The sequence below is a fragment of the Serratia sp. NPDC087055 genome, assembly GCF_044900985.1.
In the GTDB taxonomy this organism is placed as follows: Bacteria; Pseudomonadota; Gammaproteobacteria; order Enterobacterales; family Enterobacteriaceae; genus Serratia.
This window is the reverse complement of record NZ_JBJDOG010000008.1, coordinates 57,215-114,885: the sequence shown is the minus strand read 5'-3', so window position 1 is coordinate 114,885 and position 57,671 is coordinate 57,215. Positions and strand designations below refer to the sequence as shown.

Genomic DNA, 57,671 nt, shown 5'->3' with positions numbered 1-57,671 from the left:
ATGGCTTCCACTACCGCTTCGCCGACAATATGGTGCGCCTCACGGAACGGCACGCCTTTCGCGACCAGATAATCCGCCAGTTCGGTCGAGTTGGCATAACCCTGTTCCGCCGCTTCTTTACAACGCGGACGCTTCACTTGAATGCCATCCAGCACCAGTGCCGCCATTTGCAGGCAATCCATCCAGGTATCCAACGCGTCGAACAGCCCTTCCTTGTCTTCCTGCATGTCTTTGTTGTACGCCAGTGGTAGGCCTTTCAACGTCATCATCATGCCGGTCAATGCGCCCTGTACACGGCCACATTTACCGCGGATCAGCTCCAGCGCATCCGGGTTTTTCTTTTGCGGCATCAGCGAGGAGCCCGACGTCACACGATCAGACAGATCGACAAAGGCCGCTTCACCACTGTTGAAGAAGATCAGGTCTTCGGCAAAGCGCGACAGGTGCACCATGCTAATGGAGGCATTGGATAACAGTTCCAGCACGTGGTCGCGGTCGGAAACGCTGTCCAGGCTGTTACGGGTTGCCGAGGCAAAACCCAGCCAGCCGGCCAGTTGCTCGCGGTCAATCGGGTAGGCGGTACCTGCTAATGCGCCACTGCCCAACGGGCTGACGTCCAGACGCTTCAACGTATCCTGCAGGCGGCTTTCGTCACGCGCCAGCATTTCCACATAGGCCAAACACCAATGGGCAAAGGTCACCGGCTGAGCACGCTGCAGGTGGGTATAGCCCGGCATCACGGCATCTTGGTTGGCTTCGGCCGTTTCCACCAGCGCCTGTTGCAACTGCACGATGGCCTGATGCAAATCGCCAATCTGCTCTTTACACCACAGCTTCAGATCGGTCGCGACCTGATCGTTACGGCTACGCCCGGTGTGCAATTTCTTGCCCAGATCGCCGACTTTGTCGATCAGCTTCTGCTCCACCCAGCTGTGAATATCTTCAGCATCGCTGCTGACAATCGCCTGCGGATCGGCCTGCACTTCTGCCAACAGTCCGTTCAATGCCTGCTCAAGCTGTTGCTGCTCGGTTGCCGTCAATACGTTGACGGTAACCAGCGCTTTCGACCAGGCCACGGAGCCCACAATGTCCTGTTCCGCCAAGCGATAATCAAAGCGCAGAGAATCGTTTAATTGTTTGAACCGCTGATCTGCCGCCTGAGTGAACCGTCCGCCCCAAAGTGCCATACCTTTACTCCTGTACCCGTCATACTTCGAGCTGCAGATGTGTTGGCTGCGCGCGCTCGCCCGAATCACTTACCGATATAAGCTCATCGGGACTCACGCTCTTGCCGCCTTCCTGCAACTCAAATTATTTAGGGTATAAATTTTATACGAAAGGGCGCAGCATGCTGCGCCCTTGCAGAGTCACGCCAATCGATTATTTATTCTTTTTCTCGTTCAGCGCACGAATACGTGAAGAGAGAGAGAACAGACGGATAAAGCCGCCCGCGTGGCTGTGATCGTAAACTTCGTCTTCACCGAAGGTGGCAAACTCTTCCGAGTACAGGCTGTTGGCAGATTTTTTCTGAATCGCCGTCACCTGACCTTTGTACAACTGCAGCACAACTTCGCCGTTAACTTCTTCGGCCAGTGCCTCAGCAGAAGCCTGCAGTGAGCGACGCAGTGGGGCAAACCAACGCCCATCGTAAACCACGTAGGACATTTCCAGGCCCAGTTGCTCACGCCATTTGAAGCTATCGCGATCCAGAACCAGTTGCTCGACACCACGCAGTGCAGCAACCATGATGGTGCCGCCCGGGGTTTCGTAGCAGCCACGGGATTTGATACCCACCAGACGGTTCTCTACGATATCGATACGGCCCACGCCATGCTTGGCGCCCAACACGTTCAGGGTTTCCAAACATTTATACGGGCTCAATGCTTCGCCATTCACCGCCACCACACAGCCTTTCTCTACGGTGATGGTCACGTGTTCAGGCTGATCCGGCGCTTCCTGCGGGTCTACGGTCCAGACCCAGCAGTCTTTGTTCGGTGCATTCCATGGGCTTTCCAGCACGCCGCCTTCCGTCGAGATATGCCAGGCGTTTTCGTCACGGCTGTAAATTTTCTCCAGCGACGCAGTCGTCGGAATATTACGTTCTTTCAGGTAGTCCAACAGCGCTTCACGGGAACGCAGGTTCCACTCACGCCAAGGTGCGACGACTTTCAGGTGTGGTGCCAGCGCGGTGTAAGTCGTTTCGAAACGGACCTGGTCGTTACCTTTACCGGTTGCACCGTGACACAACGCGTCAGCACCGACTTTCAGCGCCAGCTCAACCTGCGCTTTAGCAATAATCGGGCGTGCCATTGAAGTACCTAGCAGGTAGCTGCCTTCATACAAGGCACCGGTTTGCAGCACAGGGTAAACATAATCACGGATGAATTCTTCACGCAGGTCAACCACGTGACACTCAGAGGCACCGGATTGCAGGGCTTTTTGCTCCACACCTTCCAGATCGCCGCGCTCCTGACCGATATCTGCTACGAACGCGACGACTTCGCAACCGCCGTAGTTCTCTTTCAGCCATGGAATGATGGCTGAAGTATCCAGACCGCCAGAGTACGCCAGAACGATTTTTTTGATGCCTTTGTTTTGCATGGTCTTTTCCTTTTTAATTCTAAATTTAAGCGAGGATCCGGGTGCCAATTGACACGCCGTTAAACAGTGCAGGAAGCTGATCGGCATGGCGCCAACTGGCGATATCTACCGGGCGACCGAGGGTGCGGGCCGCATCGAGCGCCGCATTCACCTTCACCACCATACCATCAGTGATGATGCCCTGGGCAATCAGTTGTTCCGCTTTTTGCGCCGTCATTTCTGCGATGCGTTGCCCTTTACCGTCGAGGATGCCACTGACATCCGACAGCAGGATCAAATCCGCACCCAGCGTCGCGGCTAAAGCCGTCGCCGCCTGATCGGCGTTTACATTCATCAACTGCCCATCGGCAGTAATACCGATGGAGCTGATCACCGGCAAATAACCGGCGCCCAGCAGGGTATTGAGCAGCGCCGGGGTGCCCGGCTGCGCGTTACCAACGTGTCCCAGCGCCGGATCAAGCGGGGTCACGGTGACGCTGCCGCCATCTGCCAGGCTCAGGCCCACGGCATTAATCTGGTGCTTGACCGCCCATGCCAGCAAGGTTTTGTTGGCAGTGCCCGCCAGCGCGCCAGTGATAATGCCGATTTGATCGGCCGGGGTCACACGCAGGCCATTTTTTTTCACCACCGGTAAAGAAAGCTGTTTCATCAGCTCATCCACCACGCAACCGCCGCCGTGGACGATCACCAGCGGGCGCTGATGCTGCTGGCGGTAGCTGTCCAACGCGGTAAACAAACGCTCCAGCGCCTCTTCACTGTCTAATAACACGCCACCTAACTTGATAATTAACGGATTCATCGCTGTTTACATCCCACGCTGGTGATTCATTAAAGTAATGACTGGGTTTCCGGGAACCCAAAACGGATATTCAAGCATTGCACCGCCTGAGCGGCAGCGCCTTTCAACAGGTTGTCTTCCGCCGCCACAGCAATCAGATGCTCGCCTTGCACGGCAAAGCCGATATCACAGAATGGCAGCCCGACCACCGACTTCAGCGCCGGCACGCCCTGGTCGTACAACCGCACCAGCGGTTTATCGTCGTAAGCAGCGTGATACACGGCTGCCACGTCCTGCGCGGTCACACCGGCGTTAAGGCGGCAAGTGATGGTTTCGAGAATACCACGCGGGAAATTACCCAAATGTGGCGTAAAGATGACCGGCACGCCCAAGTGCGCGACGATTTCTGGATGATGACGGTGGTTGAAAATACCGTAGGGCTGCAGGCTCACTTCACAGAAGCTGGTCGTGACGCTGGCCTTTCTGCCGGCACCGCTGACGCCACTGGTCGCGTTGATCACTGGCCACTGCTCAAGGTTTAGCAAACCTTGATCGATCAGCGGCTTCAACACCAATTGCGCCGCCGTCGGGTAGCAACCCGGTACGGCAATCAGCTGTGCCTGTTTAATTTTTTCGCTCTGCCACTCAGCCAAGCCATAGACAGCCTGGTCCAGCAAATCAGCGTGCTGATGTTCAAAACCGTAATATTGGCTGTAGAACGCGGCATCTTTCACACGGAATGCACCCGACAGATCGAACACCACGCAACCTGCGGCCAGGAAAGCTGGCGCAATATCGTGACTCACCTCGTGTGCCGTGGCCAAAAACACCACGTCGATACCTTCGGCGGCTTTGGCAACGTCAACCAGCGGCTGTAATGGCAGATCGACAATCCCTTTTAACTGGGGGTGCAAATCGGAAAGCAATTTTCCTGCATCTGCACTTTGCGCTGAAACCGCTAAAGCGGTTATGTTCATGTGTGGGTGACGATTGAGGTACGCCGTGAGCTCTGCTCCGGCATAACCGCTGGCACCGACAATCAGCGTATTCAACATGGGGCCTTTCACCTTCTTGACGTGCGTAGGGTCGTATTCGACCCAGGTTTCCAGGCTCACCAGCGTTGTTTCGCCGTTCACCCACGAGGTCGAGCGTTGATGTTTTTATAATCATCCGGGAATCGGGTTCCCTTACGCTCCAGCTTACTGTATTTTTATTCACAATAAATGCATGAATATTGATACCAACCTAACCAAAGGCTGTCAACAGTGAAGATGAAATTACCTCCATTTATTGAGCTGTACCGGGCGTTGATCGCCACTCCGTCGATCAGCGCCACTGATGGCGCCCTCGATCAGAGTAATGAAGCATTAATCAACTTGCTGGCCGGATGGTTTGCCGATTTAGGCTTCCGTGTCGACGTGCAGCCAGTGCCGGATAGTCGCAAAAAATTCAATCTGCTGGCGAGCATTGGTGAAGGCAGCGGCGGCCTGCTGCTCGCGGGTCATACCGATACCGTGCCTTACGACGAAGGCCGCTGGACGCGCGATCCCTTCACGTTGACCGAGCACGACAATAAGCTTTACGGGCTGGGCACCGCCGACATGAAAGGCTTCTTTGCCTTTATTCTGGATGCGGTACGTGACATCGACGCCAGCCAGCTGACCAAGCCGTTATACATTCTAGCCACCGCAGATGAAGAAACGACGATGGCCGGAGCACGTTATTTCGCGGCTTCAACCAGCATCCGTCCAGATTTCGCTATTATCGGTGAACCGACCTCGCTGCAACCGGTGCGCGCGCATAAAGGCCATATGGCCAATGCTATCCGTATCGTCGGCCAGTCTGGCCACTCAAGCGATCCCGCACGCGGCGTGAATGCCATCGATCTGATGCATGACACTATTGGCCGTCTGATGGAACTGCGTAAAACACTGCAGGAGCGCTACAACAACCCAGCCTTCGCCGTACCTTATCCAACCATGAACTTCGGTCATATCAGCGGCGGTGACGCAGCCAACCGCATTTGCGCCTGCTGTGAACTGCATCTGGACATCCGCCCATTGCCAGGTATGACGCTCGACAACATCAATGAATTGATGCATCAGACACTGGAGCCGGTGAGCCAGCGTTGGCCGGGGCGCCTAAGCATTGAAGAGCTCCATGCGTCGGTACCGGGTTACGAGTGCCCAACCGACCATCATATGGTGGCGGTGATCGAGAAACTGCTGGGTACCCGCACGCAAGTGGTCAACTATTGCACCGAGGCCCCCTTCGTCCAACAGGTCTGCCCGACGCTGGTGCTGGGCCCCGGTTCTATCGACCAAGCGCATCAGCCAGATGAATACATTGATACCGGCTTTATCGAACCCACGCGCAAGCTGCTGGGTCAGTTGGTTGATCACTTCTGCCGCCAATAAACCTTACGTAGGCCAGGGTTGATGATTTATCATCGCCCTACCACTTAAGAAGTAGAAAAATAATGAAATAAGCCAGACTGATAACCGGTGCGCCGTAATTAAATTTCAGAAAATGCGCCGATTTTGATGTTTTTTTGCTAAAAATAGTGTCAATTGACGATTGGACAGGAACGTGGCGAGATGAAACAGGCGCTCTTCGCCTGGCACGTGAAATTTACTTACAAGATAAAAATCATCTACCCAATAGATTTCAGGACACAGTCACGCGGCTAACACGTAAATCCCCTGGAGCCTGGATCAACCCAGTGACAGAGATGGGAGCGTGAAGCCAACGCTGCTGCGGCTTGAAAGATGAAGGGTAAATACAGAACTGGGTCAGGGGTTATATGAACGAACAATATTCGGCAATGCGAAGTAATGTCAGTATGCTCGGCAAATTGCTCGGCGATACCATCAAAGAAGCGCTGGGCGAGCATATTCTCGATCGCGTTGAAACTATCCGTAAGCTTTCCAAATCTTCACGTGCAGGTAACGAAGCGCATCGCCAAGAGCTGCTTTCTACCTTACAAAACCTGTCCAACGACGAGTTGCTGCCCGTTGCGCGTGCATTCAGTCAGTTTCTCAATCTGACGAACGTCGCCGAGCAGTACCACAGCATTTCGCCCAATGGCGAGGCGGCCAGCAACCCAGAGGCGTTGGCCCAGTTATTCACTCGTCTGAAAGACAAAAAGCTCAGCACCAAAGAGCTGCAAAATGCGGTATCTCAGCTTTCCATTGAGCTGGTGCTGACCGCGCACCCGACGGAAATTACCCGCCGCACCCTGATCCACAAGCTGGTTGAAGTTAACACTTGCCTCAGCCAACTGGACCATAACGATCTGGCCGATTACGAGCGCAACAAGATCATGCGCCGCCTGCGTCAATTGGTCGCCCAGTCATGGCATACCGACGAGATCCGTAAGCATCGCCCATCACCTATCGATGAAGCGAAATGGGGCTTTGCGGTAGTCGAAAACAGCCTGTGGGAAGGTGTGCCTGCCTTCCTGCGCGAATTCAACGAACAGTTGGAAAACTCCATCGATTACAGCCTGCCGGCAGAAGCCGTACCAGTACGCTTCACCTCCTGGATGGGCGGTGACCGCGATGGCAACCCCAATGTCACTGCCGAAATTACCCGACACGTGCTGCTGCTGAGCCGCTGGAAGGCCTGCGACTTGTTCACCCGCGATATTCAGGTGCTGGTATCTGAGCTGTCGATGACCGAATGTACGCCGGAACTGCGTGCACGTGCCGGTGGTGACGAAGTGCAGGAACCGTACCGCGAGATCATGAAGCAATTGCGCAGCCAGCTGATGAGTTCTCAGGCTTATCTGGAAGGCCGCCTTAAAGGCGAGCGTGTACTGAAACCGCATGACCTGCTGGTCAATAACGAGCAACTGTGGGAACCGCTGTTTGCCTGTTACCAGTCACTGCAGGCTTGTGGTATGAGCATCATCGCCAATGGCCAGTTGCTCGATACCTTACGCCGCGTACGCTGCTTTGGTGTCCCCCTGGTGCGTATCGATGTTCGCCAGGAAAGCACACGCCACACTGAAGCCATCGCCGAACTGACGCGCTATCTCGGCCTGGGTGATTACGAAAGCTGGTCGGAAGCCGATAAACAGGCATTCCTGATCCGCGAACTGAACTCCAAACGCCCGCTGGTACCGCTGAAGTGGGAACCGAGCGCCGACACCCAGGAAGTGCTGGAAACCTGTCGGGTGATCGCCGAAGCCCCCCAGGGGTCAATCGCCGCCTACGTGATTTCGATGGCTCGCACCCCCTCTGACGTGCTGGCGGTGCATCTGTTGCTGAAAGAAGCCGGCTGCCCATTCGCGCTGCCAGTCGCACCGCTGTTCGAAACCCTCGACGACCTGAATAACGCCGACGACGTAATGACCCAGTTGCTGAATATTGACTGGTACCGCGGCTTTATCCAGGGCAAACAGATGGTGATGATTGGCTATTCTGATTCGGCGAAAGACGCCGGGGTAATGGCAGCATCGTGGGCGCAGTACCGCGCGCAAGATGCGCTGATCAAAACCTGTGAGAAGGCTGGCGTGGCACTGACGCTGTTCCACGGCCGCGGTGGCTCAATTGGCCGTGGCGGTGCACCGGCGCATGCGGCATTGCTGTCGCAACCGCCGGGCAGTCTGAAAGGCGGCCTGCGCGTCACCGAACAGGGTGAGATGATCCGCTTCAAATTTGGTCTGCCGGAAGTCACCATCAGCAGCCTGGCGCTTTACACTGGCGCAATTTTGGAGGCCAACCTGTTGCCGCCGCCAGAACCGAAGAAAGAGTGGCGCACGTTGATGGATGAGTTGTCAGACACCTCATGCAACATGTACCGCGGCTACGTACGCGAGAATCCGGAGTTTGTGCCATATTTCCGCGCTGCAACGCCGGAATTGGAGTTGGGCAAACTGCCTCTGGGCTCACGTCCGGCCAAGCGCAAGCCAAACGGCGGCGTAGAGAGCCTACGCGCTATCCCGTGGATCTTCGCCTGGACTCAGAACCGGCTGATGCTGCCCGCCTGGCTGGGTGCCGGCGCCGGCTTGCAAGAAGCGGTAAAAGCCGGCAAGCAGGATCAATTGGAAGCGATGTGCCGCGACTGGCCGTTCTTCTCTACCCGCATCGCGATGCTGGAAATGGTCTTCGCCAAAGCAGACCTGTGGTTAGCGGAATACTACGATCAACGTCTGGTCGATAAGTCACTGTGGCCACTTGGCAAACAGTTACGCGACCAATTGGCGAGCGACATCAAAGTGGTGCTGACAATTGCCAATGATGCACACCTGATGGAGGATCTGCCGTGGATCGCCGAATCCATCGCGCTGCGTAACGTGTATACCGATCCGCTGAACGTACTGCAGGCTGAACTGTTACACCGTTCACGCCAGCAAGAACAGCCAGATGCCCGCGTTGAGCAAGCGCTAATGGTCACCATTGCCGGCGTTGCCGCCGGGATGCGTAATACCGGCTAGGTTAAGCGACAAAGTACGGCCCCTGCTTTCAGGGGCCGTTTTTTTCCAATAAAAAGGGCGCTGTCATTACACAGCGCCCTTTTCATCATTCATCAATAAAATTAGGCAATAGCCGCCGGACGCACACCCAGCGTGTGGCAAATGGCATAGCTCATCTCGGCGCGGTTCAGCGTATAGAAATGGAAGTCTTTCACCCCTTCGCGGCTGAGGATCTTCACCATGTCCATCGCGATATTGGCACCGACCATTTTGCGGGTTTCGGCATCGTCATCCAGCCCTTCAAACATGCTGGTCATCCAGCTCGGCACCCGCACGTTGGTCATGGTGGCAAAACGCTGTAATTGCTTGAAGTTGGACACCGGCAGAATGCCCGGCACAATTTCCACGTCAATGCCGGTCGCAACGCAACGGTCACGAAACCGCAGGTAGCTTTCCACATCGAAAAAGAACTGGGTAATCGCACGGTTCGCACCAGCATCGATTTTACGCTTCAGGTTAATCAGGTCCGCCTGCGGGCTTTTGGCTTCTGGATGCACTTCAGGATAAGCCGCAACCGAAATGTCGAAATCACCGACATCTTTAAGCAAAGCCACCAAATCGGTAGCGTACATGTCGGGCTTTCCGCCGCCCGGTGGCAAGTCACCACGCAGTGCCACAATATGGCGAATACCGCTGTTCCAATAGTCGGTCGCAATCTCACGCAGCTGATCTGGGCTGGCATCGATACAGGTCAGGTGGGGAGCCGCATCCAGGCCTGTACGATCCTTAATCCCTTTGATAATGCTATGGGTACGATCACGCTCACCGGAGTTTGCGCCATAAGTCACAGAGACAAATTTAGGTTTCAGGCTGCTCAGACGATCGATGGACTGCCACAGGGTGTCTTCCATCTCGCTGGTGCGCGGCGGGAAGAACTCGAATGATACGTTAATCTGACCGTTTAACTCCGCCAGACTCTGATTCAGCGCTTCCCGCTGGTTTGCGTGAAAAAAACTCATACCCTGTCCGCCTCTTATCGATCACTGTTCTGCTTTATTTTAATAAGCGTCTATACGTTTAGACGTCTAGATAGAAAATGCCGTATGTTGGCTAAAGAGTCAACAGGAAAATGAGGGAAATAAGGTGATTAATCCTCACCCGTTAAGAGAAAGAATTTCATATTCAAAACAAGGATAATTATGGCAGGAAAAACGAGGGGTGCGGAGGATCCGCACCCACAAGGAAATTAAAGCAGTTGCGCCAAACGGTTAAGGTCTGACTGGATCGCACCGGCGGTGACATCACGACCCGCACCCGGACCGCGGATCACCAGTGGATTGTCTCGGTACCAACGGCTTTCGATGGCAAACACGTTATCACACGGCAACAGCGACGCCAGCGGGTGCTCAGGACGCACTGCCTCCACGCCGACACGCGCCTTGCCATTGGCATCGAAGCGCGCCACGTGTCGCAGCACCAGCCCCATTTCATTGGCGGCCTCAAAACGTTGCAGCATTTGCTGATTCAGCGCATCGCCGTTTTCGAAGAACTGATCGACAGAGCCCTGTTCAGCCCCTGCAGGCACCAGCGATTCGACCCGTACCTGGTTCGGTTCAATATCGTAACCCGCCTCACGCGCCAGGATCACCAGCTTACGCATCACGTCCTGACCAGAGAGGTCAACCCGTGGATCCGGTTCTGTCAGCCCCTGCTGCCACGCCTGATCCACCAGCTCGGTGAACGGCACCGTGCCGTCGAACTGCAGGAACAACCAGGAAAGCGTACCCGAGAAGATGCCGCTTATCGCCAGAATGCTGTCACCGCTGTCGCGCAGGTCTCGTACCGTATGATTGACAGGCAGGCCCGCACCAACCGTGGCGTTATACAACCAATGGCGGCCCGTTTTGGCGAAGGCATCGCGAATTTGGCGATAGTTGTCGCTACAGGATGCCCCCGCAAGCTTATTGGCACTGATCACATGGAAACCATAGCTGGCGAAATCCAGATACTGCTCAGCCAGACTTTCACTGGCGGTGACATCAAGCACCACCAAATCGTCAAACGGGTGCGCACGCATCCACAGGAACAGTGACTCTTCGTCCAGTTCTTGCGCTTCGTCTTCAAAGAATGCCAATGCGCGGCTGGCGTCCAGGCCATCGTAGTTCAGCAAGCTGCGGCGACTGTCCACCACGCCAGCCAGGCTGAACTCAAACCCGCTGCGGGCGGAAATATTTTTCTGCTCGCGGGCAAACAGCTCCAGCCAACGTGCACCGATATTGCCTTTGCCGAACAGCACCAGACCAATACGTTTCTCGGCACGGAACAGGCTTTGGTGCAGGCCCTGAATCAGTAACCCGGTAGGCCCCTTGCGCAGCACCGCCACCATACTGATGCCATCTTCGGATTGCCAAATAAACTCTACCGGTTGGTCTTTCAGCTGTTGATAAAAACGATGGCTGTGCAGCGGGTTCTTACACACACCGGCCCCCACCAGCGCCACCAGCGCCAACCCTTCACGCAGCTGCAGTTCACCCGGCAGCGCCGTATCCTGCAACGTACGCAGTACGCTGTTCACCACTTCCGAGGTGTAGCATAGCTGTATCAAGTTACGGTCCGGATGAATACCTACCGCCAGCGGTTTGATCTGCGCACGCTTGAGCACCAGATCCAGTTCTTTCTGTGCCAGCTTAAAATCATGTTGGCTGGCAACATTCAGCTCAATCAGGCACACATCATCATGACTGGTGACAATCTTCGCACCCGTGCCAGAGGCGAGTACACGTTCGATACGCGTCGAGCCTTGTTCCGGCTGATAACTGCAACGCAGTTGAAGATCGATATCGCTGCCGGATACCGGCTGCAGGGTGCGGGTGTGCAGCACAGGTGCCGCCAAACGCGCCAGTTCACTGGCTTCGTCCAAACGCAGCAGTGGCAGCAGGCAAGCGTCTTTTACCTTGCGCGGGTCGGCGCTGTAAACCCCTGCCACGTCACTCCAAATGGTCACGCGTTCCGCCCCGGCCAGCGCACCGACCTGGGTTGCAGAATAGTCACTGCCGTTACGCCCCAACAGCACGGTTTCACCGGCGTCGTTGCGTGAAATAAAGCCGGTCACCACCAAACGTTTACCCGGGTGTTGGGCCAACAACTGTTGCAACAACGGATAAGAACGGCCTTCGTCAACTTGCGGCTGAGCGGCGCGTTCCGCACGCAGGAAATCGCGCGCATCCAGCCAGGCCGCCTGCATGTCCAGCTTGTTCAGTACCGCCGCCATCAAGCGTGCCGACCAGATCTCGCCATGGCCAACCACCTCAGCGTAGATGACGTCGTCGAGCTTATCGTCCAGCAAGACTGCCAGACGCTCCAGATCCTGAATAAATTCGGCGATCAATGGCTCAGCGGTTTCCGGCGGTAACAGACCGCTTATTAATTCGCTGTGATAACGGCGTAACGTCTGCTGAACCTGATGTGCAGAAAGGCGATCGCTCTGGCTGAGCTTCAGCCAGCTAATCAGTTGGTTGGTGGTACTGCCGGCCGCCGACACCACCATCATGTCGCCTGGCTGGCTGTATTCGGCCATGATCCCGGCCACCCGCAGATAACACTTCACATCCGCCAGGCTACTGCCGCCAAACTTGTGCAGTTGACGCCCGCTCACCGGCCCTGCTACCGCAATTGCATTCATGCTTACCTCGTTGCCGCCGCCTGGAAGGCTCGTTCCAGATCGGCAATCAAATCTTCACTGTCTTCAATACCCACGGAGATACGCAGCAGGCTTTCGGAAATACCGGCCGCCGCACGGGCTTCCGCCGCCATACCTGCATGGGTCATGGTCGCTGCATGCGAGATCAGGCTTTCTACGCCGCCCAACGATTCTGCCAGAGTAAACAACTCAAGGGCAGACAGAAAACGGCGCAATAGCGCTTCGTCACCGTCCAGTTCAAAGCTGAGCATCGCGCCAAAGCCGCGTTGCTGACGACGTGCAATCTCGTGCCCAGGGTTCTGTGGCAGAGAAGGATGATACAGCTTTTTCACTAAGGGTTGCTGCTGTAAATAACTGACAATCGCTTCGGCGTTTTGTTGCGCTGCCTTAATGCGTGGTGACAGCGTACGCATGCCACGCAGCAGTAAATAGCTGTCGAACGCACCACCCGTCACGCCGATATTATTGGCCCACCAGGCCAGCTCAACCGCCAGATCTTTATCTTTGGCGATGACCGCTCCGGCCACAACGTCAGAATGACCATTGAGATACTTGGTGCAGGAGTGCACCACCAAATCCGCCCCCAGGCTGATAGGCTGCTGCAATGCCGGGCTGAGGAAGGTATTGTCCACCACCGTCAGCGCACCTGCTGCATGGGCAGCGTCACAAATAGCGGCGATATCCACCACCCGCAATAGCGGATTACTTGGGCTTTCAATCAGTACCAACTTGGGCTTTTGCGCCAACGCCTGCTGTAATGCCGTTTCATTCCCCTGATCGACAAACAGCACGCGGTAAGCACCACGCTTACTCAGGCTGTCGAACAGACGATAGCTACCGCCATAACAGTCATGCGGAGCCACCAGAAGATCGCCGGGTTGCAGGAACACGGTCGTCACCAGATGGATCGCCGACATCCCGCTACTGGTCATCACGGCCCCAGCCCCCCCTTCCAACTCAGCCAGTGCACGCTGCACCACATCGCGTGTCGGGTTACCGCGGCGTGAATAGTCATGAGCACGAGGCTGATTGAAATCAGTAAAATTATAGGTACTGGACAGGTGGATCGGCGGAACAACGCAACCGTACTGTTCGTCATCGTTCAGGCCGCTACGTACGGCAATCGTGGCAGGTTTACGCGTCATAGGGTCTCTCGGCTCTCGGGATTCGGATGAATAAGGCCTAAAGATTAATCGCAGCAACGATAGACGTCAATACATCTGGACATCTAAACTTCTTTGCGTATAGATTGAGCAAAGCCATAATACCCGCTAAAATTATGCCAGTTTGATATGACGATACGATGTTAACCCGGAATGCATAGGCGACACCTATTGATCGTCAGCATTCAGTGACCCTGGTCGCGTAAAATTGACATTTATTTAGTGAGAACAGTGAAGATCGGGCATAATTGGCCGGTTTTTAGAATTTTGTAATTTTTCTGACAAATTTAAGGTGTCCCATGGCTGAGTGGAACGGCGAGTATGTCAGCCCTTACGCTGAACACGGTAAAAAAAGCGAGCAAGTAAAAAAAATCACGGTATCCATTCCGCTGAAGGTTCTGAAAATCCTCACCGATGAACGGACGCGTCGCCAGGTCAATAACCTGCGTCATGCCACCAACAGCGAATTGCTGTGCGAAGCATTTCTGCACGCCTTTACCGGCCAGCCGCTGCCGAACGACGAAGACCTGCGCAAAGAACGCAGCGATGAAATCCCGGAAGCCGCGAAACTGCTGATGCGTGAATTGGGTGTGGATCCCGATACCTGGGAATATTAAGTGCCGGTCTGCGAATGCAGAGGGTAGAAACGAAAAAAGGCGCCGAAGGCGCCTTTTTCATCTGACGATAAGAAATCTTATTTCTTAGCGCCTGGTACGCTGAAACGCTTGTTGAAGCGGTCAACGCGGCCACCGGTAGCAACGTCACGCTGCTTGCCAGTGTAGAACGGGTGGCATTCGCCACAAACGTCCAGGTTCAGATCGTGACCCACGGTAGAGCGGATTTTGATCACGTTACCGCAAGAGCAGTTAGCAGTAACTAATTCGTATTTTGGGTGGATACCTTGTTTCATGGGAAACCTCAGTTAAGGCCGTGTCGCTATCCAGCCCTGTTTCGCCAGACACCACACGTGGTTGATAATAAATTTGGTATCGAATTATACCAAAGGCGGCAAATTATACAGAATTAAAAGTGCCGCGCAATCGGATCCGTACATTTGCCGATGCGCCGTGTAAACTGATGGACTGTTTTTTTACTCTGGATGACCTCATGCCTGTTGTTCACGTTGCTTTGCCGGTACCCCTCGCCCGCACTTTCGACTATCTGCTGCCGCAAGATCTGCAGCCGGTAGTTGGCACACGCGTGGGCGTTCCCTGGGGCAAACAACGGGCAATAGGTATCGTCACCGGCTGTAGCGAGACCAGCGAATTACCGCTAGATAAACTCAAGCCGATCGACAGCGTGATCGACAATGCGTCCCTGTTCTCACCCAGCCTGTGGCGCATTCTATGCTGGGCCAGTGACTATTATCATTACCCCATCGGCGAAGTGCTGTTTCACGCACTGCCGATCCTGCTGCGCCAGGGAAAGCCCGCCGAAACCGCGCCATTATGGCAGTGGTTTGCCACCGAGCAGGGCCGTGCCACCCTACCGGAAAGCCTGAAACGTGCGCCTAAACAGCAACAGGCCCTCGCCGCGCTGCTGCAGCGTCCTGTCTATCGTCATCAGGTCAGTGAGCTGGAGTTAACCGAAAGCGCGTTGCAAGCGTTACGCGCTAAGGGATTAGTCGACTTACGCGCCCAGACAATCGCAACTCAGGACTGGCGGCCAGGCTTTGAAGTACTGGGTGAACGGCTGCGGCTCAACACCGAACAGGCCACGGCCGTAGGCGCCATCCGCAGCGAAGACGATCGGTTCGCCACCTGGTTGTTGGCCGGGGTCACGGGTTCCGGCAAGACTGAAGTCTATCTCAGCGTGCTGGAAAACATTCTGGCCAAGGGTAAGCAAGCGCTGGTACTGGTGCCGGAAATCGGCCTGACGCCGCAGACCATTGCTCGCTTTCGCGAGCGCTTTAACGCCCCGGTGGAGGTACTGCACTCCGGCCTCAACGACAGCGAGCGACTGGCGGTATGGCTGCGCGCCCGCAGTGGCGAGGCAGCGATTGTCATCGGCACCCGTTCGGCGCTGTTTACCCCGTTTTCAAACCTGGGCGTGATCATCATCGACGAAGAACACGACAGTTCTTATAAACAGCAGGAAGGGTGGCGTTATCACGCTCGCGACCTGGCGGTATTCCGTGCCCGTGAGGAAAACATCCCCATGGTGATGGGCACCGCCACGCCGGCGCTGGAAACCTTGCACAATGTGCAACTGGGCAAATATCGCCAGCTTAAACTCACCCAGCGCGCCGGAAACGCCAAACCCGCGACGCAGCACCTGATCGATCTGAAAGGGCTACCTCTAAAAGTGGGTCTGTCGCAGCCGTTGCTGAAAAGCATGCAACACCATTTGAAAGCCGGCAATCAGGTGATGCTGTTCCTTAATCGACGCGGCTACGCACCGGCGCTGTTGTGCCATGAATGCGGCTGGATCGCCGAATGCCAACGTTGCGATCATTACTACACCTTTCACCAGAACCAGCGGCAACTGCGCTGCCACCACTGTGACAGCCAACGCCCCGTGCCCCATCAGTGCCCACAGTGCGGATCAACGCATCTGGTGTCAGTCGGTGTCGGCACCGAGCAGTTGGAAAATGAGCTGGCGCCACTGTTCCCAGAAACGCCAATCACCCGTATCGATCGCGATACCACCAGCCGTAAAGGCTCGCTCGAACAGCACCTGGCAGATATCCACCGTGGCGGTTCACGCATTTTGATCGGCACTCAAATGTTGGCAAAAGGCCACCATTTCCCAGATGTAACGTTAGTGGCACTTCTGGACGTTGACGGTGCACTGTTCTCTGCTGACTTCCGGTCCGCCGAGCGCTTTGCCCAGTTGTATACCCAGGTTTCAGGCCGAGCAGGCCGTGCGGGAAAAGCGGGTGAGGTGTTGTTGCAAACACACCACCCGGAACACCCGTTACTGCAAATACTGCTTCAACAGGGCTACGATGCCTTTGCCAAACAGACACTGGCTGAACGCAATAGTGTGTTCCTTCCGCCGTATACCAGTCATATCATCGTGCGCTCGGAAGATCACGATAACCAGCAGGCGCCGCAATTCCTGCAGCAACTGCGTAATCTGTTGGAAGCCAGCCCACTAAAAGATGATTCGCTCTGGGTGATGGGGCCAGTTCCTGCACTGCAATCGAAACGCGGTGGGCGCTTCCGCTGGCAGCTCTTGCTGCAACACCCTTCACGGCGGGCGTTACAACAGTTGATGAAGAGTTCCTTGCCACTGGTCGGCACTCTGCCACAGGCACGTAAGGTGAAATGGACGCTAGACATCGATCCGATAGACAGCTGAACCCAGAAAAGTCTGATTCAGTTCATGCAATGCAAACGTTTACCCTTGAAATTGCGAGCGAACGCTAAAAAACCTTCCTGGGTCACACTTTTTATGCAAATTAGGTAACAAAGGCAGGACATATTCTGTTTAGAATGTCTGTGAAGGCAATTTTGTCACCGATTGCAGCACCGTGACCGAATGTTTAAGCGCGGATGGCGCTAAATCATAACAACACCACCGCACGCCAGAATTTGTGAGCAAACTGAAGCAGTCGCGTTGGCATGGGGCTAACGCAAGGAGAAAGGCGTTGGAACACAAGAAAGAATTATCCATGGCAACCATGAAAGACGTTGCCGAAATGGCGGGCGTTTCAACGGCAACCGTATCGCGTGCGTTGATGAATCCGGAAAAGGTGTCAACGCCGACGCGTCAGAAAGTGGAACAGGCCGTGCTGGCCGTTGGCTATTCTCCCCACGCCCTCTCCCGTAATATCAAACGCAACGAATCCCGCACCATCCTGGTGATCGTCCCCGACATTTGCGATCCGTTTTTTGCCGACGTGATCCAAGGGATCGAGCAAACAGCGGCACAACAGGGCTATCTGGTGCTCATTGGCGACTGTGCGCAGCAAAATCAGCAGGAACGCACCTTTGTTAATCTGATTATTACCAAACAAATCGACGGCATGCTGCTGCTCGGCTCAAACTTACCCTTCGATGCCAGTAAAGAAGAACAACGTAATCTGCCACCGATGGTGATGGCCAACGAGTTTGCTCCGGAACTGGAACTGCCGACGGTACACATCGATAATCTGACGGCCGCCTTCGAAGCCGTACATTATTTACATCAGCTCGGACACAAACAAATCGCCTGTGTCGCCGGGCCTGAACAGATGCCGCTCAGCCATTATCGGTTGCAAGGTTACATTCAGGCGCTACGTCGTAATGGCATTAGCGTCGAAAGCAGCTATATTACCCGGGGTGATTTCACCTACGAAGCTGGCGCTCAGGCGCTGGCGGCGCTGATGGCACAGCCAAAACCACCGACGGCAATTTTCTGCCACAGTGACGTCATGGCGATCGGCGTGTTGTCGCAGGCGAAAAAAATGGGGCTGCGCGTACCGCAAGACCTTTCCATCGTCGGCTTTGATGACATCAAATTGGCGCAATATTGCGATCCACCGTTAACCACAGTGGCTCAACCGCGCTACCAGATTGGCCAGCAAGCAATGCTGTTGCTGTTGGAGCAGTTGCACGGACAGACCGTGGCAAGCGGCTCCCGGCTTTTGGACAGTGAATTGATTATCAGAGGCAGCACCGCTGCCCCTAAACGCTAGTCAAATATTTTAGGGTTCAGTAACATGACGGACTTATCCCCTCATCAGGACACAGCGGAATAATAGTGGCACAAAAAGACTATGTAAGCCGTGGGCGCGCAGCAGGAGCTAAGCGTAAACCCCCCAGCCGTAAAAAACGCAGTTCTCCGAAGGTCTCCAAAACCGTGTTGGCGTTGGCCGTCGCACTGCTGGTGATTTTTATCGGTGGCCTCTATTTCATTACGCACAACAAGCCGGATGACGCGCCGCTGCTGCCTGTGCACAACACGCGTCCGGGTAACGGCCTACCGCCGAAACCGGAAGAGCGTTGGCGCTACATCAAAGAGCTGGAAAATCGTCAGATTGGCGTACAAACCCCGACCGAACCTACGGCCGGCGGCGAAGCCAGTTCCAAAACACAGCTGACGGCTGAACAGCGCCAACTGCTGGATCAGATGCAGGCGGATATGCAACAGCGCCCAACGCAGCTCAATGAAGTGCCGTATAACGATCCTTCACAAGCCGCAGCGCGCAATAACCGTCAGCAGCAAATGCAACAACAGCAGGTACAGCAACAACCCATACAGCAGCAACCACAGGTAACGCAGCCGCGTAATCCGTTCAACAACGGCGCGACGACGCAACCTGTGCAGCAACAGGCCCAGCCGAAACCTAAACCGCAACCGGTCACACAACCGCCGGTGCAGGTTAAGCACCCTGAACCAAAACCGCAGCCGAAACCTGAGACCAAGCCGGAAGTCAGTCAGGAAACGGCCAAGCAGGAAACCAAGCCAGAATCGAAGCAGAAGTGGATGGTGCAGTGCGGTTCATTCCGTGCGACCGATCAGGCAGAGTCTGTGCGTGCACGCCTGGCGTTTGAAGGCATCGAAAGCCGCATTACGGCGGGTGGTGGCTGGAATCGCGTGGTGCTCGGCCCTTACAGCAGCCGGGCTGTTGCGGACAAAACCCTGTCGCGCCTGAAGGGCGTAGGCATGTCAAGTTGCATTCCCCTCTCCGTTGGGGGTTGAAAAGCGTCAATCCCCCCCCATCTATACTCTCAATATGCCTCGTAGTGTCTGCGCAAGCAGATGCTGCGAGGGCTTCTTTCCGTCTTCAACGAGGGTCTGCTCGTGACAACAATTGTAAGCGTACGCCGCAACGGCCAGGTAGTGATCGGTGGCGATGGCCAGGCCACCTTGGGCAATACGGTAATGAAGGGCAACGTCAAGAAAGTACGTCGCCTGTATAACGACAAAGTGATTGCTGGTTTTGCCGGTGGTACAGCGGATGCCTTTACGCTGTTTGAGCTGTTCGAGCGCAAGCTGGAAATGCACCAAGGTCACCTGGTGAAAGCCGCCGTTGAACTGGCGAAAGACTGGCGTACTGACCGCATGCTGCGCAAACTCGAAGCCCTGCTGGCTGTCGCAGATGAACACTCTTCGCTGATCATCACCGGCAACGGTGACGTGATCCAGCCTGAAAACGATTTGATTGCGATTGGCTCCGGCGGCCCGTACGCCCAGGCAGCCGCTCGTGCGATGTTGGAAAATACCGAACTGAGCGCCCGCGAAATTGTTGATAAGTCCCTCAACATCGCCGGTGATATCTGTATTTACACCAACCATTTCCACACCATTGAAGAATTGCCTTCCAAAGCGTAAGGATCGAATACTATGTCTGAAATGACCCCGCGCGAGATCGTCAGCGAACTGGACAGCTACATCATTGGCCAGAACAAAGCCAAGCGTGCCGTTGCCATTGCCCTGCGTAACCGCTGGCGCCGGATGCAGCTTAACGAGATGCTGCGCCATGAAGTCACGCCAAAGAATATTCTTATGATCGGCCCGACCGGTGTCGGTAAAACTGAAATTGCCCGTCGTCTGGCAAAACTGGCTAACGCCCCGTTCATCAAGGTTGAAGCCACCAAGTTCACCGAAGTGGGCTACGTCGGCAAAGAAGTGGATTCGATTATCCGCGATCTGACCGATGCCGCGATCAAAATGGTGCGCTTGCAGTCGATCGATAAGAACCGTACCCGTGCCGAAGAACTGGCGGAAGAACGCATTCTCGACGTGCTGATCCCACCGGCCAAGAACAACTGGGGCCAGGCGGAAGAACATCAAGAGCCGTCTGCTGCTCGCCAGGCATTCCGCAAGAAACTGCGTGAAGGCCAGTTGGACGACAAAGAAATTGAGATCGATCTGGCTGCTGCGCCGATGGGTGTAGAAATCATGGCACCTCCCGGCATGGAAGAGATGACCAACCAGCTGCAATCAATGTTCCAAAACCTCGGTGGTCAAAAACAGAAGCCACGTAAGTTGAAGATCAAAGAAGCCTTCAAGCTGCTGGTAGAAGAAGAAGCCGCCAAACTGGTTAACCCGGAAGAGCTGAAAGAGCAAGCAATTGAAGCGGTTGAGCAACACGGCATCGTGTTCATCGACGAAATCGACAAAATCTGTAAGCGTGGTGGCCAAAGCTCCGGTCCTGACGTGTCTCGTGAAGGCGTGCAGCGTGACCTGCTGCCACTGGTGGAAGGCTGCACTGTCTCTACCAAGCACGGCATGGTGAAAACCGATCACATTCTGTTTATCGCTTCCGGTGCGTTCCAGACCGCCAGCCCATCAGACTTGATTCCGGAACTGCAGGGCCGCCTGCCAATCCGCGTTGAGCTGCAAGCGCTGACCACTGAAGATTTCGAGCGTATCCTGACCGAACCAAGCGCGTCGTTGACTGAGCAATACAAAGCGCTGATGGGTACTGAAGGCGTGAATATCGAATTCACCGCTGAAGGCATCCGCCGTATCGCTGAAGCCGCATGGCAGGTTAACGAAACGACCGAAAACATCGGTGCACGTCGCTTACACACCGTGCTTGAGCGTCTGATGGAAGATATTTCCTATGATGCGAGTGAAATTAACGGTCAATCCATTACAATTGATGCGGATTACGTACGTAATCATCTGGATGAACTGGTAGCAGATGAAGATTTGAGTCGTTTTATCCTATAATCGCTCAATCATGTCCAGTCAGTCATCTGTGGGAGGCATTGCCTCCCACAATTATTTCTAACGGACACAGCCACTTACTCTGAAGCGAAAAATGAGCTCATCAACAACCACCTCACCGGCCAGAGCCTGGCTTGAAAGTTTACGGCCACGCACCTTGCCGCTGGCCTTTGCATCTATCGTCGTCGGTTCCGCCATTGCCGCCTGGCAAGGCAGCCTGAAACCTGGCGTCGCACTGCTGGCCTTGTTGACCGCCGGCCTACTGCAAATTCTCTCCAACCTGGCGAACGACTATGGCGATGCGGTAAAAGGCAGCGACAAAGAAGACCGCATCGGGCCGCTACGCGGTATGCAAAAAGGCATGATCACCCAAGCGCAGATGAAACGCGCTCTGGTGGTGACGGTGGTGTTGATCGCCATCACAGGCTGTTCACTGATCGCCGTCGCCTGTGAACAACCCAGCGACGTCGTGGGCTTCCTGGTACTGGGTGGGCTTTCTATCGTCGCAGCCATTACCTATACCGTCGGTACCAAACCCTATGGCTATCTGGGGCTAGGCGACATCTCGGTGCTGGTATTCTTCGGTTGGCTGAGCGTAGCGGGTACCTACTACCTGCAAACCCACACGTTTGACAGTATTGTGATGCTACCAGCCACCGCATGCGGCCTGCTGGCAACCGCAGTGCTCAACATCAACAATTTGCGCGATATCGAAAGCGATCGTGCCAACGGTAAAAATACCCTGGCGGTACGCCTTGGGCCACAGAATGCGCGCTATTACCACGTCGCGTTGCTGATCGGGGCCGTAGCCTGCTTCGCGCTGTTCACACTGCTTAATTTGCATAGCCTGTGGGGCTGGCTGTTTGTGCTGGCGATCCCCCTCTTGGTACGCCATGGCCTGCGCGTGCTGCGCGATCCAACACCAGCCGGTATGCGGCCGATGCTGGAACACATGGTCAAGGCAGCACTTCTGGCCAATGTGCTGTTCGCTATCGGCGTGGTGCTCAGTTAGACATCGAACTGATGATTTTGCCAACAGGGCGAATAAAGGGATATACTGGTTATTCCAGCGGCAAACAGACGTAAAATCCTATGAAATACGATACTTCCGAACTTTGCGACATCTATCATGAAGAGGTGAACGTAGTTGAGCCTCTATTCTCCAATTTTGGCGGGCGTACTTCATTTGGCGGGCAAATCACTACGGTGAAATGCTTTGAGGATAACGGCCTGTTATTCGAGCTACTTGAAGAAAACGGGCGCGGTCGCGTTCTGGTGATTGACGGTGGCGGCTCAGTACGCCGTGCTCTGATCAATGCAGAATTGGCGCGTCTGGCAACCCAGAACGAATGGGAAGGCATCGTGGTCTACGGTGCCGTGCGTCAGGTGGACGATTTGGAAGAACTGGATATCGGCATTCAGGCGATGGCAGCCATTCCTGTCGGCGCCGCCAGTGAAAGCATTGGTGAAAGCGACATCCGCGTTAACTTTGGCGGTGTGACGTTCTTCTCCGGTGACCATTTGTACGCCGACAATACCGGTATTATTCTGTCTGAAGACCCGCTCGACATCGAGTAATCTTCAGATATGAAAAAGGGCGCCTAAGGCGCCCTTTTCGATCGTGCAATACGGAATCAGACTTCTTCCATTTTGCCCAACAGCGCGCGCAAGCGATCTTGCCATACGTGCTGCTCTTCTTTCAGTTGCTGGTTTTCACGTACCAGCGATTCGTGGTTGCCAGAGGCAGCCTGAACTTCCTGAGACAGAGTATTGTTTTTGTCTTTCAGCTCTTCAATTTCCATCTGCAGCAGGGTGATGGTATCGATCGCCTGCTGAACTTTTGATTCCAATTTCTCAAATACTTCAAATGACATGCTTCAGTCCCCTCATGATAGCAAGGCGTACATCTATAGGTAACGGCCGCAACTCAGGTTGCAACTGCTGCGAATATGCATCGCGCCAAGTGACACACGCTTTTATTGAAAATAACGCGCCTGTCCCGATAAAACGCTTCTTTCGATAAAAACGATTGTAAGTAGCCTGTCCCCGACTGTCTAGCAACATCCGGCTCATCGCGCAGTCTGTTGCAATTTTCCTGCCTTCGCCATCAGCAAAAACTGAAAATACCCGCAGCCCGCAAAATCGGTTTGTTAACAATCGGTGGCGAAAGCACTGGTCAGATCACACTTTTATGGCGCAGAAAGAACACAGAACGACGCGAATTCGCTCAATTTTATGACGAAGCACACACATTTTGATTTCGCTATTTCTCGTTTATGTTCGTTAACGATAAATTTACATCACGTCCTCAATTAATAATTGGACGAGATGAAAAAACTGTACCCATAGGCCAAATCGATACGCTCGCTGAGCCTATAAACCTATAACCGCCGTTTTGCAGGACAACAACATTATGAGCCAAACCACCAGTCCGACCCTAAAAGGCCAGTGCATCGCTGAGTTCCTCGGCACCGGCCTGTTGATATTCTTTGGCGTAGGCTGCGTTGCCGCGCTGAAACTGGCTGGCGCCAGCTTCGGCCAATGGGAAATCAGTATCATTTGGGGCCTCGGCGTTGCCATGGCTATCTATCTGACCGCTGCCATCTCCGGTGCGCATCTCAACCCGGCAGTCACCATCGCACTGTGGCTGTTCGCCTGCTTTGACGGACGCAAAGTACTTCCTTACATTGTCGCGCAGATCGCCGGAGCCTTCTGCGCAGCAGCCTTGGTCTACGGGTTGTATTACAACCTGTTCTACGACTTTGAAGCAGCCAATCATATGGTTCGCGGCAGTGATGCAAGCCTTGCCCTGGCTGGCATCTTCTCCACTTATCCTAACGCGCACATTTCTGTCGGCCAGGCCTTCCTGGTAGAGACCGTGATTACCGCAATTCTGATGTGCCTGATCCTGGCGCTGACCGACGACGGCAACGGCATTCCGCGTGGCCCACTGGCCCCTCTGTTAATTGGTATTCTGATTGCCGTGATCGGCGCCTCTATGGGACCATTGACTGGCTTTGCTCTGAACCCGGCGCGTGACTTCGGTCCTAAAATGTTCGCTTATCTGGCGGGCTGGGGCAAAGTGGCCTTCACCGGTGCACGTGATATTCCGTACTTCCTGGTGCCAATTTTTGGTCCAATCATCGGGGCCTGCCTGGGTGCCTTCGGCTACCGCATGCTCATTGGCCGCAATCTGCCGTGTGACGTTTGCGTAGAAGAAGAAAAACCCGCCGCCAAGGCTCAGCAGCGTAAAGCGTGATTGGCACAGTTTAAAACGGTTAACAACAGCAGGACTAAAATCATGACTGTAGAAAAAAAATACATTGTCGCGCTCGACCAGGGAACCACCAGTTCACGTGCCGTAGTGCTAGACCACGATGCCAATATTGTTGCGGTATCCCAGCGTGAGTTCACGCAGATTTACCCGAAAGCGGGCTGGGTTGAGCATGACCCGATGGAGATTTGGTCATCGCAGAGCTCAACGCTGGTAGAAGTGCTGGCGAAGGCCGACATCAATTCCGATCAAATCGCCGGTATCGGCATCACCAACCAGCGCGAAACCACCATCGTCTGGGAGAAAGAGACCGGTAAGCCAATTTATAACGCCATTGTCTGGCAATGCCGTCGTACCGCTGACATTTGCGAGAAGCTCAAACGCGATGGCATGGAAGAGTACATCCGTCACAACACCGGCCTGGTGGTTGACCCGTACTTCTCCGGCACCAAAGTTAAATGGATCCTGGATAACGTAGAAGGCGCCCGTGAACGCGCCAAACGCGGCGAGCTGCTGTTCGGTACCGTCGATACCTGGCTGGTGTGGAAAATGACCCAAGGGCGGGTGCATGTGACCGATTACACCAACGCCTCGCGTACCATGATGTTCAATATCCATGAGCTGGACTGGGATGAGCGCATGTTGGAAGCGCTGGATATCCCGCGTGCCATGTTGCCAAAAGTCCGCCCTTCCTCGGAAGTGTACGGCCAGACCAACATCGGGGGTAAAGGCGGTACACGTATTCCAATCGCCGGCATCGCGGGTGACCAACAGGCGGCGCTGTATGGCCAACTGTGCGTTCAACCGGGCATGGCGAAAAACACCTACGGCACCGGTTGCTTCCTGTTGATGAACACCGGCAAAGAAGCGGTACGTTCTAACCACGGCCTGCTGACCACTATCGCTTGCGGTCCACGCGGCGAAGTGAACTACGCGCTGGAAGGGGCAGTATTCATCGGCGGCGCGTCTATTCAATGGTTGCGTGATGAACTGAAATTGATCAGTGATGCAGCCGACTCCGAATACTTTGCCACCAAGGTGAAAGACAGTAATGGCGTGTACGTGGTGCCAGCCTTCACCGGTTTGGGCGCCCCTTATTGGGACCCGTATGCCCGTGGTGCAATCTTCGGTCTGACTCGCGGCGCGAACAGCAACCACATCATCCGTGCAACGTTGGAGTCTATCGCTTACCAAACGCGCGACGTGCTGGATGCCATGCAGGCTGACTCCAACACCCGCCTGCAATCGCTGCGTGTGGACGGTGGCGCCGTTGCTAACAACTTCCTGATGCAGTTCCAGTCTGACATCCTCGGCACCCGTGTAGAGCGTCCTGAAGTGCGTGAGTCGACTGCACTGGGCGCAGCCTTCCTGGCGGGTCTGGCGATCGGTTATTGGAATGACCTGGATGAGGTGAAGAGCAAGGCGGTTATCGAGCGCGAATTCCGTCCGAGCATTGAAACCACCGAACGTAACTTCCGTTACAGCGGCTGGAAAAAAGCGGTTGCCCGTGCACAAGCATGGGAAGAACACGATTAACGTCGCTCTGCGTTGTTAACCCCTATCACGCGCTGCCTTCGGGCGGCGCGTTTTTTTTTGCACCGCCCTCCCCGTAGCCCCTGTGATAAACTTTGCCGATATTTTCTTCCTTCTCACAGACAGGTTTTGCCATGAAACGTGAATTAGCCATCGAATTTTCCCGCGTGACCGAAGCCGCCGCACTGGCGGGTTACAAATGGCTGGGACGCGGCGACAAGAATGCCGCTGACGGCGCGGCGGTCAACGCCATGCGTATTATGCTCAATAAAGTGGATATCGATGGCCGCATCGTGATCGGCGAAGGCGAGATTGATGAAGCACCGATGCTGTATATCGGTGAGCAGGTCGGCAGTGGCCAAGGTGACGCGGTAGACATCGCAGTCGATCCGATCGAAGGCACCCGCATGACCGCCATGGGCCAGTCCAACGCGCTGGCGGTATTGGCGGTAGGCGATCGCGGTACCTTCCTGCACGCGCCGGACATGTACATGGAGAAGCTGGTGGTCGGCCCGGCAGCACGCGGCGCCATCGATCTCACATTGCCGCTGGCAGAGAACCTGCAGAATGTAGCGGCACGGTTGGGCAAACCTCTGTCGCAGCTGACAGTGATCGTGCTGGCCAAGCCGCGACACGACGGCGTTATCGCGCACATGCAACAGCTCGGGGTCCGCGTCTTTGCCATCCCTGACGGCGACGTGGCGGCCTCTATCCTGACCTGTATGCCTGACAGCGAAGTCGACGTGATGTATGGCATCGGCGGCGCACCTGAAGGGGTGATTTCCGCGGCGGTCATCCGCGCACTGGACGGTGATATGCAGGCACGGCTGTTACCACGCCACCAGGTGAAGGGGGAAAGTGCCGAGAATCGCCGCATCGGCGAAGAAGAACTGGCACGCTGCAAAGAGATGGGGATTGAAGCCGGTAAGGTGTTGATGCTCGATGACATGGCGCGCAACGACAACGTCATTTTCTCCGCGACGGGTATCACCAAAGGCGACCTACTGGAAGGGATCAGCCGTCAAGGTAATATGGCCACCACGGAAACGCTGTTAATCCGCGGTAAATCACGCACCATTCGCCGCATTCGTTCAACCCATTATCTGGATCGCAAAGACCCGGCACTGCACGAATTCCTGCTGTAATGAAACAGGGCGCCGATGGCGCCCTGCTCGTTTTATGCGGTATGACCTTGGTGCTGCATTCGGTTCGACAACGGCCACCAGCAAAGCAGAATCAACAGTGCCATGGCAAACATCAGCAAACCGAGGCTGAACTGCCCGGTCTGTGGCAACATGGCAGAAAGCCAGGTCGCCAGGCCAGAACCCATATTTTGCATGCCACCGACCAACGCGCCTGCGGCCCCGGCCAGATAAGGGAAAGGTTCCATCGCACCCGTCGTGGCCAGCGGGAACATCATGCCGGCACCGAAAAAGAACAATGCAGCCGGCACAATCAGCGTCCAGATATTCATCACGCCAAACCACCCGGGGATCCACATCATCAGACCTGCCAACAGGCAACTGATGACGGAGTACCACACCAGACTGTGGAAGGTCTTGCCGTCTCGACCGGCGTACCAGGCACCAAAAAATGCCGCCGGTATAGGCAGGATAAACAGAATACTGACGGTCAGACCGCTCAAGCCCAACACGCCCCCCATCAGCACGCCACAGCTGGCTTCAAACACGGCAATCCCCGCCAGTGCACCGATCAGCATCACCAAATAACAACTGAAGGTGCTATCGCCCAACAACTTGCGGAAACTCGCCAGCATTCGCCGCTTTTCGGTCTGCTGCGGTCGAGTTTCCGACAGCCAGCGAAACATGGCAAAAGCGACACCGGTACACAGCACCAGCAGGAAGGCATAACAGGCACGCCAACCAAAGACCATCGCCAATGCCCCACCGATGATCGGCGCCAGCAGTGGGCTCACCAGGATACCCATGTTAAGCAGGCTGTTGGCGTATCGCAGTGATGTGCCAGCATACAGGTCACGTGGCATGGTACGTGCCATCACTCCAGCCACGCCGGTACCCATCCCCTGAATAGCACTGGCAGCAACCAGCATCGTCAGGCTGTTGGACAACAATGCGCCCAGGGCACCGATCATGAAAATCATCATCCCAGCCAGGATCACCGGGCGGCGGCCAATACGGTCAGACAGCGGGCCGTAAATCAGTTGCGAGAAGCCATAGGTCATCAGATATGCCGCCATCACGCGCTGTACTGCACCTGAACGCACCGACAGATCTTTGGCAATATCAGCAACAACGGGAACATAAATGGTTTGTGCCATCTGACCGACAGCCACCAACAGGGTAAGCATCACCAGCAGGTGAAAGTTTTCTATTTTTCTCATTATCTTCGTTAACGTATTAACTCGTCACAGCGTCCCGTTCTGGCTCGAAATTCGGCCAGAACGGCGAGCAGCCCTCTATGGCGGCATAAGCTAACAAATTTAATTTTTTTAGCGAGTTTCAGGCAAATATTGATCTTGGTCACAGTGGCAGCAAAGGCAACCAGCCACGTAAATTAAACTGTACGTCTAACGCTTAAGAGTTAACAATGGCAAACTTTCAGTAGTTTACCTTTAGCATTTAATCGATAATTATTTTCATCATCTTGAAATAAAATAACGCCATAGGGATTGGGTTAATGAAGACACCAGAGCTGATTTTATTGCAGTTAAAAACCTTGGGGCCGCATTCCGCCAAAATGTTGGCTGAGCGTCTGGATATCACCCCCATGGGCATCCGTCAGCATCTGCAATCCCTGGAAAAACGTGAGTTGGTTTGCTACGAAGAGGCACGCACTAAAGTGGGTCGCCCTACGCGCTACTGGTCGCTGACCCATCAGGGTCATGCCCAGTTCGCCGATTGCCACAATACATTGGCGGCGGCGCTACTGGATTCTGCGAATCAGCTGTTTGGCGCTGAAGGGGTAGAACAGTTACTCAGTGTACGTGAAGATAAGCTTTATCAGCGTTATGCCGAAGAACTGTCCGAGGAGGCTTGCCATCAGGCTAAACTCAACCGGCTCGTGCGCCTGCGGCAACACGATGGTTATATGGCCGAACTGTTTGAACATCCGCAGGGTATGCTACTGGTAGAAAACCACTGCCCTATTGGCGTAGCAGCCACCGCTTGCAGCAGCCTATGCGACTCGGAACTACAGTTGTTTCACCGCCTATTCGGTCACAGCTATCGCATAGAGCGTACCGCACATGCCATTTCCGGCTCACGACATTGCGCTTATTTGATTCGACCATTGGAGCTTTAGAGTATGGCTGACTGGGTTAATGGCAAGGTTACGCAAGTCACACAGTGGACCGACGGGTTGTTCAGTATTACCGTCCACGCCCCCATTGCCCCCTTCATCGCAGGGCAATTTGCCAAATTGGCGCTAGAAATTGACGGCGAGCGCGTGCAACGCGCCTATTCCTATGTCAACGCCCCCAGCGATCCGAACCTGGAGTTTTACCTGGTCACCGTGCCGGAAGGCAAACTGAGCCCACGTCTCAATCAGCTACAGCCGGGGTCGGAAGTGATGATCACCAAAGACGCTGCCGGATTTTTCGTGCTGGACGAAGTGCCGGAATGCGACACCCTGTGGATGCTGGCAACGGGTACGGCTATCGGCCCATACCTATCCATCCTGCAGGAGGGTAAAGACCTGGAACGTTTCAAGAATCTGGTACTGGTGCATGCCACCCGCTTTGCACGCGATCTCAGTTACCTGCCGCTGATGCAACAGCTGCAACAGCGCTACAACGGCAAACTGCGCATTCAGACTGTCGTAAGCCGTGAGGAAGTCGCCGGCTCACTGACGGGCCGTGTGCCGGCGTTGATTGAGGATGGCCGATTGGAAGCCGCGGTAGGGTTGACGATCAATGCTGAAACGGACCACGTCATGTTGTGCGGTAACCCGCAAATGGTGCGGGATACCCAGCAGACGCTGAAAGATCAGCGGCAGATGCGCAAGCATCTGCGCCGCAAGCCAGGCCATATCACCAGCGAACATTACTGGTAACCCGTGTCCTCAGTCTGCGCTGAACTTCACTGGCTTGGCCGGTGGGCCAAAACGGTTATCCTCGGGCGTGCCGACAAACGCGCCCAAATCGATCATCATCATCACAATGATCAACGTCGGGATAAAACGCCCTACCCCCCACTGCCAAACCGGTGCCAGCATCTGCCAGTTTCCGGCCGCCAGCAACCAGGCGACGATCAGCAACAGCGCCCACCAACCGGCTTTATTACGGTCATGCAGCCGCTTCACTAACACCGCCGCCGTTGGCCATAGCAGCCCGACGATAAAGAAGGCAATGGTCTGGATATCCACGAGCTCACGGCTGGCAAGAGAAAAAGCCACCGCCATCAGTACCAGCCACAGCACTATCCAAATCCAGAAGTCACGCCGCCCAATTCGGCCTTTAAACGAAAAGCACCACTGTTGTATTGTCATTGAATCCTGCGTTGTTAGCCTGCCCATAATCTGCCGTGCAGTGTAACATAGGCGCGGCATGGCGAAGGTTTCCGCCCTGCATTACGCGGAGTAACGCACAGCTTTCCTGCCAGCAAGCGATAATGGCACGGGATCTTTGACAATCCCCCTCGGTTATCGCTTTAATCGGAGCCATCTTTGTTCTTGATGCCGTGTATACCATGTTGAGAAAAACCATCGCCATCGCCTGCCTGTTATTGAGTATCAACAGCGCCTGGGCCGATCCGCCGGATGCCGCCGTCAGTGCGTCGCCTACCGCGCCGTACCTGCTCGCCGGGGCGCCGACGTTTGATCTGACGGTGGTGGAATTCCGCGAAAAGTATAATCGCGACAACCCGAAATTACCGATCGGTGAGTTTCGCGCTATCGCAACGGCCGAAGACGACACCCCGCTGCTGACGCGCGCCGCCAGCAAGTTGAACGAAAATCTCTACGCCTCTACCGCACTGGAAAAAGGCACCGGCAAAATCAAAACGCTACAAATCACCCACCTGCCGCTGCAACAGGCCGGCGAAGAAAAAACCGCTCGCACCATTGCTATTAGCTATATGGCCGCGCTGATGCGCCAGTTTGAAACGGCACTCACGGTGGATCAAAGCCTGAACAAAGTGGCCACCCTGCTGGAAAAAGGCAAAGGTTCACGCTTTTACCAACAGCAGGTCGGTGCGATCCGTTATGTTGTGTCAGACAACGGCGATAAAGGGGTAACTTTCGCTGTTGAACCGGTTAAGCTGACGTTATCCGAGCCATAACAGCGGGCTATTTAATGACGAAAAGCAAAGCCTTCGTGCTTAATCATCTCTATACTGTTGGGCAGGTAAACTGCCGGTCCGGCAGTGGTTATTTCGACTCTCGCGTTCCCTTGTTGGAGGAAAAAACATGCGTCATCCATTAGTTATGGGTAACTGGAAGCTCAACGGCAGCACTCACATGGTTAACGAACTGATTGCCGCTCTGCGCAATGAACTGAGCAGCGTTGACGGTTGTGGCGTTGCTATCGCACCGCCAGTCATGTACCTGGACCAAGCCAAACACGCGCTGGCTGGTAGCCGCATTGCTCTGGGCGCACAAAACGTTGACGTCAACCTGTCTGGCGCATTCACCGGTGAAGTTTCCGCTGACATGCTGAAAGATATTGGCGCGCAATACATCATCATCGGCCACTCTGAGCGTCGCACTTACCACAAAGAAACCGATGCTGCGATCGCCGAGAAATTTGCCGTACTGAAAACTGCCGGTCTGATCCCTGTACTGTGCATCGGTGAAACTGACGCAGAAAACGAAGCGGGTAAAACCGAAGAGGTTTGCGCACGCCAGATTGACGCCGTGCTGAAAACCCAGGGTGCTGAAGCGTTCAAAGGCGCAGTTATCGCTTACGAACCTATTTGGGCCATCGGTACCGGCAAGTCTGCTACCCCAGCGCAGGCACAAGCCGTACACAAATTTATCCGTGATCACATCGCTAAACAGGACGCTGCCGTCGCTGCAGAAGTGATCATCCAGTACGGTGGTTCTGTGAACGATAAGAATGCCGCCGAGCTGTTCACCCAGCCAGACATCGATGGCGCGCTGGTTGGCGGCGCATCACTGAAAGCCGATGCTTTCGCTGTGATCGTCAAAGCCGCTGCTGCCGCTAAAAAAGCCTGAGTTCACTCGGCTGATAAATGACAAAACCCCGGCTTGCCGGGGTTTTGTCATTGTGGCTCATTCACGCTCAGCGTTTGCTGATCTCATCAAACACGCCACCCGTCGCGAAATGCACCTTCTGCGCCTGTGTCCAACCGCCAAAAGTGTCATCCACGGTGAAAAGCTTCAGTTTCGGGAATTGCTCGGCAAACTTGGCGGCCACTGACGCATCACGTGGGCGATAGTAGTTTTTCGCCGCAATAGTCTGCCCTTCCGGCGTATACAGATACTTCAGATAAGCAGTAGCCACATCGCGGGTACCACGCTTATCAACCACCTTATCTACCACAGAAACGGTTGGCTCGGCCAAAATCGATTCACTCGGGGTGATAATTTCAAATTTGTCTTTACCCAGCTCTTTTTCTGCCAACAACGCTTCATTTTCCCAAGCGATCAGCACATCACCGATTCCGCGTTCCACGAAGGTATTGGTTGAGCCACGCGCACCGGAATCCAGTACTTCAACGTTTTTATACAGGTCCTTAACGAACGCCTGTGCCTTGGCCTGATCGTTATTGTTTTGATGCAACGCATAACCCCAGGCTGCCAGGTAATTCCAGCGCGCCCCGCCGGAGGTTTTCGGGTTCGGTGTAATCACCGACACGCCTGGTTTGATCAAATCCGGCCAGTCATGAATTTGTTTTGGGTTTCCTTTGCGCACCAGAAACACAATGGTCGAGGTATAAGGTGCCGAGTTGTCTGGCAGGCGTTTGATCCACTCTTTATCGATGCGGCCTCGCTCAGCGATAGCATCCACATCGTAGGCCAACGCCAGTGTCACTACGTCGGCCTCAATGCCGTTGATCACCGACGTCGCTTGCTTACCTGAGCCGCCGTGCGACTGCCGCACCGTCACGTTATCCCCAGTCTGCTGCTGCCAATATTTGCCGAATGCGGTGTTATATTCCTGATAAAACTCACGTGTCGGGTCATATGAAACGTTCAGCAATTGGATATCTTTCGCCATGGCACCGGACGCCAGTAACATGATTGTCAGACCTACACCCCATTTACGCATTGACTCGCTCTCCCAGGAAAATAATCGCAACCTCAATCGGTTGATTTAGCATCAGAGCCTGCCAGAAACTTTCCCACCAATTAAAGAATAAAAAATGTTGGGCTATACGATTCTGGAATATAACCACAAAGACATAAAAAAAGCCTCCGCATGCGGAGGCTTCTATTGCCCGGATTAAGACGGGATCAATACAGTTTTTTCGCTGTTTCCAGCCAGTCGCCCTTGAACGGACGCTTCATATTTTCGATCGCATCGATGATGTCATGGTGCACCATCTTCTCGTTTTGGATACCGACGCAACGCCCGCCGTAGCCCTGCAGCAGCAGTTCGATAGCGTAAGCGCCCATGCGAGAGGCAAGAATACGGTCGTAAGCAACGGGAGAACCGCCACGCTGAATATGGCCCAGCACCGTGGCTCGGGTTTCACGTTTGGTTTCCTGTTCGATATGACGAGCCAGCTCATCGATATCGCAAATGTGCTCCGTGATCGCCACGATCGCGTGTTTCTTGCCTTTGGCGATCCCGGCCTTGATTTCGCAAACCAGGTCTTCACGGTTGAATTCGGTTTCAGGCAACACGATAAATTCACAACCACCGGCAATGGCTGCCGCCAGGGTCAGATCGCCGCAGTAGCGGCCCATCACTTCAACGATGGAGATACGCTGATGAGAAGACGAGGTGTCACGCAGGCGGTCAATGGCTTCCACGACGGTTTCAAGCGCGGTGAAGAAACCGATGGTGTAGTCGGTACCGGCCACGTCGTTATCGATGGTGCCTGGCAAGCCGATACAAGGGAACCCTTCTTCCGTCAGGCGTTTGGCACCCATATAGGAACCGTCACCGCCAATAACCACCAGCGCATCAATGCCGCGGTTTTGCAGGTTTTCAATCGCCTTGGCGCGTACGCTGTCGTCTCTGAATTCTGGGAAGCGGGCTGAGCCGAGGAAAGTGCCGCCGCGATTGATCATATCGGACACGCTGTAACGGTCCAATTGTTCCATGCGGTCTTCGTACAAGCCAAGGTAGCCATCGTAAATACCAAAAACTTCCAGACCTTCCGAAAGTGCAGCACGCACAACGCCACGGATCGCAGCGTTCATACCCGGCGAATCACCGCCACTCGTCAGTACACCGATTTTCTTGATCATGACTACCTCTGAACTGTAGATGCAATTTCTTAAGAATTCTGTATTCGCCGATTGTCTTGGAACCACTCAGGCTACAGAAAACCAGCTTTACGGCTTTATTGCTGGATATTATAGCAAAAACACCCAGCTGAATTGATTCAAGTCACGCAATATTGCGGTAAAAAACTGTCATGGCACGCTGAGCTAACGCCACTCTTTGCGCGCAATGCAATCTCACCGTCCCTGTACTGATTATAGCTCCCAACGCCCCTGCTGGCCCGCTGGCACCACAGAACAAGGATCCTGGTGGATGAGAATATCCGCCCCTGGGAAACGATGCAGCAACGCCTGCTCTACTTGCTCGGCCAGGATATGCGCCTGCATCAGCGGCAGCCCATCGTCCATCTCCAGGTGCAACTGAATAAAACGTGTCGGGCCGGATTGGCGGGTGCGTAAATCGTGTGCGCCTTTCACCCCTGGCCAAGAGGAAACCACCTCAATAATGGCCTGGCGTTCTTCGTCCGGCAATGCCCTGTCCAGCAGCGATTGCACAGCCTCATTACCCATCCGCAGCGCGCTGTAAAGAATGTAAACGCCAATTCCCAATGCAAACAATGCATCCGCCCGTTGGAAACCATACCAGCTTAGCGCAAGCGCGATAAGAATAGCACCATTCATCATGACATCTGACTGATAATGAAGCATATCTGCTCGCACAGCCTGACTGCGCGTTTTTCTGACCACCCAACGCTGATAGGTGACCAGCAACAGAGTGCTAAACAACGCAACAACCGTAACCACAATACCTATGCCAGGGTCGCGCAGCGTTTCAGGTGAATAAAGATGCTGGAAGCCCGTCAGAAACAGGAACAGCGCCGAGCCAGAAATAAACATGCTTTGTGCCAGCGCGGCCAATGATTCTGCCTTGCCGTGCCCGAAGGTATGTTCTTCATCGGCCGGCTGCAGCGAGTAGCGCACCACCAACAAGTTGGTCAATGACGCGGCAATATCCACCAGCGAGTCCACCAAAGCCGCTAACAGACTCACCGAACCGGTGTGGTACCAGGCAATAATTTTGATCAGCAACAGTATTGAGGCCAACGCGGTGGCAGCTAGCGCGGCAGACTTCACCAAACGCGCATATTGCGGTTCCATAACCCACCCAAACTAAACCTTGAGGAGGTCAGTATAACGGAATGCCAGGCAAACATGCTGACGGCTTAATAATTTCTCCACAACGCAAAAATGAGGTTTACCAAATGATTAGCACAGGCCAGTCGTGGGTGGATTATTGATAGGCGATAGGACACGCTGGCGCATGCCAAAACTGTTTATCACCACCTCATGTTAGAGATGGTGATATTGATTTTTTATTTCTCTATTACTGTTTGGCTATATTGAATGGGAGCATGATATTTATCAGTTAGTCGTCGGCCCAAACGAGCACCAACTCTAATGAATTTTTTCTCGACGAGATACCATGACAACACCCCTAAAATAATAGCAATAACCGATGATACAATCTGATTAACCAATATTCCCTGACCATGTAAAAACTGTGCGACCATCTGTTGCACCGGCCAAGCCCAAAGATAGACCCCATAAGAAATATCGAATGGAAGTTTGGCACGAACCAGAACTGGTATGCTGGAAAGATAGACGATACTGATAAAAACAGCCACGTAGAGAAAATAAAATGATACTGGCGAGCCTCTGAAGAAATAGAATAATATCCACACACCTAAAAATGAATATAGATTAATGGTGGTTTTATCCTTCCAAATAGCCAACATCGCACCGAAAGCGAAGCACGGAGCCAACATGGATATTTCTCTATTTGCCGATGGAATCCAAGTAAATATTAAATTATTCCCCAATAATGGCTCAACAACAATTAAAACAAACAATAGACTAGCGAAAGCTCTACTTTTCATAACTCCGAGCATAAAAAGAGAAATTAAAATAAGATAAGCCCCAACTTCATAAGGTATAGTCCATAAAGATCCATTAACCACATGGTTATGATTTTCAGAAAATAGACCCGGAAGTGAAAACTGCGTTCTTAGCATTACATTATTGTAAATGTAACTATAAACTTCCTTATTCGAAAAGTAGTCACTTATATTATTTTTTGTTATTAACGGACCTAATATAAAAGAAGAAACAACCAAGGTTACTATTAATGCAGGCCATATACGAAAAATTCGCGATATGAAAAACTTCACAACACTCTTATTCGCCATCAAACTATTGGTTACAACAAGCCCACTCAAGAAAAAGAAAATCTTTACAGCTAAAGAACCCGAATAATCAAACCCAATCCAGTTTAAAATAAAATCACTTTTTCCTTCTTGTGGTGATATTGCATAAGCATGACCATAAATCACCATTAAGGCAGCGATCAGTCTAAATATATCTAAATTGTTATTATCTTTATTTATCAGATCTGATAATTTCATTACTAATGATTTTCCATATTATCTTTTGATTTTATAACTTGCCCAGATCAAAAAAATTCAACACAAAAAAATAGTCAACAACTGAAACAGTTAGCACGCTTCCAATATGGGAGGAGTTAACCATTTAAAAAATAAAATACGCGAGATGTACATACTGATGTAATTCACATAATGGGAGTGTTTAATTCTCCCACTGTTTTTGAAGGTATTCAATTATTAACTGTTGCGGACCAACTCGCGAGTTCTATTCGTGATTTCAATGAAAACCTGTGATCAATATCAAATCTGCGATAAACCCGAGAGCGGTAAAGAGGGGCGGGGCACAACACAAAAGCCAGACAAAAAAAACCCCGCCATCATGGCGGGGGAAGACAGGGATGGTGTCTATGGCAAGGAAAAACAGGGGACTACTCAGTCATACTTAACTTCTGGGCAGAAGTTTGCTGCAAACCAGAAATTTGTTGCTCCATCTGCTGCATACGCTGCTGATGCTTCTGGTCTAAAACACTTTTTTGCTGTGGCGTCAGTAGGTTATACATTTGGTTGCGTACTCTGGCCATTTCGACCTGGCGCTTAACCTGTTGCTGAGCCATCTCTTCCGCCTGGGCATACACGGCGGCTTCATCAAATTTGTCTGCGGTTACCAGTTTATGCATAGCTTCCATTTCAGCTACATTGACACCAGGCAGATCGTGGCGCGCTTGGCGCATTAAATCGCGCATTTGCTGCCGCTGCTGTTCAGTCAGGCTAACACCGTCAAACATGTGGTGCTGGCCAGGCGCTCTGGTCATCGCATCATTTCCGGGAGTCGGTACAGTTTCCGATGTAGTGTCAGCAGCGAACGCAGCGGTAGAACCTATTGCCAGCATTGATGCCATAACTAATGCGGTCACCTTACGCATTTTAACTCCTCGTGCTTTCTCACTTTGCGAATCAACGAGGAGCAGTGTACTGCTGCACCTGCAAACATGCGTCAGTGCATGTAAAACTACGTAAAGTCATGGAATGCCAACAGTTGATGACGTATTTTGCGTCAGGAGGAAAAAATACAATGAACAAAATTCTGTTAGTTGACGACGACCGCGAGTTGACCTCGCTGTTAAAAGAACTTCTTGAAATGGAAGGTTTTACTATCGTCGTAGCCTACGATGGTGAACAGGCGTTGTCGCTTCTGGACAGCTCCATTGATCTGCTGTTGCTCGACATCATGATGCCAAAGAAGAACGGTATCGATACGTTAAAAGAGTTGCGTCAGCACCACCAGACACCCGTCATTATGCTGACCGCACGCGGCAGCGAATTGGACCGCGTGTTGGGTCTGGAACTGGGTGCCGATGACTACTTGCCAAAACCGTTTAACGATCGTGAGCTGGTCGCGCGTATTCGTGCGATTCTGCGCCGATCCAACTGGAGCGAACAGCAGCAAAATGTCGATACCGGCGCACCCACGCTGGACGTTGACGGTTTGCAGCTCAACCCAGGCCGCCAGGAAGCCAGCTTTGACGGTCAAACGCTGGATCTTACCGGCACCGAATTTACCCTGTTGTACCTGCTGGCACAGCATCTCGGCCAGGTGGTCTCTCGTGAACTGCTGAGCCAGGAAGTATTGGGCAAACGACTGACGCCTTTCGACCGCGCCATCGACATGCATATCTCCAACTTGCGACGTAAACTCCCGAACCGCAAAGATGGCCATCCGTGGTTCAAAACCTTGCGCGGACGGGGTTATTTAATGGTATCAGCAACATGATCAACAGTTTGACGGCACGCATCTTCGCCATTTTTTGGTTCACATTAGCTCTGGTGCTGATGTTGGTGTTGATGGTGCCCAAGCTCGACTCCCGCCAAATGACCTCGCTGCTGGACAGCGAGCAGCGGCAGGGGCTAATGCTGGAACAACATGTCGAGGCCGAGTTGCAAAACGATCCGGCCAACGATCTGATGTGGTGGCGCCGCTTATTCCGTGCCATTGAAAAATGGGCCCCGCCTGGGCAGCGCCTCATTCTGGTTACCAGCGAAGGCCGGGTGATTGGCAACATGCAGCGCAACGAAATGCAATTGGTGCGTAATTTTATTGGCCAGTCTGATAATTCCGATCATCCCAAGAAGAAAAAATACGGCCGCGTTGAGCTGGTTGGTCCGTTTTCCGTTCGCGACGGTGAAGACAATTACCAGCTGTACCTGATCCGCCCCGCCAACAGCCCGCAATCCGATTTTATCAACCTGATGTTCGACCGGCCGCTGCTGCTGCTGATCGTCACCATGTTAATCAGCGCCCCACTGCTGCTGTGGCTAGCCTGGAGCCTGGCAAAGCCGGCGCGTAAACTGAAGAATGCTGCCGATGATGTTGCACGAGGCAACCTGAAACAGCACCCAGAACTGGAGGCCGGGCCGCAAGAATTTCTGGCAACCGGTGCCAGCTTCAACCAAATGGTCAGTGCACTGGAACGGATGATGACCGCGCAGCAACGGCTTATCTCTGACATCTCACATGAGCTGCGTACACCGCTGACCCGCCTACAGTTGGCTACCGCATTGATGCGCCGCCGCCACGGCGAAGGGCATGAGCTGGCACGTATCGAAACCGAAGCACAGCGCCTCGACTCAATGATCAACGATCTGTTGGTGCTGTCGCGCGGGCAACAAAAAAGCGAGCTGGTGCGTGAGCGGTTGCTGGCCAACGAGCTTTGGGCTGACGTACTGGATGATGCTGGTTTTGAAGCTGAACAAATGGGTAAACAGCTGGAGGTCACTTCCCCTCCCGGCCCGTGGACGCTGTTCGGCAATGCGGGTGCGCTCGACAGCGCGCTGGAAAACATCGTGCGTAACGCCCTGCGCTACTCAAACACTCACATTGCGGTAGCCTTCAGCGCGGACAACCAGGGCATCACCATTGTGGTTGACGACGATGGTCCTGGTGTCAGTACGGAAGATCGCGAGCAAATATTCCGGCCATTTTATCGTACCGACGAAGCACGCGATCGCGCATCCGGTGGGACAGGATTGGGTTTGGCGATCGTAGAAGCGGCAGTCAATCAGCACCGCGGCTGGGTGAAAGCGGAAGACAGCCCGCTCGGCGGGTTGCGACTGGTGCTGTGGTTACCCCTGCACCAACGCTGATCGGCTAAGACAGCTCGGTCAGATTTTGCTATTCTGCGCCCCTCGTCATGAGGGGCTTTTTACATGCTGAACATTGTTTTATTCGAACCTGAGATTCCACCTAACACGGGCAATATTATCCGCCTGTGTGCCAATACCGGCTTTCAACTGCATCTGATAGAGCCGATGGGTTTCCCGTGGGATGATAAACGTCTGCGTCGTGCCGGGCTGGATTACCATGAATTTGCCAACATCCGACGACATGCCGACTATGCCGCTTTTATTGCCAGCGAAAATCCTCAACGGCTGTTTGCCCTGACCACCAAAGGCACCCCGGCGCACAGCGCGGTCAGCTATCAAGCCGGCGACTACCTGCTATTCGGCCCGGAAACCCGTGGATTGCCTGCTGATATCCTGAACGCGCTACCCGCACAACAAAAAATTCGCATTCCCATGCAAGCGCAAAGTCGCAGCATGAATTTGTCTAACGCCGTTGCGGTCGTGGTGTACGAAGCCTGGCGGCAGCTGGACTACGCAGGCGCCGTGATCAAATCTTAACCAATGACAGTGTCTACTTCAGGGAGGATAATCTTTAAAGATGACTTCTCTGGGGACACAACATGGTGTTGGTCAAGAGTATTATCACGCAAGCGCGCAAGCTCGAGAGCGCGTTGAATCAAGCGCTGCTGCGTTTACCTGACGCAACAGACCACGAGGCTCTGCACGACGTACGTATCAACCTGCGGCGTCTCAGGAGCCTGCTGAGACCATTGCGCGGCACTCCGGGTGTTGCGCAGCTCGACGATGCCGCTGCCAAGCTGGGGAAAATCACCACGCCAATGCGCGATCTGGAAGTGCTGATTACCGAACTGGATCAGCATCAGTTAACGTGGCAGGCCAATACGCGCAAGACCGAACTGCAAAGCCGCAAGCTCGCTTTAACATCGTTACCGCTACTTATCCGCCTCCCCACACTGCTGCATGCCTGGCTAAACATGTTCCTCATAACCAAGCATCGGCATACAAAACACCGTATAGCCCATCAGATAACCCAACAGGTAAAACAAGTGCGCCTGGCGCTTGCCGATTCGTATTACGATCGGCATAGATTACGTCTCTTGGTTAAGCACCTGCGCTATGTCGTGGATGCCTACCCCCAATTTCGCCTCATCACGCCTGACGCTATCGCCCACCTGAAAACGGCGCAAAGCACCCTCGGCCATTGGCACGATCATGTTGTCTGGTACCAGATGGCAGAACATCAGCAAGATCTCTGGCCGCTACTGCCACAATGGCAATCAGCCATTGTGATCGCACAGGAAAATGCAGAGGCAGCATTGCTTTTACTGTCGCAAACACTGAGTACCACAGATAAAAAACACGCCAAATATCACAATCCCAACAAACTGGCCTGAAACATCGCACACACGGCGCTGAAAACACCCACTGCGCCCGAAGATAATGAACTATGTTTTGTAAGGGTTATCGACACTCACCATAGGAAATCGTATGAAAAAACAACGCTTGTGCGTTGCCGCAGCGGTCCTGGCAGCAGGCCTGTTGCTGGCAGGTTGTGCATCAAAAGTAACAACAACAGAGCAGTACTCAGGATTCCTGTCTGATTACAGTAAATTGCAGGAAACCAGCTCACCAAGCGGCCATAAAACGCTACGCTGGATCGATCCTAACTTTAAAGAATCCAACTATCGGGGTGTCTATTTTACCCCCATAGTCTATTACCCAGAGGCGAAACCTAACGCCCGCATCAGCCAACAGACGCTAGACAAAATTAGGCACTACACCGACAAAAGTTTGAGAAAAGCGGTAGCCGAGCGCACCACCATACTCAATAGCCCGGCGGGGCCTCGCGTATTGATCGCCAAAGTGGCGATTACGGCTGTCTCTGCCGAAAATGAAGATATGAAATTCTATGAAGTGGTGCCGGTTGCCGCAGTGGTTGCCAGCACCATGGCCGCAACGGGCCACCGTACGCAAAACACGACGCTGTTCCTCGAAGCTGAGTTGATCGATCAGGATACCGGCAAGACCGTACTGGAAGTCGTACGCAAGAGTTACGGCAGAACTGTCAGCAATGACAGTGCACCCGTGACGGAAGAAGAAGTCAAAGCCGCAATCGATGAAATGGTCGCCGACACGGTCGCGTTCCCGAAACAGGGCTAAGCTTCCTTCGCAGAAATAAAGCACAGGGGGAGCCAAAGCTCCCCCTGTTTGATGTGTTATGCGAAAGGGTTAAATACCGTCGCCGTACTCAAATCCATGGTTGTTACCGTTGAAGTACTGATCCATATCCATGGATGGCGTATCGCTTTCCGGTCGACCGACAAGACGTGCTGGTACACCAGCCGCCGTCGTATGCGGCGGCACCGATTGCAGCACTACCGAGCCAGCGCCAATTTTTGCGCCTTTACCCACTTCGATATTGCCGAGAATTTTAGCACCGGCGCCAATCATCACACCTTCACGGATCTTCGGATGGCGATCGCCACTGGTTTTCCCGGTACCGCCAAGGGTGACAGACTGCAGAATAGACACGTTATTTTCTACCACGGCCGTTTCACCGATTACAATGCCGGTAGCGTGGTCGAGCATGATGCCGCAGCCAATAGTGGCGGCCGGATGGATATCCACGCCAAAGGCGACCGAAATCTGGTTTTGTAGATAAATAGCCAGCGCCTGTCGCCCTTGCAACCAGAGCCAGTGGCCAATGCGATAGGCTTGCAGTGCATGGAAGCCTTTCAGATACAGCAGAGGGGTAGAATATTTATCGACGGCCGGGTCGCGTAGGCGCACCGCCAGAATATCGCGAGCTGCCGAAGCGATCATTTGCTGATCGGCAAAATAGGCGTCTTCCACCACTTCGCGCACCGCAATGGCCGGCATAATTGGATTCGCCAGCTTATTTGCCAGAATATAGCTGAGTGCGCCCCCCAGATTGTCGTGCTTGAGCAGCGTCGCATGGTAAAAGCTAGCCAGCATCGGTTCACATTCAGCCAGCCCTCTCGCCTCTGATTTGATGCTATTCCAGACCTGCTCTAACTCTTCTGACGACATCGGGTTCCTCTCCGCCTTGCAAAACAGGCCACCGCATCGCATCGCGATCACGTGGCCCAAAACAATTGCTGGGTCGGCATGCCGCCCAGCATATCGGTTTATACCCGTCAAATGTTAAGCCACAGGGTTATAAATTACCCGCTGTGCTTTTCATCTTTTCTGGTGCGCCCTAACAGGCTCAGAGCGGCTTCCCGGGCATTTTTATGGCAATACAACACCTGGTAAATCTGTTCGGTAATCGGCATTTCCACGCCGTAGCGTTGTGCCAACGCCAATACCTCTTTGGTATTGCGATAGCCTTCGACAACCTGGCCGATGCTGTCCTGCGCTTCTTGCACGCCTTTCCCCTGCCCCAGCATAATACCGAAGCGACGGTTGCGCGATTGATTATCGGTGCAGGTTAACACCAAATCGCCCAGACCAGCCATGCCCATAAAGGTCGAAGGATCAGCCCCCAGAGCCGAGCCGAGGCGGCTCATTTCCGTCAGGCCGCGAGTAATCAATGCAGTACGTGCGTTAGCACCAAAACCGATGCCGTCTGACATGCCGGCGCCGATGGCAATCACGTTCTTCACGGCCCCGCCCAGCTGTACACCGATAAAATCGGGATTGCTGTAAACGCGGAAGCTTTTGCCACAGTGCAGCAACAGTTGCAGATCTTCGGCAAACTGCGCATCTGTGGAGGCCAATGCAATCGCGGTCGGCAAACCCGCAGCCAGTTCTTTGGCGAACGTCGGCCCTGAGACCACCGCCAGCGGGATAGCATCACCTAGCGCTTCACGCGCTACGTCCTGCAACAACCGGCCCGTTTCCGCTTCCAGCCCCTTGGTCGCCCACACGATGCGGGCATCCGGGCGCAGATGGGGTTTTAACTGACGCAGCACATCGCCGAACACATGGCTGGGTACCACCACCAGCACATCGCGGCTGGCAGCCAGCGCGTGCGCCAGATCGGCTTCGAGCAATAACGTGTCGGGGAAAGCGACGTCGGGAAGAAATGCCTGGTTGCAGCGATCGCGCTGCATTTTTTGAATCTGCTCGGGATTATGGCCCCACAGCACCACAGAGTGGCCATTACGCGCCAGCGTAATGGCTAATGCGGTGCCGTACGAGCCGGCACCGATAACGGTCATTGAAGCATTGACGGTGTTCATCAGGCATCCTGATGTGGTGCGGCACCTTCGCCTTCCGCCTGCTGTTGCAGATAGTTCATGAACAGCGCGTCAAAGTTAACCGGTGCCAGGTTCAACTGCGGGAATGTACCGCGAGAAACCAGGCTGGTGATGCACTCACGTGCATACGGGAACAGAATGTTCGGGCAGTATGCACCCAGGCAATGCGCCAGCTGCGTACCATCGATGCCCGCTACGGAGAAGATGCCCGCCTGCTGCACTTCACACAGGAACGCAGTTTCTTCACCCAGAGATGCAGTCACGGTTACGCGCAGTACAACTTCATACACTTCGTCAGCCAACTGGCTGGAAGCTGTATCTAGATCCAGTTTAACTTCCGGCTGCCATTCTTGCTGGAAAACCTGCGGAGCGTTTGGCGCTTCGAAGGAGATATCCTTGGTGTAAATGCGCTGAATCTGGAAAGCCATCTCTGTGCTGTTTTGTTCTGACATGTGTGTAATACCCTTGGTTAAACGTCCTTATTGACACTCAGTAACCGGCAGCCGCCCGCTTAAAGCAGCGGATCCAGACCACCACGAGTATCGAGTTCATATAAATCATCGCAGCCGCCGATATGTTGGCCATCGATGAAAATCTGAGGCACGGTGGTGCGCCCACTGCGCGCAATCATCGCTTCGCGTTTTTCATTATCGCCATCAATGGCGATTTCGTTAAACGCAGCGCCCTTACTGTTCAGCAACGCTTTGGCGCGATGGCAGAACGGGCAGGTCGCTTTGGTGTAGATATCAATGTTAGCCATGAATTACCACCTCAAATACGTTAAACAATTACTTACCGCGCACCAGTGGCAGGTTTTCCCCGCTCCAGCCGGCAATGCCGTCTTTCAGCGTAGTGACGTTTTCGAAACCGGCTTTGCTCAGATTTTCTGCAGGTTCACGGGAGGTCGTGCCATTGGCACAAACCACGATGATTGGCTGAGCCTTGTGTTTTTCCAGCTCGCCCAGGCTGCCGCTTTTGATTTCGCTGGCGGTCAGGTTGATGGCGTTGGCCAGGTGGCCTCTGCGGAAATCATCACGGCTGCGGGTATCTACCACAACGGCATCTTCTTTATTAATCAGGCGAGTGGCTTCACCACGGGTGATCTCTTTCACCTTTGAGAAACGGCTCTTGAACGTCATGACGATCACCGCAACCAGCAGGGCAATCCAGGCCAGGCTCAGTATGGGATGCTTGCTAACGAATTGCATAATTTCTTGCAGCATGGGGTATAACAACTCCCGTCAGTTAAGGGAAAAAATAACTCAAGGTTCCAGAGTATACCTGCCGAGTGCAGCAAATACAGCCAATAAGCAAGCGCTATTGCAGAAACTGCGGGCCACGCTGAGAAATTCTCGGTGTCAGAGCATAAAAGGCCGCCTTGTTCACTGCAACTTTGATCTCTCTGGGCTCTTTTTAAGCGGCCACGTTGTAAAATCAGGCAGTTTTCGAGGGTGAATAGCCATCAACCCGATCGCGGATTGATGGCTATTCACAACTTAGAAGTTCATAACGAGGTTAATGCAATGTCGAGTAACAAAAAGCCGATGGTACTGGTGATTCTGGACGGTTATGGCCACCGCGAGGAGCAACAGGACAACGCCATTCTGAACGCAAAAACACCGGTGATGGATCGTCTGTGGCAACAGCAGCCGCACACACTGATCGCCGCGTCTGGACTGGATGTCGGCCTGCCTGACGGCCAAATGGGCAACTCTGAAGTTGGTCATGTCAACTTGGGCGCCGGGCGCATTGTTTATCAGGACCTGACGCGACTGGACAAGGAAATAAAAGAAGGTGATTTCTTCACCAACGCAACGCTGACGGCCGCGGTCGATAAAGCCGTTCAAGCAGGCAAGGCGGTGCATATCATGGGGCTGTTGTCACCGGGCGGTGTACACAGCCACGAAGACCATATTATGGCGATGATTGAACTGGCCTCACAGCGCGGTGCCAAAGCCGTTTATCTGCACGCTTTCCTGGATGGCCGTGATACCCCGCCACGCAGTGCAGAAACCTCCCTGCAACGCTTTAGCGACGCCTTTGCCAAATTGGGTACCGGGCGCATTGCGTCGCTGATTGGCCGCTATTACGCCATGGACCGTGATAACCGCTGGGACCGCGTGCAACTGGCCTATGACCTGCTGACTCAGGCCAAGGGCGAATACGTTGCCGACAACGCGGTTGCTGCCCTGCAGGCGGCCTATCAGCGCGGTGAAAACGACGAATTCGTGAAGCCGACTGTACTCCAGGCTGCGGGGGAAGCGGCCGCCGAGCTCAATGACGGCGACGCACTGATTTTCATGAACTTCCGCGCCGATCGCGCACGTCAGATCGTTCGCGCCTTCGTCAATACAGATTTCGACGGGTTCCCGCGCGACAACGTCATCAACTTTGGTGATTTCGTCATGCTGACCGAATACGCCGCCGATATCAAAACCCCCTGCGCCTACCCGCCGGCATCACTGAACAACACCTTCGGCGAATGGTTGATGAAGCATGACAAAACGCAACTGCGTATCTCGGAAACCGAAAAATACGCGCACGTGACTTTCTTCTATAACGGTGGCGTTGAAGAACCTTTCGCTGGGGAAGATCGGGTTCTGGTCAATTCACCGAAGGTCGCTACCTATGATTTGCAACCTGAAATGAGTGCCGCAGAGCTGACCGACAAACTGCTGACCGCCATTGGCAGTGGCAAATACGACGCCATTATCTGTAATTACCCTAATGGTGACATGGTGGGGCACACCGGCGTCTATGACGCGGCAGTGAAGGCGGTAGAAACGCTGGATAACTGCATCGCTCAGGTTGTCGAGGCGGTTAAGGCCGTCGATGGGCAGCTGCTGATCACCGCCGATCACGGCAACGCCGAACAAATGCGTGATCCGGCAACCGGTCAGGCTCATACCGCCCACACCAGCTTGCCCGTGCCGTTGATTTACATCGGCAAGCCTGCCAGCGCAGTCAATGGGGGTAAGCTTTCCGACATCGCACCAACCATGCTGACACTGATGGGAATGGAAATCCCGCAAGAGATGACTGGTAAGCCGCTGTTCATCGTGGAATAATCCTTCCCTATGAGGGAAAAGGCGTTTTTTGCACTATCAAGGGTAACCCGAAGCGCAAACACAGGCAGCCAATCGCTGCCTGAACGCACTGCGCCAAGGAAGTTAACCACCATGTGCGCCAGCGTATTTTACGCTGGCGTCTTGTTGTTGCCGCTCGCCAGCCAGGCTGCGGAAGACAACAAATCCCAACTCAAAGACATCCAGCAAAGTATCGCCGAGAAAGAAAAGGCGGTTAAGCAGCAGCAACAACAGCGCAGCTCTTTGCAGGATCAACTGAAGCAGCAAGAAAAAACTATCGCACAGGCAAGCCGCCTGTTACGCGACACGCAAGGCACATTGAACCAGTTGGGGAAAGACATCTCCGGTTTGAACGCTTCAATTGCCAAGCTGCAAAAACAGCAATCCACCCAGCAGAATATCCTCGCAAAACAGCTTGATGCCGCCTTCCGACAAGGCCAGCACAGCGCAGTGCAATTGGTTCTTAGTGGTGAAGAGAGCCAGCGCAGCGAGCGTATTTTGGCCTACTTCGGCTACCTGAACGAAGCACGGCAAAAAACGATTGAAGAACTCAAGCAAACCCGTGCCGAACTGGCGAAGCAGAAAACAACGCTCGTGGCCAAGCAAGGCCAGCAAAAATCGCTGTTAGGCGAGCAACAAACACAGCAGCAAAAGCTGGAGCAGGCACGTGGCGCACGTAAGAAAACGCTAACCGCACTCGAAGCCTCGCTGGAAAAAGATCAGCAACGTCTGGTGGAACTACGCCAGAACGAAACCCGCATGCGAGACCAGATTGCGCGTGCCGAACGTGAAGCCCGTGCTCGTGCTGAACGCGAAGCACGTGAAGCGGCAAAGGTACGTGAACAGGTTCGTGTTAAAGAGCAGCAAGCGAAAAAAACCGGCACCAGCTATAAACCAAGCGAAGCCGACCGCTCGCTGATGGCCCGGACCGGCGGCCTGGGCCGACCAAACGGGCAAGCAATATGGCCAGTACGCGGCCGCACCCTGCACGGTTTTGGCGAACAACTGCAAGGTGAGTTACGCTGGAAAGGTATGGTCATTGAGGCCAGAGAAGGCAGCGAAGTAAAAGCGATCGCCGATGGCCGCGTATTGCTGGCCGACTGGCTGCAAGGTTATGGGCTGGTTGTCGTCATCGAACACGGTAAGGGTGACATGAGCCTGTATGGCTATAACCAAAGTGCACTGGTCAACGTCGGTGCGCAGGTGCGAGCAGGTCAACCGATAGCCTTAGTCGGCACCAGCGGGGGTCAGGGCACACCATCGCTTTATTTCGAAATTCGTCGCCAAGGTCAGGCCGTTAACCCACTACCGTGGTTGGGAAGATAGATTTGCGCTATATCAAAACCCGTACTGTCGTACTGATTGGCTGTCTGTTGCAAGTCTGCACTGCACAGGCAGGGAAACTGTCCATCGTCATCGATGACGTGGGTTATCGTCCGCATGAAGAAGGCGCTGTACTGCAAATGCCAACGGCGATATCAGTCGCCGTATTGCCTAATGCTCCCCATGCCCGTTTGATGGCCACCCGCGCCCACAGTCAGGGCCGCGAAGTGCTGATTCATATGCCAATGGCACCGCTCAGCAAGCAACCGTTGGAACGTGATACATTGCAGCCTTCCATGAGTAGCGAAGAGATCCAGCGCATTATCCGCAATGCGGTTAATAATGTGCCCTATGCGGTGGGTATGAATAACCATATGGGCAGCGCCATGACGTCTAGCCTGCCAGGCATGCAAAAAGTCATGCAGGCACTCGACAGTTATCAGCTTTATTTCCTCGACAGCATGACCATCGGTAACAGCCAAGCTACCCGAGCGGCGGCCGGAACGCACGTGAAGGTCATCAAGCGTAAGGTGTTCCTGGATGATACTGCCAACGAAGCCGATATCCGACGTCAATTCAACCGTGCGGTAGACTTGGCACGCCGTACGGGATCGGCCATCGCGATTGGTCACCCGCGTCCAGCCACCGTGAAGGTGCTGCAGCAAATGCTACCAACGCTACCAGCAGATATCGTGCTGGTAAAACCCAGCGCATTGCTCAACGAACCACAGGGCAACAGTAGCGGCGGCAATAATTATGTTCCACCGCCGGTCAAACAACCGAAACCACAGCCGAAGAACCCGTTCACCGGTGGCATCAAGCAGTGTAAGGTCAAGTTGCCGAAAGAAAAAGTCAACGCGAGCACGGTGATTAACGTGATCGGTGAAAGCGTGGCGCAATCGCCAGCGGTGACATTCATCAAACGCCAGTGGCAACGCTGGGCGGACACTGCACCAGCGAAACCAAAAGCATAAAAAAAGGCCGGGATTCCGGCCTTTTTTACAATCAATCCCAGCTCAACACCACTTTCCCGGATTGACCGGAACGCATGGCGTCAAAGCCCTCTTGGAACTGGTCGATAGAGAAACGATGGGTAATAATCGGCGTCAGATCCAAACCAGACTGGATCAGCGCAGCCATCTTGTACCAGGTTTCAAACATCTCACGGCCGTAAATCCCTTTGATAAACAGCCCTTTGAAGATCACCTGATTCCAGTCGATCGACATGTCAGACGGCGGAATCCCCAGCATGGCAATGCGGCCACCGTGGTTCATCGCGTTGAGCAGTGAACGGAATGCCGGTGGTGCGCCGGACATTTCCAACCCCACGTCGAACCCTTCAGTCATGCCCAATTCAGCCATCACGTCGTTCAGATTTTCTTTGCTGACGTTTACCGCACGGGTCACACCCATTTTGCGCGCCAAATCCAGACGGTATTCGTTAACATCGGTGATCACCACATGGCGAGCACCAACGTGTTTACACACGGCTGCGGCCATGATGCCGATCGGCCCAGCACCGGAAACCAGCACATCTTCGCCAACCAGATCAAATGACAGTGCGGTGTGCACCGCATTGCCGAAGGGGTCAAAAATAGACGCCAGCTCATCGGAGATATTGTCTGGGATCTTGAACGCGTTAAACGCCGGGATCACCAGATATTCAGCAAACGAACCAGGGCGGTTCACACCGACACCCGTCGTGTTGCGGCACAGATGCGTACGGCCGCCACGGCAGTTACGGCAATGGCCGCAGGTGATATGGCCTTCACCGGAAACACGGTCACCGACGTTGAACCCTTTGACTTCCTGACCGATGGCAACCACCTCACCCACGTATTCGTGGCCGACCACCATAGGTACCGGGATGGTTTTCTGCGACCATTCATCCCAGTTATAAATATGAACATCGGTACCGCAGATCGCAGTTTTACGGATTTTAATCATGATGTCGTTATGGCCCAGCTCCGGCTGAGGCACATCGGTCATCCAAATCCCTTCTTCCGCTTTCAATTTTGACAATGCTTTCATGGTTTTACCTTATGCAATAACGCCAAGATCTTTACCGATACGAATGAACGCCGCAATCGCACGTTCAATTTGCTCCGGGGTATGATCGGCGGACATCTGGGTACGGATGCGCGCCTGGCCTTTCGGCACCACCGGATAGAAGAAACCCGTCACATAAATGCCTTCCTTGAGCAGCGCATTGGCGAAATCCTGCGCCAGTTTTGCTTCACCCAACATCACGGGGATGATGGCGTGATCGGCCCCGGCCAGCTCAAAGCCTGCCGCGGTCATTTTTTCACGGAACAGGCTCGCATTGGCCCACAGACGATCACGCAATGCGTCGCCCTGCTCCAGCAGTTCCAGCACTTTAATCGAAGCGGCAACGATCGCCGGCGCCAGCGAGTTGGAGAACAGATAAGGACGCGAACGCTGACGCAGCCATTCCACCACCTCTTTCTTCGCCGCGGTATAACCGCCAGAAGCCCCGCCCAACGCCTTGCCCAACGTGCCCGTAATGATGTCAACACGCCCCATCACGTCGCAATATTCGTGAGTACCACGCCCATGAGCACCAACAAAACCCACCGCGTGGGAATCATCAACCATCACCAACGCCTGGTATTGATCCGCCAGATCGCAAACCCCTTTCAGGTTGGCAATCACGCCGTCCATTGAGAACACACCGTCGGTGGCGATCATGATATGGCGTGCACCGTCAGCCTTGGCTTGCTTCAGCTGTGCGGCCAATTCGGTCATATCGTTATTAGCGTAACGATAACGTTTCGCCTTACACAACCGGACACCGTCAATGATCGACGCATGGTTCAGCGCATCAGAGATAATGGCATCCTCCGGGCCCAGCAGGGTTTCGAACAACCCACCGTTAGCATCGAAGCAGGAGGAGTACAGGATAGCGTCTTCCATCCCGAGGAAATCAGCCAGCTTTTGCTCCAACTGTTTATGACTGTCCTGAGTCCCACAAATAAAGCGTACCGACGCCATACCGAAACCGTGGCTGTCCATGCCAGCCTTGGCCGCGGCAATCATCGCCGGGTGGTTAGCCAAACCCAGATAGTTGTTAGCGCAAAAGTTAATCACATGACGGCCATCAGCAACGGCAATATCCGCCTGCTGAGCAGTGGTGATAATGCGCTCTTCTTTGAACAGCCCTTCGCTACGGGTGGTTGCAAGTTGTTGTTCCAACTGCTGATAAAAAGACGCGGACATTCGGTTATCTCCAGGATTGGTCTGTTTTCAACATATTTTACTGATTTGTAACCAAACTGACGAGAAACTGCGGGAGAGAATATGAAAATTGCAGCAGATATCACGGCAAAGTGCTGCCGGACTCGACATCGCGGGATATTCGGAGCCCGTCCGATGTTTGCGGCGACATGAAATGCTATTATAAGCGGCATTGAGCGTGGGGCACCGTGTCCCACCGGGCAGAATAACAGGGGTAACCCAATGATTATCGTTACTGGTGGCGCCGGCATGATCGGCAGCAACATCATTAAAGCGCTGAATGACACAGGGTATCGCGATATCCTGGTGGTCGATAACCTGAAAGACGGCACCAAATTCGCCAATCTGGTGGATCTCGACATCGCCGACTATATCGACAAAGAAGATTTCATCGCCAATATCGTGGCCGGTGACGATCTGGGCGAAATCGATGCAATCTTCCACGAAGGTGCCTGTTCGTCCACCACCGAGTGGGACGGCAAATACATGATGGACAACAACTATCAGTACTCCAAAGATGTGCTGCATTACTGCCTGGATCGTGAGATTCCGTTCCTGTACGCCTCGTCTGCAGCCACCTACGGCGGTCGTGAAGAATTTATCGAAGAGCGTCAATTCGAAGAGCCGCTGAACGTCTATGGCTATTCCAAATTCCTGTTCGACCAGTATGTACGCGAAATCCTACCGCAAGCCGACTCACAAATTTGCGGCTTCCGGTACTTTAACGTTTACGGCCCACGTGAAGGCCACAAAGGCGGTATGGCCAGCGTCGCATTCCACCTGAACAACCAGATCAACCGCGGTGAGAATCCAAAACTGTTCGACGGCAGCCAAGACTTCAAGCGTGACTTTATCTACGTTGGCGACGTGGCAGCCGTGAACCTGTGGTTCTGGAAAAGCGGCGTCTCCGGCATCTTCAACTGCGGCACTGGCCGGGCGGAAACCTTCCAGGCCGTGGCCGACGCAGTCGTCGACTTCCATCAGAAAGGTACGGTAGAAAATATCCCGTTCCCAGAAAAGCTAAAGGGCCGCTATCAGGCATTTACCCAAGCCGATCTGACCAAGCTGCGCGCTGCCGGCTATGACGCACCGTTCAAAACGGTCGCCGAAGGCGTGAAAGAGTACATGGCTTGGTTAAACCGCACCGCTTAAGCTGAAGGGAATCACCCCGGGTATGAAAATACTGGTTATCGGCCCTTCATGGGTTGGCGATATGATGATGTCGCAAAGTCTCTACCGCACCCTGAAGGCCGAGCACCCGACGGCAGAAATTGATGTGATGGCACCGGCCTGGTGCCGTCCATTACTGGCGCGTATGCCGGAAGTCAATCAAGCACTGTCGATGCCGTTAGGCCACGGCGCATTGGCACTCGGTGAGCGTCGTCGTTTGGGGCATGCCCTGCGCGCCAACGGATACGATCGCGCTTACGTGTTACCAAACTCATTCAAATCCGCACTCGTGCCATTCTTTGCCAACGTGCCGCAGCGCACCGGCTGGCGCGGGGAAATGCGCTACGGCCTGCTGAATGATGTTCGCGTGCTGGACAAGGCCGCCTTCCCGCTGATGGTGCAACGTTATGTGGCACTGGCCTACGACAAACAGCGCATTCAACGCGCAGAAGATCTACCGCAACCGCTATTGTGGCCGCAACTGCAGGTCAGCGACGAAGAAATTGCGGAAACCACCGCCGCCTTCAATCTGACCGATCACCGACCGATTATCGGTTTTTGCCCAGGTGCCGAATTTGGCCCGGCCAAACGCTGGCCACATTATCACTATGCCTCTCTGGCGCAGAAGTTGATCGACCAAGGCTATCAAATCGCCCTGTTTGGCTCTGCCAAAGATAATGAGGCGGGCGAGCAAATTCGCACGGCGTTGGATGACGACGCACGCGGTTTTTGCATGAACCTGGCTGGGGAAACCCAGCTTGAACAAGCGGTGATCCTGCTGGCTTCCTGTTCGGCTGTGGTCAGCAATGATTCCGGCCTGATGCACGTTGCAGCCGCATTGAACAAACCGCTGATAGCCTTGTATGGCCCAAGTAGCCCGGACTTCACCCCACCGCTGTCCGACAAGGCCAAAGTGATCCGCTTAATCAGTGGTTACCATAAGATACGCAAAGGCGATGCCGATCAGGGTTACCATCAAAGCCTGATCGATATACAGCCACAGCAGGTGTTGGACGCGCTGACGCCGTTACTTGCCGCCAGCGAGGAATAAGCATGCAGGTGTTGATTGTAAAAACGTCCTCCATGGGGGATGTACTCCATACGCTACCGGCGTTAACGGATGCCATGCAGGCCATTCCCGGCATCCGTTTTGACTGGGTGGTAGAGGAGGGGTTTAGCCAAATTCCCACTTGGCACCCGGCGGTGGACCGTGTGATCCCGGTGGCAATCCGCCGTTGGCGCAAAAATTGGTTTGGCAGTGAAACCCGCCAGCAACGTTGTGACTTCAAACGTGTGGTGCAAGAGCGCGACTACGATGCGGTGATAGACGCCCAGGGGCTAATCAAAAGCGCGGCGCTGATCACCCGTATCGCCAAAGGCAGCAAGCATGGCCAGGACAGCAAAAGCGCCCGCGAACCCTTTGCCAGTTGGTTCTACAACTTTCGCCATGACATCGATAAGCGGCAACATGCCGTCGAACGTACGCGTGAGTTGTTCGCCAAAAGTCTGGGCTACGAAAAACCCGACAGCGTCGGCGATTACGCCATTGCCGCCCGCTTTCTCAATCATCTACCGGCCGACGCCGGGCAATATCTGGTGTTTCTGCACGCCACCACCCGCGATGATAAACACTGGCCGGAATCTCATTGGCGCGATCTGATTAAACTGATGGCGCCAAGCGGGCTGAAGATCAAATTGCCGTGGGGCGCGGAACACGAACGCCTGCGTGCACTGCGTTTGGCGGAAGGCTTCCCGCATGTGGAAGTTTTGCCAAAGCTTAGCCTGCAGCAGGTTGCCGAAGTGCTGGCCGGCGCAAAAGGCGTGGTTTCGGTCGATACCGGCCTCAGCCACCTGACCGCCGCGCTCGACAGGCCGAACATCACGCTGTTTGGGCCCACAGATCCAGGCTTGATAGGTGGTTACGGGCAGAATCAACATTCCCTGATATCTCCGGAAAAAAACATGGCGACTATCACCGCCGATTCCGTCTGGGACGAGCTGCAAAAGGTTATTGGATGAAAAAGCTGCACATTATCAACTTAGGGAAAATGGGCGGTGTTGAACGCCTGTTCCTGCAGTATATCAACGACACAACCGACGGCAGTAACGAGGTGATTTGTATCAGCAGTGAGATCGGCGAAGAGATCCGCCGTCAAATGCCTGACCAGAAAGTCACATTTGCCAACCGGCTGATTAATTCACTGCCGCTGCGTTGCCCACAATTCTTGCGCAAATACCTGCTCAAAAGAAAAATCGAGAAGGCCAACGCCGACGTGGTCATCGTTTGGGATTTGGTGCCCGGTCTGGCCGCTAAGCCTAAACGCGGCAAAATGATTTATTACGACCATGGCTGTTCATGGCGCTATCCGAAAAACCACAAGACATTACGTTTTCTGGCCATGCTGGACGGTTGTATCTCGGCGTCCTACGCCTCTAAACGGGTGATGGCGCTGCGGTTCAATCTGCCCTGCCCGAATCACGTGGTGATCAATCGACTGAAAACGCCCTCAGGGATCAGCGATAGCCTGAAACCGCTCAGCAAACCGATCAGAATAGGTACTGCGTCACGGTTGGTCAGCCTGAAAGGCATCAGCGTATCATTATTGATGATGCAGGAGCTGCTGCGCCGCGGGCACGATGTCACCCTGGAAATTGCAGGCAAGGGGCCAGACAGAGCTGAATTTGAAGCCTTGGCGGAAAAACTCAAACTGGGCGACCGAGTCACCTTCAGCGGTTTCCAGGATAACGTAGCGGATTTCTTCAACCGCACGCATATCTATATGAGTACGCCAATCACCGAGCCCTTCGGCTTATCCTGTATGGAATCGCTGTATTTTGGCGTACCGGTAATTTTCCCGCAGGTCGATGGCCAGCCTGAAGTGATTAAAGACGGGCTCTGCGGCATTGGCTTGACCCCCTCGGTAACGATTGAAGAACACCAACGGCTAACGGGCATCAAGGTGGATTTCCCTCACGATGTTTATGACCCGGTTAGTGATACGTTGGTAATGCCTAAGCTGCTGTCGCACCTTGAGTGCGCAGATGCGGTGGAAAAACTGATGAATCCCGCAGACTATCAAAACATGAGCCGACACGCACAGCGCTATCCCATCGAACATTTCAGCTATGCTTTGTTCAAAACCGAGTTTGATGACGCGCTGAAATCATTTATTGCCCAACCGTAATGTGAGCCGGAAACCAAGCCCCATGCTACTCAAAGAAACCACACCGCACCCAGCCTTCAGTTATCTGATCTATTTGGGATGCGCTATCGCGTTTTGCACTATCCCCTTCGGCTCCGACACCGGGCGCAATATCTTTTATATTTCCAGTTATATCTCGTTCATCGCCGTATGTTTAAACCTAAAATATTACGTTAAAAACAAAAGAAACCTTATCGTGCCCGTTCTGTTCTTCTGCGTAGGCATGGGCAGTATTTTCTGGTTGCAGCATTTCAAACAGCCAGGCGAGTACATCAATATTTACCGCTCTTATATGTCGACCGGAAAACTGCTGATCGCCACCGCTTTCATTCTGCTGATTGCGGTAAATGAACGCCTTTGTATGCAACGCGCATTCATTGTAATTGCGTTGCTGGCGGGCATTGCGGTCAACGGTTATTCCCTCTATCAGGGCTTGTGGCTAGATATTCCACGTATCGAAATCAACTTTGACCGCGCTACCGTTGCCGCTTATCTGATTACCGCCATCAATTTGGTGATGATGCAGGCAATATTGATGCTTCGGACAAAATACCGCATCCCGTTGTACATTATCGGTTTCTTATTCACCTTCTCAACGCTGGTGCTCACCGGAACGCGGGCGGCAATGCTGGTGTATCCGGTTGCGGTTGCCCTGTCGATATTGGCGACGAAGAACCTGATCTCCCATAAGCATAAGATACTGTTGGTCACTTCAGTGCCACTGTTATTACTCGCCAGTGGTTTTGTTTTCAAATCACAGATAGAACAACGTATTGCGGCGTTTCAGACGGATCTACGCCTCATTGACCAACCTGAGACTGAAAACTCGATTATTTCCAGAGTCTCTATGCAGATTATTGCATTACGCACTGGCTCAGCAGCGCCATTTGGGCAATCAGCAGAACAGCGCGGGGCAGAAATCCGTGCAATTGTCGCGCACGAACCCCATTTGTCCGGCGTCATGCCTTATATCAATGTGCATCTGCACAACGAATTGCTAGAGACCTACTCACTCAAAGGGGTCTGGGGCCTACTGTTTTTACTGGCGCTCTACGTTGGCCTATTTGTTTCTTCACTTAAGCCCTACCGTAATGCGTTATTGCTGGGTGTGACATTCAGCCTGTTTGTTTACGGGCTCAGCGACGTCATATTATTTAGTACTGAAGGTACGGCGATTTTTTGCCTGGCGATTATTGCCAGCGTACTGTCAGTGAAGAAAACGCCACCCGCGCAGGATTAAAACCATGTACTCTTCATCGCCTCTGCTCAGCGTTATTGTGCCATTTTACAATAACGAAGACTTCGTGGTCGCCAGCCTGAGTTCGCTGTTCAACCAGATTGGCGATGATATTGAAGTGGTCATCATTGATGACGGTTCAACAGATGCATCCGCTGGGCGAGTCAGCGAACTGCTGGCCAAAT

The 57,671-nt window shown here is 53.8% G+C and carries 54 protein-coding genes (2 of these 54 running past the window's edge); 31 read left to right on the top strand and 23 right to left on the bottom strand.

Annotated elements, in window-relative coordinates:
* From argH to argC, 4 genes are all read right to left on the bottom strand, one after another.
* Positions 1-1,187, bottom strand: partial view of an argininosuccinate lyase gene (gene argH / locus ACI2J2_RS23475; protein ID WP_209639986.1) — the 5' portion only. Its footprint begins 187 nt before the window's first position; only the first 1,187 of its 1,374 coding nucleotides appear in the window; its start codon is at positions 1,185-1,187; its stop codon lies off the left edge, out of view.
* A 193-nt stretch (positions 1,188-1,380) separates the two neighbouring features.
* Positions 1,381-2,601 carry an argininosuccinate synthase gene (locus tag ACI2J2_RS23470; RefSeq protein WP_209639989.1) on the bottom strand — a complete coding sequence of 407 codons (1,221 nt, stop codon included), beginning with the start codon at positions 2,599-2,601 and terminating at the stop codon, positions 1,381-1,383.
* Between the two features lie 25 nt (positions 2,602-2,626).
* On the bottom strand, positions 2,627-3,400 hold the full coding sequence (gene argB / locus ACI2J2_RS23465) for an acetylglutamate kinase (protein ID WP_404760942.1): 774 nt from the start codon (positions 3,398-3,400) through the stop codon (positions 2,627-2,629).
* Positions 3,401-3,429: 29 nt separating this feature from the next.
* Positions 3,430-4,434 carry an N-acetyl-gamma-glutamyl-phosphate reductase gene (gene argC / locus ACI2J2_RS23460; RefSeq protein ID WP_404760946.1) on the bottom strand — a complete coding sequence of 335 codons (1,005 nt, stop codon included), beginning with the start codon at positions 4,432-4,434 and terminating at the stop codon, positions 3,430-3,432.
* A 216-nt stretch (positions 4,435-4,650) separates the two neighbouring features.
* Between argC and argE the strand changes: the two genes are divergently transcribed.
* Both argE and ppc read left to right on the top strand, forming a co-directional pair.
* Complete coding sequence (gene argE, locus ACI2J2_RS23455) at positions 4,651-5,796, top strand: acetylornithine deacetylase (protein ID WP_209639995.1); 1,146 nt, start codon at positions 4,651-4,653, stop codon at positions 5,794-5,796.
* A 386-nt stretch (positions 5,797-6,182) separates the two neighbouring features.
* Positions 6,183-8,819 (top strand): phosphoenolpyruvate carboxylase, encoded by a 2,637-nt coding sequence (gene ppc / locus ACI2J2_RS23450; RefSeq protein WP_209639998.1) that lies wholly within the window; start codon positions 6,183-6,185, stop codon positions 8,817-8,819.
* 101 nt (positions 8,820-8,920) lie between these two features.
* Here the strand turns inward: ppc and metF are convergent, their stop codons facing one another.
* From metF to metB, 3 genes are all read right to left on the bottom strand, one after another.
* Positions 8,921-9,817 (bottom strand): methylenetetrahydrofolate reductase, encoded by an 897-nt coding sequence (metF, locus tag ACI2J2_RS23445; RefSeq protein ID WP_265556737.1) that lies wholly within the window; start codon positions 9,815-9,817, stop codon positions 8,921-8,923.
* 227 nt (positions 9,818-10,044) lie between these two features.
* Entirely contained in the window at positions 10,045-12,480 is a 2,436-nt protein-coding gene (locus ACI2J2_RS23440; protein ID WP_209640004.1) for a bifunctional aspartate kinase/homoserine dehydrogenase II, read from the bottom strand.
* Positions 12,481-12,482: 2 nt separating this feature from the next.
* Positions 12,483-13,643, bottom strand: a complete 1,161-nt coding sequence (gene metB, locus ACI2J2_RS23435; RefSeq protein WP_209640007.1) for a cystathionine gamma-synthase — start codon at positions 13,641-13,643, stop codon at positions 12,483-12,485.
* 317 nt (positions 13,644-13,960) lie between these two features.
* On the opposite strand from metB, the gene metJ reads away from it, so the two are divergent.
* The gene (metJ, locus tag ACI2J2_RS23430; RefSeq protein ID WP_012147461.1) at positions 13,961-14,278 is read left to right on the top strand and encodes a met regulon transcriptional regulator MetJ; all 318 of its coding nucleotides are present in this window, start codon (positions 13,961-13,963) and stop codon (positions 14,276-14,278) included.
* A 77-nt stretch (positions 14,279-14,355) separates the two neighbouring features.
* Here metJ and rpmE read toward each other — a convergent pair whose 3' ends face one another.
* On the bottom strand, positions 14,356-14,571 hold the full coding sequence (rpmE, locus tag ACI2J2_RS23425) for a 50S ribosomal protein L31 (RefSeq protein WP_209640010.1): 216 nt from the start codon (positions 14,569-14,571) through the stop codon (positions 14,356-14,358).
* Positions 14,572-14,768: 197 nt separating this feature from the next.
* Between rpmE and priA the strand changes: the two genes are divergently transcribed.
* The 7 genes from priA (at position 14,769) to rraA (ending at position 22,844) form a co-directional block, all read left to right on the top strand.
* The gene (priA, locus tag ACI2J2_RS23420) at positions 14,769-16,964 is read left to right on the top strand and encodes a primosomal protein N' (RefSeq protein WP_404760941.1); all 2,196 of its coding nucleotides are present in this window, start codon (positions 14,769-14,771) and stop codon (positions 16,962-16,964) included.
* Positions 16,965-17,253: 289 nt separating this feature from the next.
* Positions 17,254-18,282, top strand: coding sequence for a DNA-binding transcriptional regulator CytR (gene cytR, locus ACI2J2_RS23415; RefSeq protein WP_209640016.1), 1,029 nt, complete (start codon positions 17,254-17,256; stop codon positions 18,280-18,282).
* A 65-nt stretch (positions 18,283-18,347) separates the two neighbouring features.
* On the top strand, positions 18,348-19,289 hold the full coding sequence (gene ftsN, locus ACI2J2_RS23410) for a cell division protein FtsN (RefSeq protein ID WP_209640020.1): 942 nt from the start codon (positions 18,348-18,350) through the stop codon (positions 19,287-19,289).
* 102 nt (positions 19,290-19,391) lie between these two features.
* Positions 19,392-19,922: an ATP-dependent protease subunit HslV gene (hslV, locus tag ACI2J2_RS23405; RefSeq protein WP_004953184.1), complete on the top strand. Its 531-nt coding sequence runs from the start codon at positions 19,392-19,394 to the stop codon at positions 19,920-19,922.
* A gap of 12 nt (positions 19,923-19,934) precedes the next feature.
* Positions 19,935-21,269, top strand: a complete 1,335-nt coding sequence (gene hslU / locus ACI2J2_RS23400) for an HslU--HslV peptidase ATPase subunit (protein ID WP_209640023.1) — start codon at positions 19,935-19,937, stop codon at positions 21,267-21,269.
* Between the two features lie 91 nt (positions 21,270-21,360).
* Positions 21,361-22,278 (top strand): 1,4-dihydroxy-2-naphthoate polyprenyltransferase, encoded by a 918-nt coding sequence (locus tag ACI2J2_RS23395; RefSeq protein ID WP_404760940.1) that lies wholly within the window; start codon positions 21,361-21,363, stop codon positions 22,276-22,278.
* A gap of 80 nt (positions 22,279-22,358) precedes the next feature.
* Entirely contained in the window at positions 22,359-22,844 is a 486-nt protein-coding gene (gene rraA / locus ACI2J2_RS23390) for a ribonuclease E activity regulator RraA (RefSeq protein WP_020837546.1), read from the top strand.
* 56 nt (positions 22,845-22,900) lie between these two features.
* On the opposite strand, the gene zapB is transcribed toward rraA, so the two are convergent.
* On the bottom strand, positions 22,901-23,140 hold the full coding sequence (gene zapB, locus ACI2J2_RS23385; RefSeq protein ID WP_012147470.1) for a septal ring assembly protein ZapB: 240 nt from the start codon (positions 23,138-23,140) through the stop codon (positions 22,901-22,903).
* 539 nt (positions 23,141-23,679) lie between these two features.
* Here zapB and ACI2J2_RS23380 point away from each other — a divergent pair.
* The 3 genes from ACI2J2_RS23380 to glpX all read left to right on the top strand — a co-directional run bounded on the left by ACI2J2_RS23380 (position 23,680) and on the right by glpX (position 27,218).
* Complete coding sequence (locus tag ACI2J2_RS23380) at positions 23,680-24,525, top strand: MIP/aquaporin family protein (RefSeq protein ID WP_037425575.1); 846 nt, start codon at positions 23,680-23,682, stop codon at positions 24,523-24,525.
* 42 nt (positions 24,526-24,567) lie between these two features.
* Positions 24,568-26,076 (top strand): glycerol kinase GlpK, encoded by a 1,509-nt coding sequence (glpK, locus tag ACI2J2_RS23375; RefSeq protein WP_209640029.1) that lies wholly within the window; start codon positions 24,568-24,570, stop codon positions 26,074-26,076.
* 131 nt (positions 26,077-26,207) lie between these two features.
* Complete coding sequence (glpX, locus tag ACI2J2_RS23370) at positions 26,208-27,218, top strand: class II fructose-bisphosphatase (RefSeq protein WP_265556744.1); 1,011 nt, start codon at positions 26,208-26,210, stop codon at positions 27,216-27,218.
* A gap of 32 nt (positions 27,219-27,250) precedes the next feature.
* On the opposite strand, the gene emrD is transcribed toward glpX, so the two are convergent.
* Complete coding sequence (gene emrD / locus ACI2J2_RS23365) at positions 27,251-28,435, bottom strand: multidrug efflux MFS transporter EmrD (protein ID WP_404760939.1); 1,185 nt, start codon at positions 28,433-28,435, stop codon at positions 27,251-27,253.
* Positions 28,436-28,731: 296 nt separating this feature from the next.
* Here emrD and ACI2J2_RS23360 point away from each other — a divergent pair, with 296 nt between their 5' ends.
* On the top strand, positions 28,732-29,355 hold the full coding sequence (locus tag ACI2J2_RS23360) for a metalloregulator ArsR/SmtB family transcription factor (protein ID WP_209640036.1): 624 nt from the start codon (positions 28,732-28,734) through the stop codon (positions 29,353-29,355).
* A gap of 3 nt (positions 29,356-29,358) precedes the next feature.
* Positions 29,359-30,105, top strand: a complete 747-nt coding sequence (fpr, locus tag ACI2J2_RS23355) for a ferredoxin--NADP(+) reductase (protein WP_404760938.1) — start codon at positions 29,359-29,361, stop codon at positions 30,103-30,105.
* 9 nt (positions 30,106-30,114) lie between these two features.
* Here fpr and ACI2J2_RS23350 read toward each other — a convergent pair whose 3' ends face one another.
* Positions 30,115-30,540 (bottom strand): DUF805 domain-containing protein, encoded by a 426-nt coding sequence (locus ACI2J2_RS23350; RefSeq protein ID WP_404760937.1) that lies wholly within the window; start codon positions 30,538-30,540, stop codon positions 30,115-30,117.
* Between the two features lie 200 nt (positions 30,541-30,740).
* Here ACI2J2_RS23350 and ACI2J2_RS23345 point away from each other — a divergent pair, with 200 nt between their 5' ends.
* Positions 30,741-31,331: a DUF1454 family protein gene (locus ACI2J2_RS23345; RefSeq protein ID WP_265556746.1), complete on the top strand. Its 591-nt coding sequence runs from the start codon at positions 30,741-30,743 to the stop codon at positions 31,329-31,331.
* Positions 31,332-31,458: 127 nt separating this feature from the next.
* Positions 31,459-32,226: a triose-phosphate isomerase gene (gene tpiA / locus ACI2J2_RS23340; protein ID WP_012147479.1), complete on the top strand. Its 768-nt coding sequence runs from the start codon at positions 31,459-31,461 to the stop codon at positions 32,224-32,226.
* 67 nt (positions 32,227-32,293) lie between these two features.
* On the opposite strand, the gene ACI2J2_RS23335 is transcribed toward tpiA, so the two are convergent.
* The 5 genes from ACI2J2_RS23335 to cpxP all read right to left on the bottom strand — a co-directional run bounded on the left by ACI2J2_RS23335 (position 32,294) and on the right by cpxP (position 37,771).
* A complete protein-coding gene (locus tag ACI2J2_RS23335; protein WP_209640043.1) occupies positions 32,294-33,283 on the bottom strand; it encodes a sulfate ABC transporter substrate-binding protein in 990 nt (329 codons plus the stop codon).
* 185 nt (positions 33,284-33,468) lie between these two features.
* A complete protein-coding gene (gene pfkA, locus ACI2J2_RS23330; protein WP_209640046.1) occupies positions 33,469-34,431 on the bottom strand; it encodes a 6-phosphofructokinase in 963 nt (320 codons plus the stop codon).
* A gap of 231 nt (positions 34,432-34,662) precedes the next feature.
* Positions 34,663-35,565 (bottom strand): CDF family cation-efflux transporter FieF, encoded by a 903-nt coding sequence (gene fieF / locus ACI2J2_RS23325; RefSeq protein WP_209640049.1) that lies wholly within the window; start codon positions 35,563-35,565, stop codon positions 34,663-34,665.
* Between the two features lie 215 nt (positions 35,566-35,780).
* The gene (locus ACI2J2_RS23320) at positions 35,781-36,869 is read right to left on the bottom strand and encodes an acyltransferase family protein (RefSeq protein WP_404760936.1); all 1,089 of its coding nucleotides are present in this window, start codon (positions 36,867-36,869) and stop codon (positions 35,781-35,783) included.
* 407 nt (positions 36,870-37,276) lie between these two features.
* On the bottom strand, positions 37,277-37,771 hold the full coding sequence (gene cpxP, locus ACI2J2_RS23315) for a cell-envelope stress modulator CpxP (RefSeq protein WP_037421671.1): 495 nt from the start codon (positions 37,769-37,771) through the stop codon (positions 37,277-37,279).
* 149 nt (positions 37,772-37,920) lie between these two features.
* Here cpxP and cpxR point away from each other — a divergent pair, with 149 nt between their 5' ends.
* The 5 genes from cpxR to ACI2J2_RS23290 all read left to right on the top strand — a co-directional run bounded on the left by cpxR (position 37,921) and on the right by ACI2J2_RS23290 (position 42,149).
* Positions 37,921-38,619, top strand: a complete 699-nt coding sequence (cpxR, locus tag ACI2J2_RS23310) for an envelope stress response regulator transcription factor CpxR (protein WP_004953234.1) — start codon at positions 37,921-37,923, stop codon at positions 38,617-38,619.
* Positions 38,616-39,989 carry an envelope stress sensor histidine kinase CpxA gene (gene cpxA / locus ACI2J2_RS23305; RefSeq protein WP_209640053.1) on the top strand — a complete coding sequence of 458 codons (1,374 nt, stop codon included), beginning with the start codon at positions 38,616-38,618 and terminating at the stop codon, positions 39,987-39,989. The genes cpxR and cpxA overlap by 4 nt, the downstream gene beginning before the upstream one ends.
* A gap of 63 nt (positions 39,990-40,052) precedes the next feature.
* Complete coding sequence (gene trmL, locus ACI2J2_RS23300; protein ID WP_209640056.1) at positions 40,053-40,526, top strand: tRNA (uridine(34)/cytosine(34)/5-carboxymethylaminomethyluridine(34)-2'-O)-methyltransferase TrmL; 474 nt, start codon at positions 40,053-40,055, stop codon at positions 40,524-40,526.
* A gap of 62 nt (positions 40,527-40,588) precedes the next feature.
* Positions 40,589-41,383 (top strand): CHAD domain-containing protein, encoded by a 795-nt coding sequence (locus ACI2J2_RS23295; RefSeq protein WP_265556749.1) that lies wholly within the window; start codon positions 40,589-40,591, stop codon positions 41,381-41,383.
* A 94-nt stretch (positions 41,384-41,477) separates the two neighbouring features.
* On the top strand, positions 41,478-42,149 hold the full coding sequence (locus ACI2J2_RS23290) for a DUF3313 domain-containing protein (RefSeq protein ID WP_209640062.1): 672 nt from the start codon (positions 41,478-41,480) through the stop codon (positions 42,147-42,149).
* Positions 42,150-42,218: 69 nt separating this feature from the next.
* On the opposite strand, the gene cysE is transcribed toward ACI2J2_RS23290, so the two are convergent.
* The 5 genes from cysE to ACI2J2_RS23265 form a co-directional block, all read right to left on the bottom strand.
* Complete coding sequence (cysE, locus tag ACI2J2_RS23285) at positions 42,219-43,040, bottom strand: serine O-acetyltransferase (RefSeq protein ID WP_209640065.1); 822 nt, start codon at positions 43,038-43,040, stop codon at positions 42,219-42,221.
* A gap of 134 nt (positions 43,041-43,174) precedes the next feature.
* The gene (gene gpsA / locus ACI2J2_RS23280) at positions 43,175-44,194 is read right to left on the bottom strand and encodes an NAD(P)H-dependent glycerol-3-phosphate dehydrogenase (RefSeq protein WP_265556750.1); all 1,020 of its coding nucleotides are present in this window, start codon (positions 44,192-44,194) and stop codon (positions 43,175-43,177) included.
* Entirely contained in the window at positions 44,194-44,664 is a 471-nt protein-coding gene (gene secB, locus ACI2J2_RS23275; protein WP_004953255.1) for a protein-export chaperone SecB, read from the bottom strand. Before secB ends, gpsA begins: the two co-directional genes overlap by 1 nt.
* 59 nt (positions 44,665-44,723) lie before the next feature.
* A complete protein-coding gene (grxC, locus tag ACI2J2_RS23270) occupies positions 44,724-44,972 on the bottom strand; it encodes a glutaredoxin 3 (RefSeq protein ID WP_037421687.1) in 249 nt (82 codons plus the stop codon).
* Between the two features lie 28 nt (positions 44,973-45,000).
* The gene (locus ACI2J2_RS23265) at positions 45,001-45,435 is read right to left on the bottom strand and encodes a rhodanese-like domain-containing protein (RefSeq protein ID WP_209640071.1); all 435 of its coding nucleotides are present in this window, start codon (positions 45,433-45,435) and stop codon (positions 45,001-45,003) included.
* Positions 45,436-45,735: 300 nt separating this feature from the next.
* Here ACI2J2_RS23265 and gpmM point away from each other — a divergent pair, with 300 nt between their 5' ends.
* The 3 genes from gpmM to ACI2J2_RS23250 are packed head-to-tail and all read left to right on the top strand — an operon-like array spanning position 45,736 to position 49,595.
* On the top strand, positions 45,736-47,280 hold the full coding sequence (gene gpmM / locus ACI2J2_RS23260; RefSeq protein ID WP_404760935.1) for a 2,3-bisphosphoglycerate-independent phosphoglycerate mutase: 1,545 nt from the start codon (positions 45,736-45,738) through the stop codon (positions 47,278-47,280).
* 9 nt (positions 47,281-47,289) lie between these two features.
* Positions 47,290-48,624: a murein hydrolase activator EnvC gene (gene envC / locus ACI2J2_RS23255; protein WP_209640077.1), complete on the top strand. Its 1,335-nt coding sequence runs from the start codon at positions 47,290-47,292 to the stop codon at positions 48,622-48,624.
* A 2-nt stretch (positions 48,625-48,626) separates the two neighbouring features.
* On the top strand, positions 48,627-49,595 hold the full coding sequence (locus tag ACI2J2_RS23250; RefSeq protein ID WP_404760934.1) for a divergent polysaccharide deacetylase family protein: 969 nt from the start codon (positions 48,627-48,629) through the stop codon (positions 49,593-49,595).
* Positions 49,596-49,626: 31 nt separating this feature from the next.
* On the opposite strand, the gene tdh is transcribed toward ACI2J2_RS23250, so the two are convergent.
* Both tdh and kbl read right to left on the bottom strand, forming a co-directional pair.
* A complete protein-coding gene (gene tdh, locus ACI2J2_RS23245) occupies positions 49,627-50,652 on the bottom strand; it encodes an L-threonine 3-dehydrogenase (protein WP_037421692.1) in 1,026 nt (341 codons plus the stop codon).
* 9 nt (positions 50,653-50,661) lie between these two features.
* Complete coding sequence (gene kbl, locus ACI2J2_RS23240; protein ID WP_209640082.1) at positions 50,662-51,858, bottom strand: glycine C-acetyltransferase; 1,197 nt, start codon at positions 51,856-51,858, stop codon at positions 50,662-50,664.
* A 240-nt stretch (positions 51,859-52,098) separates the two neighbouring features.
* On the opposite strand from kbl, the gene rfaD reads away from it, so the two are divergent.
* The 6 genes in view from rfaD to ACI2J2_RS23210 are tightly spaced (at most 22 nt apart) and all read left to right on the top strand, a layout consistent with a single transcriptional unit that may run on beyond the window.
* Complete coding sequence (gene rfaD, locus ACI2J2_RS23235; protein WP_209640085.1) at positions 52,099-53,028, top strand: ADP-glyceromanno-heptose 6-epimerase; 930 nt, start codon at positions 52,099-52,101, stop codon at positions 53,026-53,028.
* A 22-nt stretch (positions 53,029-53,050) separates the two neighbouring features.
* The gene (gene rfaF / locus ACI2J2_RS23230; protein WP_404760933.1) at positions 53,051-54,097 is read left to right on the top strand and encodes an ADP-heptose--LPS heptosyltransferase RfaF; all 1,047 of its coding nucleotides are present in this window, start codon (positions 53,051-53,053) and stop codon (positions 54,095-54,097) included.
* Between the two features lie 2 nt (positions 54,098-54,099).
* Positions 54,100-55,065, top strand: coding sequence for a lipopolysaccharide heptosyltransferase RfaC (rfaC, locus tag ACI2J2_RS23225; RefSeq protein WP_209640090.1), 966 nt, complete (start codon positions 54,100-54,102; stop codon positions 55,063-55,065).
* Entirely contained in the window at positions 55,062-56,231 is a 1,170-nt protein-coding gene (locus ACI2J2_RS23220) for a glycosyltransferase (RefSeq protein ID WP_404760932.1), read from the top strand. The genes rfaC and ACI2J2_RS23220 overlap by 4 nt, the downstream gene beginning before the upstream one ends.
* A gap of 22 nt (positions 56,232-56,253) precedes the next feature.
* Positions 56,254-57,489 carry an O-antigen ligase family protein gene (locus ACI2J2_RS23215; protein WP_404760931.1) on the top strand — a complete coding sequence of 412 codons (1,236 nt, stop codon included), beginning with the start codon at positions 56,254-56,256 and terminating at the stop codon, positions 57,487-57,489.
* Between the two features lie 4 nt (positions 57,490-57,493).
* A protein-coding gene (locus tag ACI2J2_RS23210; protein ID WP_404760930.1) for a glycosyltransferase crosses the window boundary here: on the top strand, positions 57,494-57,671 show its 5' portion. Its footprint extends 806 nt past the window's final position; only the first 178 of its 984 coding nucleotides appear in the window; its start codon is at positions 57,494-57,496; its stop codon lies off the right edge, out of view.

Bases quoted from the DNA above. Each gene is read 5' to 3' on its own strand.
- ACI2J2_RS23470 (WP_209639989.1), bottom strand. From the start codon at position 2,601: ATGCAAAACAAAGGCATCAAAAAAATCGTTCTGGCGTACTCTGGCGGT.
- argB (WP_404760942.1), bottom strand. From the start codon at position 3,400: ATGAATCCGTTAATTATCAAGTTAGGTGGCGTGTTATTAGACAGTGAA.
- argC (WP_404760946.1), bottom strand. From the start codon at position 4,434: ATGTTGAATACGCTGATTGTCGGTGCCAGCGGTTATGCCGGAGCAGAG.
- argE (WP_209639995.1), top strand. From the start codon at position 4,651: ATGAAATTACCTCCATTTATTGAGCTGTACCGGGCGTTGATCGCCACT.
- ppc (WP_209639998.1), top strand. From the start codon at position 6,183: ATGAACGAACAATATTCGGCAATGCGAAGTAATGTCAGTATGCTCGGC.
- metF (WP_265556737.1), bottom strand. From the start codon at position 9,817: ATGAGTTTTTTTCACGCAAACCAGCGGGAAGCGCTGAATCAGAGTCTG.
- ACI2J2_RS23440 (WP_209640004.1), bottom strand. From the start codon at position 12,480: ATGAATGCAATTGCGGTAGCAGGGCCGGTGAGCGGGCGTCAACTGCAC.
- metB (WP_209640007.1), bottom strand. From the start codon at position 13,643: ATGACGCGTAAACCTGCCACGATTGCCGTACGTAGCGGCCTGAACGAT.
- metJ (WP_012147461.1), top strand. From the start codon at position 13,961: ATGGCTGAGTGGAACGGCGAGTATGTCAGCCCTTACGCTGAACACGGT.
- rpmE (WP_209640010.1), bottom strand. From the start codon at position 14,571: ATGAAACAAGGTATCCACCCAAAATACGAATTAGTTACTGCTAACTGC.
- priA (WP_404760941.1), top strand. From the start codon at position 14,769: ATGCCTGTTGTTCACGTTGCTTTGCCGGTACCCCTCGCCCGCACTTTC.
- hslU (WP_209640023.1), top strand. From the start codon at position 19,935: ATGTCTGAAATGACCCCGCGCGAGATCGTCAGCGAACTGGACAGCTAC.
- ACI2J2_RS23395 (WP_404760940.1), top strand. From the start codon at position 21,361: ATGAGCTCATCAACAACCACCTCACCGGCCAGAGCCTGGCTTGAAAGT.
- rraA (WP_020837546.1), top strand. From the start codon at position 22,359: ATGAAATACGATACTTCCGAACTTTGCGACATCTATCATGAAGAGGTG.
- zapB (WP_012147470.1), bottom strand. From the start codon at position 23,140: ATGTCATTTGAAGTATTTGAGAAATTGGAATCAAAAGTTCAGCAGGCG.
- ACI2J2_RS23380 (WP_037425575.1), top strand. From the start codon at position 23,680: ATGAGCCAAACCACCAGTCCGACCCTAAAAGGCCAGTGCATCGCTGAG.
- glpK (WP_209640029.1), top strand. From the start codon at position 24,568: ATGACTGTAGAAAAAAAATACATTGTCGCGCTCGACCAGGGAACCACC.
- glpX (WP_265556744.1), top strand. From the start codon at position 26,208: ATGAAACGTGAATTAGCCATCGAATTTTCCCGCGTGACCGAAGCCGCC.
- emrD (WP_404760939.1), bottom strand. From the start codon at position 28,435: ATGAGAAAAATAGAAAACTTTCACCTGCTGGTGATGCTTACCCTGTTG.
- ACI2J2_RS23360 (WP_209640036.1), top strand. From the start codon at position 28,732: ATGAAGACACCAGAGCTGATTTTATTGCAGTTAAAAACCTTGGGGCCG.
- fpr (WP_404760938.1), top strand. From the start codon at position 29,359: ATGGCTGACTGGGTTAATGGCAAGGTTACGCAAGTCACACAGTGGACC.
- ACI2J2_RS23350 (WP_404760937.1), bottom strand. From the start codon at position 30,540: ATGACAATACAACAGTGGTGCTTTTCGTTTAAAGGCCGAATTGGGCGG.
- ACI2J2_RS23345 (WP_265556746.1), top strand. From the start codon at position 30,741: ATGTTGAGAAAAACCATCGCCATCGCCTGCCTGTTATTGAGTATCAAC.
- tpiA (WP_012147479.1), top strand. From the start codon at position 31,459: ATGCGTCATCCATTAGTTATGGGTAACTGGAAGCTCAACGGCAGCACT.
- ACI2J2_RS23335 (WP_209640043.1), bottom strand. From the start codon at position 33,283: ATGCGTAAATGGGGTGTAGGTCTGACAATCATGTTACTGGCGTCCGGT.
- pfkA (WP_209640046.1), bottom strand. From the start codon at position 34,431: ATGATCAAGAAAATCGGTGTACTGACGAGTGGCGGTGATTCGCCGGGT.
- fieF (WP_209640049.1), bottom strand. From the start codon at position 35,565: ATGGAACCGCAATATGCGCGTTTGGTGAAGTCTGCCGCGCTAGCTGCC.
- ACI2J2_RS23320 (WP_404760936.1), bottom strand. From the start codon at position 36,869: ATGAAATTATCAGATCTGATAAATAAAGATAATAACAATTTAGATATA.
- cpxP (WP_037421671.1), bottom strand. From the start codon at position 37,771: ATGCGTAAGGTGACCGCATTAGTTATGGCATCAATGCTGGCAATAGGT.
- cpxR (WP_004953234.1), top strand. From the start codon at position 37,921: ATGAACAAAATTCTGTTAGTTGACGACGACCGCGAGTTGACCTCGCTG.
- cpxA (WP_209640053.1), top strand. From the start codon at position 38,616: ATGATCAACAGTTTGACGGCACGCATCTTCGCCATTTTTTGGTTCACA.
- trmL (WP_209640056.1), top strand. From the start codon at position 40,053: ATGCTGAACATTGTTTTATTCGAACCTGAGATTCCACCTAACACGGGC.
- ACI2J2_RS23295 (WP_265556749.1), top strand. From the start codon at position 40,589: ATGGTGTTGGTCAAGAGTATTATCACGCAAGCGCGCAAGCTCGAGAGC.
- ACI2J2_RS23290 (WP_209640062.1), top strand. From the start codon at position 41,478: ATGAAAAAACAACGCTTGTGCGTTGCCGCAGCGGTCCTGGCAGCAGGC.
- cysE (WP_209640065.1), bottom strand. From the start codon at position 43,040: ATGTCGTCAGAAGAGTTAGAGCAGGTCTGGAATAGCATCAAATCAGAG.
- gpsA (WP_265556750.1), bottom strand. From the start codon at position 44,194: ATGAACACCGTCAATGCTTCAATGACCGTTATCGGTGCCGGCTCGTAC.
- secB (WP_004953255.1), bottom strand. From the start codon at position 44,664: ATGTCAGAACAAAACAGCACAGAGATGGCTTTCCAGATTCAGCGCATT.
- grxC (WP_037421687.1), bottom strand. From the start codon at position 44,972: ATGGCTAACATTGATATCTACACCAAAGCGACCTGCCCGTTCTGCCAT.
- ACI2J2_RS23265 (WP_209640071.1), bottom strand. From the start codon at position 45,435: ATGCTGCAAGAAATTATGCAATTCGTTAGCAAGCATCCCATACTGAGC.
- gpmM (WP_404760935.1), top strand. From the start codon at position 45,736: ATGTCGAGTAACAAAAAGCCGATGGTACTGGTGATTCTGGACGGTTAT.
- envC (WP_209640077.1), top strand. From the start codon at position 47,290: ATGAGGGAAAAGGCGTTTTTTGCACTATCAAGGGTAACCCGAAGCGCA.
- tdh (WP_037421692.1), bottom strand. From the start codon at position 50,652: ATGAAAGCATTGTCAAAATTGAAAGCGGAAGAAGGGATTTGGATGACC.
- kbl (WP_209640082.1), bottom strand. From the start codon at position 51,858: ATGTCCGCGTCTTTTTATCAGCAGTTGGAACAACAACTTGCAACCACC.
- rfaD (WP_209640085.1), top strand. From the start codon at position 52,099: ATGATTATCGTTACTGGTGGCGCCGGCATGATCGGCAGCAACATCATT.
- rfaF (WP_404760933.1), top strand. From the start codon at position 53,051: ATGAAAATACTGGTTATCGGCCCTTCATGGGTTGGCGATATGATGATG.
- rfaC (WP_209640090.1), top strand. From the start codon at position 54,100: ATGCAGGTGTTGATTGTAAAAACGTCCTCCATGGGGGATGTACTCCAT.
- ACI2J2_RS23220 (WP_404760932.1), top strand. From the start codon at position 55,062: ATGAAAAAGCTGCACATTATCAACTTAGGGAAAATGGGCGGTGTTGAA.
- ACI2J2_RS23215 (WP_404760931.1), top strand. From the start codon at position 56,254: ATGCTACTCAAAGAAACCACACCGCACCCAGCCTTCAGTTATCTGATC.